At 61.7% G+C, this 55972-nt stretch carries 54 protein-coding genes and 2 tRNA genes (1 of these 56 running past the window's edge); 30 read left to right on the forward strand and 26 right to left on the reverse strand.

Annotation, left to right across the window (positions count from 1 at the left end):
* Positions 1 to 111: 111 nt before the first annotated feature.
* The 10 genes from KUV39_RS17025 to KUV39_RS17070 form a co-directional block, all read right to left on the reverse strand.
* Positions 112 to 1197, reverse strand: a complete 1086-nt coding sequence (locus KUV39_RS17025) for a DUF1513 domain-containing protein (RefSeq protein WP_222460440.1) — start codon at positions 1195 to 1197, stop codon at positions 112 to 114.
* Between the two features lie 4 nt (positions 1198 to 1201).
* Positions 1202 to 2299, reverse strand: a complete 1098-nt coding sequence (locus KUV39_RS17030; protein ID WP_222460441.1) for an imelysin family protein — start codon at positions 2297 to 2299, stop codon at positions 1202 to 1204.
* On the reverse strand, positions 2299 to 3891 hold the full coding sequence (locus KUV39_RS17035; RefSeq protein ID WP_222460442.1) for a di-heme oxidoreductase family protein: 1593 nt from the start codon (positions 3889 to 3891) through the stop codon (positions 2299 to 2301). The genes KUV39_RS17030 and KUV39_RS17035 overlap by 1 nt, the downstream gene beginning before the upstream one ends.
* 175 nt (positions 3892 to 4066) lie before the next feature.
* Positions 4067 to 5335, reverse strand: coding sequence for an imelysin family protein (locus KUV39_RS17040; protein WP_222460443.1), 1269 nt, complete (start codon positions 5333 to 5335; stop codon positions 4067 to 4069).
* A 53-nt stretch (positions 5336 to 5388) separates the two neighbouring features.
* Positions 5389 to 5943 carry a hypothetical protein gene (locus tag KUV39_RS17045; protein ID WP_222460444.1) on the reverse strand — a complete coding sequence of 185 codons (555 nt, stop codon included), beginning with the start codon at positions 5941 to 5943 and terminating at the stop codon, positions 5389 to 5391.
* Positions 5940 to 6104: a hemin uptake protein HemP gene (gene hemP / locus KUV39_RS17050; protein WP_110732358.1), complete on the reverse strand. Its 165-nt coding sequence runs from the start codon at positions 6102 to 6104 to the stop codon at positions 5940 to 5942. Before hemP ends, KUV39_RS17045 begins: the two co-directional genes overlap by 4 nt.
* A gap of 14 nt (positions 6105 to 6118) precedes the next feature.
* Positions 6119 to 6277: a hypothetical protein gene (locus KUV39_RS17055; protein WP_222460445.1), complete on the reverse strand. Its 159-nt coding sequence runs from the start codon at positions 6275 to 6277 to the stop codon at positions 6119 to 6121.
* 283 nt (positions 6278 to 6560) lie between these two features.
* Positions 6561 to 8282 carry a methionine--tRNA ligase gene (gene metG / locus KUV39_RS17060; protein ID WP_222460475.1) on the reverse strand — a complete coding sequence of 574 codons (1722 nt, stop codon included), beginning with the start codon at positions 8280 to 8282 and terminating at the stop codon, positions 6561 to 6563.
* A 92-nt stretch (positions 8283 to 8374) separates the two neighbouring features.
* Positions 8375 to 9598, reverse strand: a complete 1224-nt coding sequence (locus KUV39_RS17065) for an MFS transporter (protein WP_222460446.1) — start codon at positions 9596 to 9598, stop codon at positions 8375 to 8377.
* 126 nt (positions 9599 to 9724) lie between these two features.
* Entirely contained in the window at positions 9725 to 10126 is a 402-nt protein-coding gene (locus KUV39_RS17070; protein WP_209035705.1) for a rhodanese-like domain-containing protein, read from the reverse strand.
* Positions 10127 to 10390: 264 nt separating this feature from the next.
* On the opposite strand from KUV39_RS17070, the gene KUV39_RS17075 reads away from it, so the two are divergent.
* Positions 10391 to 11434, forward strand: coding sequence for an aldo/keto reductase (locus tag KUV39_RS17075; RefSeq protein ID WP_222460447.1), 1044 nt, complete (start codon positions 10391 to 10393; stop codon positions 11432 to 11434).
* A gap of 78 nt (positions 11435 to 11512) precedes the next feature.
* Here the strand turns inward: KUV39_RS17075 and KUV39_RS17080 are convergent, their stop codons facing one another.
* The gene (locus KUV39_RS17080; RefSeq protein ID WP_222460448.1) at positions 11513 to 12604 is read right to left on the reverse strand and encodes a GlxA family transcriptional regulator; all 1092 of its coding nucleotides are present in this window, start codon (positions 12602 to 12604) and stop codon (positions 11513 to 11515) included.
* Positions 12605 to 12737: 133 nt separating this feature from the next.
* Here KUV39_RS17080 and bcoG point away from each other — a divergent pair, with 133 nt between their 5' ends.
* A complete protein-coding gene (gene bcoG, locus KUV39_RS17085) occupies positions 12738 to 13655 on the forward strand; it encodes a 3-dehydrocarnitine:acetyl-CoA trimethylamine transferase BcoG (RefSeq protein WP_222460449.1) in 918 nt (305 codons plus the stop codon).
* Between the two features lie 61 nt (positions 13656 to 13716).
* Here the strand turns inward: bcoG and KUV39_RS17090 are convergent, their stop codons facing one another.
* On the reverse strand, positions 13717 to 14190 hold the full coding sequence (locus tag KUV39_RS17090) for a DUF1203 domain-containing protein (protein WP_222460450.1): 474 nt from the start codon (positions 14188 to 14190) through the stop codon (positions 13717 to 13719).
* Between the two features lie 74 nt (positions 14191 to 14264).
* On the opposite strand from KUV39_RS17090, the gene KUV39_RS17095 reads away from it, so the two are divergent.
* Both KUV39_RS17095 and KUV39_RS17100 read left to right on the forward strand, forming a co-directional pair.
* A complete protein-coding gene (locus tag KUV39_RS17095; RefSeq protein ID WP_222460451.1) occupies positions 14265 to 15740 on the forward strand; it encodes a carnitine 3-dehydrogenase in 1476 nt (491 codons plus the stop codon).
* Positions 15737 to 16510: an SDR family oxidoreductase gene (locus tag KUV39_RS17100; protein WP_008559276.1), complete on the forward strand. Its 774-nt coding sequence runs from the start codon at positions 15737 to 15739 to the stop codon at positions 16508 to 16510. The genes KUV39_RS17095 and KUV39_RS17100 overlap by 4 nt, the downstream gene beginning before the upstream one ends.
* A gap of 32 nt (positions 16511 to 16542) precedes the next feature.
* Here the strand turns inward: KUV39_RS17100 and KUV39_RS17105 are convergent, their stop codons facing one another.
* The gene (locus KUV39_RS17105; RefSeq protein ID WP_008560738.1) at positions 16543 to 17403 is read right to left on the reverse strand and encodes a helix-turn-helix domain-containing protein; all 861 of its coding nucleotides are present in this window, start codon (positions 17401 to 17403) and stop codon (positions 16543 to 16545) included.
* Between the two features lie 176 nt (positions 17404 to 17579).
* Between KUV39_RS17105 and KUV39_RS17110 the strand changes: the two genes are divergently transcribed.
* A complete protein-coding gene (locus KUV39_RS17110; RefSeq protein WP_222460452.1) occupies positions 17580 to 18521 on the forward strand; it encodes a fatty acid desaturase in 942 nt (313 codons plus the stop codon).
* 18 nt (positions 18522 to 18539) lie between these two features.
* Positions 18540 to 19442, forward strand: coding sequence for an EamA family transporter (locus tag KUV39_RS17115; protein WP_222460453.1), 903 nt, complete (start codon positions 18540 to 18542; stop codon positions 19440 to 19442).
* Positions 19443 to 19452: 10 nt separating this feature from the next.
* On the opposite strand, the gene KUV39_RS17120 is transcribed toward KUV39_RS17115, so the two are convergent.
* Both KUV39_RS17120 and KUV39_RS17125 read right to left on the reverse strand, forming a co-directional pair.
* Positions 19453 to 20184, reverse strand: coding sequence for an NUDIX hydrolase (locus KUV39_RS17120; RefSeq protein ID WP_222460476.1), 732 nt, complete (start codon positions 20182 to 20184; stop codon positions 19453 to 19455).
* Between the two features lie 172 nt (positions 20185 to 20356).
* Positions 20357 to 20773, reverse strand: coding sequence for a DUF983 domain-containing protein (locus KUV39_RS17125; protein WP_008560598.1), 417 nt, complete (start codon positions 20771 to 20773; stop codon positions 20357 to 20359).
* Positions 20774 to 21031: 258 nt separating this feature from the next.
* Here KUV39_RS17125 and KUV39_RS17130 point away from each other — a divergent pair, with 258 nt between their 5' ends.
* From KUV39_RS17130 to KUV39_RS17145, 4 genes are all read left to right on the forward strand, one after another.
* On the forward strand, positions 21032 to 21529 hold the full coding sequence (locus tag KUV39_RS17130) for an EF-hand domain-containing protein (RefSeq protein ID WP_222460454.1): 498 nt from the start codon (positions 21032 to 21034) through the stop codon (positions 21527 to 21529).
* A 64-nt stretch (positions 21530 to 21593) separates the two neighbouring features.
* Entirely contained in the window at positions 21594 to 22217 is a 624-nt protein-coding gene (locus tag KUV39_RS17135; protein ID WP_222460455.1) for an RNA polymerase sigma factor, read from the forward strand.
* The gene (locus tag KUV39_RS17140; RefSeq protein WP_222460456.1) at positions 22210 to 22695 is read left to right on the forward strand and encodes a hypothetical protein; all 486 of its coding nucleotides are present in this window, start codon (positions 22210 to 22212) and stop codon (positions 22693 to 22695) included. Before KUV39_RS17135 ends, KUV39_RS17140 begins: the two co-directional genes overlap by 8 nt.
* Positions 22692 to 23165 (forward strand): periplasmic heavy metal sensor, encoded by a 474-nt coding sequence (locus KUV39_RS17145; RefSeq protein ID WP_046212060.1) that lies wholly within the window; start codon positions 22692 to 22694, stop codon positions 23163 to 23165. The genes KUV39_RS17140 and KUV39_RS17145 overlap by 4 nt, the downstream gene beginning before the upstream one ends.
* Before the next feature lie 194 nt (positions 23166 to 23359).
* Here the strand turns inward: KUV39_RS17145 and KUV39_RS17150 are convergent, their stop codons facing one another.
* Positions 23360 to 24802, reverse strand: coding sequence for a diguanylate cyclase (locus KUV39_RS17150; RefSeq protein WP_244998435.1), 1443 nt, complete (start codon positions 24800 to 24802; stop codon positions 23360 to 23362).
* 93 nt (positions 24803 to 24895) lie between these two features.
* Here KUV39_RS17150 and KUV39_RS17155 point away from each other — a divergent pair, with 93 nt between their 5' ends.
* The 6 genes from KUV39_RS17155 (at position 24896) to KUV39_RS17180 (ending at position 31336) form a co-directional block, all read left to right on the forward strand.
* Entirely contained in the window at positions 24896 to 25180 is a 285-nt protein-coding gene (locus KUV39_RS17155) for a DUF3572 domain-containing protein (RefSeq protein ID WP_008559949.1), read from the forward strand.
* 170 nt (positions 25181 to 25350) lie between these two features.
* Entirely contained in the window at positions 25351 to 26040 is a 690-nt protein-coding gene (locus KUV39_RS17160; protein ID WP_008562089.1) for an HAD family hydrolase, read from the forward strand.
* Between the two features lie 174 nt (positions 26041 to 26214).
* The gene (locus KUV39_RS17165) at positions 26215 to 27774 is read left to right on the forward strand and encodes a trimethylamine methyltransferase family protein (protein ID WP_222460457.1); all 1560 of its coding nucleotides are present in this window, start codon (positions 26215 to 26217) and stop codon (positions 27772 to 27774) included.
* 92 nt (positions 27775 to 27866) lie between these two features.
* On the forward strand, positions 27867 to 29654 hold the full coding sequence (locus tag KUV39_RS17170; protein WP_222460458.1) for a DUF4153 domain-containing protein: 1788 nt from the start codon (positions 27867 to 27869) through the stop codon (positions 29652 to 29654).
* A gap of 93 nt (positions 29655 to 29747) precedes the next feature.
* On the forward strand, positions 29748 to 30335 hold the full coding sequence (locus tag KUV39_RS17175; protein ID WP_008559683.1) for a heme NO-binding domain-containing protein: 588 nt from the start codon (positions 29748 to 29750) through the stop codon (positions 30333 to 30335).
* Positions 30332 to 31336 (forward strand): diguanylate cyclase domain-containing protein, encoded by a 1005-nt coding sequence (locus tag KUV39_RS17180; RefSeq protein WP_008562640.1) that lies wholly within the window; start codon positions 30332 to 30334, stop codon positions 31334 to 31336. Before KUV39_RS17175 ends, KUV39_RS17180 begins: the two co-directional genes overlap by 4 nt.
* A 197-nt stretch (positions 31337 to 31533) precedes the next feature.
* Here KUV39_RS17180 and KUV39_RS17185 read toward each other — a convergent pair.
* The 6 genes from KUV39_RS17185 to KUV39_RS17210 all read right to left on the reverse strand — a co-directional run bounded on the left by KUV39_RS17185 (position 31534) and on the right by KUV39_RS17210 (position 36869).
* A tRNA-Glu gene (locus KUV39_RS17185) sits at positions 31534 to 31608 on the reverse strand.
* A gap of 318 nt (positions 31609 to 31926) precedes the next feature.
* Positions 31927 to 32001 (reverse strand) — tRNA-Glu (locus tag KUV39_RS17190).
* Positions 32002 to 32148: 147 nt separating this feature from the next.
* Positions 32149 to 33891: a single-stranded-DNA-specific exonuclease RecJ gene (gene recJ / locus KUV39_RS17195; RefSeq protein WP_222460459.1), complete on the reverse strand. Its 1743-nt coding sequence runs from the start codon at positions 33889 to 33891 to the stop codon at positions 32149 to 32151.
* Positions 33892 to 34007: 116 nt separating this feature from the next.
* On the reverse strand, positions 34008 to 34991 hold the full coding sequence (gene glpX, locus KUV39_RS17200; protein ID WP_222460460.1) for a class II fructose-bisphosphatase: 984 nt from the start codon (positions 34989 to 34991) through the stop codon (positions 34008 to 34010).
* A gap of 150 nt (positions 34992 to 35141) precedes the next feature.
* Positions 35142 to 36428: a homoserine dehydrogenase gene (locus KUV39_RS17205; protein ID WP_222460461.1), complete on the reverse strand. Its 1287-nt coding sequence runs from the start codon at positions 36426 to 36428 to the stop codon at positions 35142 to 35144.
* A gap of 156 nt (positions 36429 to 36584) precedes the next feature.
* Positions 36585 to 36869: a hypothetical protein gene (locus tag KUV39_RS17210; RefSeq protein ID WP_168577974.1), complete on the reverse strand. Its 285-nt coding sequence runs from the start codon at positions 36867 to 36869 to the stop codon at positions 36585 to 36587.
* Positions 36870 to 36985: 116 nt separating this feature from the next.
* On the opposite strand from KUV39_RS17210, the gene KUV39_RS17215 reads away from it, so the two are divergent.
* Both KUV39_RS17215 and KUV39_RS17220 read left to right on the forward strand, forming a co-directional pair.
* On the forward strand, positions 36986 to 37600 hold the full coding sequence (locus KUV39_RS17215) for a TetR/AcrR family transcriptional regulator (RefSeq protein ID WP_046212052.1): 615 nt from the start codon (positions 36986 to 36988) through the stop codon (positions 37598 to 37600).
* Complete coding sequence (locus tag KUV39_RS17220; protein ID WP_244998436.1) at positions 37567 to 38145, forward strand: GNAT family N-acetyltransferase; 579 nt, start codon at positions 37567 to 37569, stop codon at positions 38143 to 38145. The genes KUV39_RS17215 and KUV39_RS17220 overlap by 34 nt, the downstream gene beginning before the upstream one ends.
* Here the strand turns inward: KUV39_RS17220 and KUV39_RS17225 are convergent.
* On the reverse strand, positions 38142 to 39053 hold the full coding sequence (locus KUV39_RS17225) for a pirin family protein (RefSeq protein WP_222460462.1): 912 nt from the start codon (positions 39051 to 39053) through the stop codon (positions 38142 to 38144). The genes KUV39_RS17220 and KUV39_RS17225 overlap by 4 nt on opposite strands.
* Before the next feature lie 282 nt (positions 39054 to 39335).
* Between KUV39_RS17225 and KUV39_RS17230 the strand changes: the two genes are divergently transcribed.
* The gene (locus KUV39_RS17230; protein WP_222460463.1) at positions 39336 to 39824 is read left to right on the forward strand and encodes a hypothetical protein; all 489 of its coding nucleotides are present in this window, start codon (positions 39336 to 39338) and stop codon (positions 39822 to 39824) included.
* A 77-nt stretch (positions 39825 to 39901) separates the two neighbouring features.
* Here KUV39_RS17230 and KUV39_RS17235 read toward each other — a convergent pair whose 3' ends face one another.
* Genes KUV39_RS17235 through KUV39_RS17245 form a run of 3 tightly spaced genes read right to left on the reverse strand, consistent with a single transcriptional unit; the run spans position 39902 to position 42729 of the window.
* The gene (locus KUV39_RS17235) at positions 39902 to 40501 is read right to left on the reverse strand and encodes a TadE/TadG family type IV pilus assembly protein (protein WP_046212048.1); all 600 of its coding nucleotides are present in this window, start codon (positions 40499 to 40501) and stop codon (positions 39902 to 39904) included.
* A gap of 3 nt (positions 40502 to 40504) precedes the next feature.
* Positions 40505 to 41065 carry a TadE/TadG family type IV pilus assembly protein gene (locus tag KUV39_RS17240; RefSeq protein WP_008563280.1) on the reverse strand — a complete coding sequence of 187 codons (561 nt, stop codon included), beginning with the start codon at positions 41063 to 41065 and terminating at the stop codon, positions 40505 to 40507.
* Positions 41062 to 42729, reverse strand: a complete 1668-nt coding sequence (locus KUV39_RS17245; RefSeq protein WP_222460464.1) for a Tad domain-containing protein — start codon at positions 42727 to 42729, stop codon at positions 41062 to 41064. Before KUV39_RS17245 ends, KUV39_RS17240 begins: the two co-directional genes overlap by 4 nt.
* Positions 42730 to 43076: 347 nt before the next feature.
* Between KUV39_RS17245 and KUV39_RS17250 the strand changes: the two genes are divergently transcribed.
* The 11 genes from KUV39_RS17250 to KUV39_RS17300 all read left to right on the forward strand — a co-directional run.
* Positions 43077 to 44507: a Glu/Leu/Phe/Val family dehydrogenase gene (locus KUV39_RS17250; RefSeq protein WP_008559753.1), complete on the forward strand. Its 1431-nt coding sequence runs from the start codon at positions 43077 to 43079 to the stop codon at positions 44505 to 44507.
* Between the two features lie 283 nt (positions 44508 to 44790).
* Entirely contained in the window at positions 44791 to 46044 is a 1254-nt protein-coding gene (locus KUV39_RS17255; RefSeq protein WP_046212046.1) for a sarcosine oxidase subunit beta family protein, read from the forward strand.
* An 81-nt stretch (positions 46045 to 46125) separates the two neighbouring features.
* Positions 46126 to 46398, forward strand: coding sequence for a sarcosine oxidase subunit delta (locus KUV39_RS17260; RefSeq protein ID WP_222460465.1), 273 nt, complete (start codon positions 46126 to 46128; stop codon positions 46396 to 46398).
* Complete coding sequence (locus KUV39_RS17265; RefSeq protein ID WP_222460479.1) at positions 46398 to 49319, forward strand: sarcosine oxidase subunit alpha family protein; 2922 nt, start codon at positions 46398 to 46400, stop codon at positions 49317 to 49319. Before KUV39_RS17260 ends, KUV39_RS17265 begins: the two co-directional genes overlap by 1 nt.
* The gene (locus KUV39_RS17270) at positions 49312 to 49857 is read left to right on the forward strand and encodes a sarcosine oxidase subunit gamma (protein WP_222460466.1); all 546 of its coding nucleotides are present in this window, start codon (positions 49312 to 49314) and stop codon (positions 49855 to 49857) included. The genes KUV39_RS17265 and KUV39_RS17270 overlap by 8 nt, the downstream gene beginning before the upstream one ends.
* A gap of 37 nt (positions 49858 to 49894) precedes the next feature.
* On the forward strand, positions 49895 to 50233 hold the full coding sequence (locus KUV39_RS17275) for a hypothetical protein (RefSeq protein ID WP_008561109.1): 339 nt from the start codon (positions 49895 to 49897) through the stop codon (positions 50231 to 50233).
* A 1-nt stretch (position 50234) separates the two neighbouring features.
* Positions 50235 to 52433 (forward strand): DNA primase, encoded by a 2199-nt coding sequence (dnaG, locus tag KUV39_RS17280; protein WP_222460467.1) that lies wholly within the window; start codon positions 50235 to 50237, stop codon positions 52431 to 52433.
* 131 nt (positions 52434 to 52564) lie between these two features.
* Positions 52565 to 54550 (forward strand): RNA polymerase sigma factor RpoD, encoded by a 1986-nt coding sequence (gene rpoD / locus KUV39_RS17285; protein WP_008562182.1) that lies wholly within the window; start codon positions 52565 to 52567, stop codon positions 54548 to 54550.
* Positions 54551 to 54746: 196 nt separating this feature from the next.
* Positions 54747 to 55064, forward strand: coding sequence for a hypothetical protein (locus KUV39_RS17290; RefSeq protein WP_008559747.1), 318 nt, complete (start codon positions 54747 to 54749; stop codon positions 55062 to 55064).
* Positions 55065 to 55226: 162 nt separating this feature from the next.
* The gene (locus tag KUV39_RS17295; protein WP_046212042.1) at positions 55227 to 55634 is read left to right on the forward strand and encodes a hypothetical protein; all 408 of its coding nucleotides are present in this window, start codon (positions 55227 to 55229) and stop codon (positions 55632 to 55634) included.
* Between the two features lie 35 nt (positions 55635 to 55669).
* Positions 55670 to 55972, forward strand: partial view of a hypothetical protein gene (locus tag KUV39_RS17300; protein ID WP_046212101.1) — the 5' portion only. The gene runs 171 nt beyond the window's last position; 303 of the gene's 474 nt are visible here — the first part of the coding sequence; the start codon lies at positions 55670 to 55672; its stop codon lies off the right edge, out of view.

Below are 55972 nucleotides of genomic sequence, written 5' to 3' on the forward strand. Positions count from 1 at the left end.
GAAACTTTCGTTTCAGTGTTCAGAGGGCGCAAAAGGAAAGCCGCCCTTTCGTCGGAAAAGGCGGCTGACTGGAGGGCAGCGGTGGATATCGGGTTGACCGGGCGGCTTGGCTCAGCTGAGCGGGATCAGGTGATTGTCCCAGGCGAGATCATGTTGGCGCCGGGGGATGACCCTGTCGGCGTCGATCGCTGCGACAACCCCCTGGCCGCTGGTGATGACAAACCCCGTGTCATCACTGGCAAGACCGCAGGCATCGCTCAGCCGGATTTCCTGCACCAATGCGCCTGTGTCACAGTCCGCGATCTGCAGCACACCACCGCGGGGGGAGGTGACAGCGATGTGGCGGCCATCGCGGGAAAAGGCGACTGAGCCACCATAGCCGTTGAGGTTGCGCAGGCGGGGGTCATCCTCTGCCATCAGGCGGGCGGGTTGGCCGGGGCGGTGCAGGCCGATGATGGGCAGATCCGCGCCCAGATCGCCCTGCCACTGCATGGCAAAGCCGACGGTTCCGTCGTTGCGGATTGCAAGGTGGCGGATGGAGTTGAGGCGCAGCTCCTGAGGCAGTTCCAGCTGGTCGGTGATCTGCCCATCGGCGCCGAGATAGGTCAGATTGGGCTGCATCACCGGCAGGTTCAATTTGGCCCGCCCACTGTCCGGGTGTGTCTGGATGCCGCCGTTTGCCACCACAAGCCCCGCCGCGTCGCGACGCAGGCGCATATCGTGGGGACCAATCCCGCCAGAGGAGATATGCCCAATGCGGCGATAACTGTCCGCGGCATCCCAGATCCCGATCAGGCCGTCGCCTGTGTCATAGGCGTTTTCGGTGGTGAAAAGCCGGCTGCCGTCTTCCGAGAATGTGCCGTGGCCATAGAAGTGATGACCTGCAGGCGGGGTGAGGCGGGCAAGCGGTGCGCCACTGCGGCAGTCGATCACGTCTGCAAACGTGCCGGGGCGGCGGGCAAAGGCAACGGCTTCGGGGCGGCTGGGATGGGCTGTTGCGGCATGGCCGCGTGCGGGCAGCGGGTGGCGAAACAGGATGTCGCCCGCAGTGTCCAACCCGGCCAAGAGAAAACGGTCATCCGCTGTCTTGCCTGCGGCGAGAAAGGCGGGGTTGCCGGTATCGGCCCAGCTGGCCTGAGGCGCCATGCCCGCTGCCAGGAGCCCCGCGAGAAAGCTGCGGCGAGAGGCGGTGGTCATGACATCAGTCCCCGTCAAGCGAGTTGAAGCCTGCCGTTACCCCAAGGCGCGGGCCAAGCTGGCTTGTGACCAGATCGCGAATGTTGGTCACATCCTGCTGCAGCGTTTCCAGCCGGAAGCGGCGTGCGGGATCACCAACACCTGCCAAAGCGGGATCGTCAAGCTGATCTGCGCGGCTGCGGGCCTTGTCAAAGGCGGCAGTGACCGCACGGACGAGGTCTGTGTCACCGGCGGCAAGCGCCTGGGCCAGCGGCTCCATCGCGGCCAGTGTCAGGCGGATATGGCGCAGACTGCGGGCAGAGCGGCGGGCCTCTGCGCGTTCGGGACGTGGGGCGTCGAAACTGCCAAGGGGGCGGCCAAGGCGCATGTCGCCGAGGATCTGCAAGCCGGTTGTCAGCGATTTGAACAGCTCCTGGCGGACTTCGGCTGTGGTGCGATAGCGGTCGGAGGGCGTGCGCAGCTCGTCTGCGTAGCTGGCGTGCCAGTCGGTGCTGATGGCGGCAGTGGTGCGGGCCATGTCGGCGGTGATCGCCTGCACGAGTGCGCAGGTCTGCGGTGGTGTGGCAAGGCTCATCAGCTCGGGATCGTAAAGCAGCTGTTCGAGGGCATAGAACCCGCGCAGGGCAATGGACTGTTTGGCAAATTCCTCGGCGTTGGCCCAGTTGGCCGTGGTGTTCCCATCCGCGAGCAGCGCGCGGCGCAGGGTGCCGGGGATCTTGTTGCGGCTGTCCGGCCAGAACGCCAGCGCAAAGGCGCGGTTGGCGGTTTCACTGGGGCCAAAGCGAAGATGGCTTACGGCGACCCAGGCATCAAAGGCGCTGCCAAATGCGCTGCGCAGGCGGGCGTCGGTGGGGGCGCAGTGTGTTTTTGCCACCTCGGCCAGATCCGCGCTGCGACTTGCGAGCGCCTCAAAGCCGGGCAGGATGTGACCTGACAGGATCCACTCCACCTGCTGATCCGGGTGAAGGTCTGGCGCAGAGGGCTGCATCTGTTCTGGCAATTCCGCCGGGGATGTCTGTGCAGGCAGGGGCGCAGAAGAGAGCGCCAGGGCAATGCCAAGGGCCCCGGCCAGAGTGTGCAGATGTGTGCGGCAGCGGGGCATTACAGCGACTCCAGAAAACGGATCAGGTCGGCGCGATCTTCGGGCGGCAGGTTCACGACGGTGTCGCGCGCTGCGGCGGCTTCTCCGCCGTGCCACAGGACAGCCTCCAGCAAGGTGCGGGCGCGCCCATCATGCAGAAAGCCTGCGCGCGGGTTGACCTGCTGGGTCAGGCCGATCCCCCACAGGGGGGCCGTGCGCCATTCTCGGCCATTGGCGCGGCCGGCCGGGCGGTTGTCAGCAAGCCCGTCGCCCATGTCATGCAGCAACAGGTCGCTGTAGGGCCAGATCAGCTGAAAGCTTTGCGCGTCGCGCCCGTCCATGCGGTGGGTGACAAACTTGGGCGTGTGGCAGCTGGTGCACCCTGCGTTGTAGAACTGTTCCTTGCCGCGCAGGACCGCCGGATCCTCGATGGCGCGGCGGGCAGGCACCGCGAGGTTCTGGCTGTAGAAGGTCACCAGATCCATGTTGGGCTGGTCGATTTCTGTCTCGCGGGCATCCTCGCCGCCATGCGGTGCTGCGCGGCAGGCGGTCTGGGCCTCGGTGCAGTCGCCCCAATGGGCCGGGTTGAGCGGGGTGGAAATCCCGATGTCGCCTGCAAAGGCGCCAGCGGATTGTTCGTGGATTGTCGGCATGCCGCCCTTGTAGCCGAACCGGCCGAGCATGATCTGCTGGTGTTCCTTGGACCACACCAGACTGGGGCGGCCGGAAATGCCATCGCCGTCACGGTCTTCGGGATCTGCCAGCGCAAGGATGTCGGCTGCGGGGATCGCCTCCAGCAGGCCAAGGCCGATCATCGTGGGCGCCACGCGGGGCGACAGCATCGCGTCTGCCTGCAACGGGCCATACCCAAGGCTGTCGGCGCTGTAGCTGGGGCGCTGGAGGGTGACGGTTTCCCCACCGTTGAGAGAGATGGTTTCAGCGCTGTAGGTCACCCCCAGCCGGTATTCAGCGGGCACGCCGGGGGCAGAAATATCCTGCAGCTGGCCCCCATAGGTGGGCTCCGGCGCGGTGCCGATATAGTCGTGGACCGCCTGCAGCTGCTCTGGCACGGGGCCGGGAACGGATACCCGCAGGAACATGGTGGCTGCGGCATAATCCGGCCCCTCCGGCACGTGGCCGCGCCCGTCCTTCAGGTGGCAGCGCTGGCAGGAGCGTGCGTTGTAAAGCGGCCCGAGCCCGTCAGAGGCGCGGGTCGAGGCCGGGGAGGGCACCCAGACCTTCTTGAACAGGCCATTGCCCAGTTTGAACTCCAGCTCTTCTTCAAAGGTGAGGCCGGCGCTGTGTTGGGAGTAGGCTTCGTCATCCTTGCGGGCGCGGACCGTGGCTGCGCCTGCAGGGCGGGCCTCAAACGGTTCGGGGGCGCCAAATTCCGTTGTGGGGGCGGTGATTGCCTGAATGCGGGCGGTTTCCTCGGCGGTTCGCGGGACAACGGTCAGATGCGGATCGCCGAGCGGAGGCAGCGCGATTGCAGGTGTGGTGGTTCCAGCGGGCTCTGCGGCCAGCAGAGGCGGAGCAGAAAGGGTGGCCACGGCAAGCAGGGACAGTGCCCCAAGGGCGGTGGCGGAACGGCGGAGCGGGACATCACGCATCATGGTCTATCACTTTTATCTGGCGGGGCAGCGGGCCGGTCAGCCCGGTGTGGGCTGTCGGTCAGTGCCTGGCAACAGGTTGCGCAGCTGCAGCAGGCCAGCGCAACGCAGAACAGCAGGGGCAGCACGGTGCCGCCCCTGCAGAAATCACGGGCTGCGCGGCGGCAGCCAGGGCGGTTTACTGGAAAACCGCGGTGGGGTTGTCGAGACTGTCGGACCCCTCGATGGCGACGCCATCCACGTTCAACAGGCTCACCACGCGCTCGATGGAGCGGGTCTGGTCGATCAGACCGTTCACGCCGCCCATGACCAGGGCTTCGCCAGCTTCATTGCCTGCTTCTAGCATCTGATCGTAGGAGAAACCCGCCTCTGCTGCGGTTTTGATGCGGCCAAGTGCCTGCATGGTCTGCGCAAGTTTGCCGCGCAACTCGCTGTCGAGCGCGCTGTCCTGTTCTGCCACCAGATCCGAGAGAGAGGCGCCGGACACCAGTTCACCGTTCACCCGAACATATTCGCCCAGATAGACATTCTGCACGCCCAGACCGTCATAATAGTGGCTGTTGTGGGTGTTGTCGGAGAAGCAGTCGTGCTCTTCCTCGGGATCGTTCAGCATCAGGCCAAGGCGCATGCGTTCGCCTGCCTGCTCGCCGTATGACAGAGACCCCATGCCGGTCAGCATGGCGGTGATGCCTGCGTCCTCATCTGCCATCAGGGTGCTGCGCGCCTCGCCTGCGTCGCCCCATTGTGCGGCCATCCATTCCAGATCGGACACCAGGAGATCGGTCGCGGCCTTCAGGTACTCTCCGCGGCGGTCACAATGGCCACCGGTGCAGGCCTCGCCAGCGGCAAAGTCGGTCCAGGGGCGATCGCCCGCACCGTGATCGGTGCCGTTCAGATCCTGACCCCAGAGCAGAAATTCGATTGCATGGTAGCCGGTTGCCACATTGGCCTCGACGCCATCTGCTTCGTGCAGGGTGTTTTCCAGCAGCGCCGGGGTGATGGCGCTTGCATCGATGGCCTTGCCGGAGAGTTCGAACTGCGGGTTCGCGATCACGTTCAAGGCGGCGAGGGTGTTTTCGTCGCTTGGCCCACCGTAGGAGGCATCCACATAGTCGATCAGCCCCTCATCCAGCGGCCATGCGTTCACCTTGCCTTCCCAGTCGTCGACGATGGCGTTGCCGAAGCGGAAGACTTCGGACTGCTGGTAGGGCACACGGGCGGCAAGCCAGGCTTTGCGCGCCGCTTCCAGCGCCTCGGCAGAGGGGGCGGCGATCAGCGCGTCGACCGCAGATTGCAGGGTCTTCGCCGTGATCAGGCTGTCCTCGTATTTTGCCTGCGCGATATTGGCGTAGGTCGTCAGAACCTCTGCCTTGTCAGCGGCAAAGCTGGGTGCCGCAGCTGCGGTCAGTGCCGCCACAGCGGTGCCTTTGAGGAAATGCGATGTCATGATTTGGTCCTTGAAATCAGTTGAGAGATGTTCGTGAGCGCAGACAATCTGCGTCAGTGAAGACGGGCCGACAGGATCTGCCGGGGAAACGCGGGGGAGTTGGCGGGCTGTTTGGTGTCGGCTGTTGTGTGGGGGGCCGCGGGCGCATCCTGGCTGTTTTGATCGCGCGCCATTTGATCCAGAACCAACGCGGCCTTGGCGGCCATTGTGGCGGCGCGGGGGGCCTGACGGGGAGAGACCACGAGGCTGGCCAGCATCTGGGCATCGTCAAAAGCGGCATCATTTGCTGCAGCTACGAGATTGGCGAGGCAGTTTTCGTCCGCGCCAAGGCAGTTGCATGAGAGCCCGTGGCGGACCAGCGGGCGGCGCCCCTCTGCGGCGCAGAAGTTCAGAAAGCGGCCAAGTGTTTCATAGGCTTGCCGGCCCAGCGTTGGGCCAAGCGCCGCGACGCAGTCGGCGCGCAGGCTCATGCGGGCCTCGGTTCCGGCAAACCAATGGCGCATGGCGCGCACCGCGGCGGCCTCTAGCGGGGGGAGGTCGCTCAGAAGGCCGACGGTGGCCCCACCCCGAGAGGCCGCAGGGGCCGTTGATGATGCAGTGACGGTCATTTGGTCAGGATCAGCTTGCCTGCGCGGGTGATGCGGAGGCTGTAGATCTGCCCGTTCAGCAGAATACGGGCCTGATTGCCGCCGCGCGCCAGATCTTCGGCGTGATAGGTCGGGAAAACTTCGGTTGCAGCGGTGGTGGTGGCTGCGTGGTCAAAATTCATCTGGTTCATGTCTGTCACCCGTTTCTGTCCTCGGACCGATCCAGATACCATTCCAGCACAACCCCGCTGTCGCCATTGGCGACGCCATCAAAGAGCCAGCCGATAAAGCCGGGCAGGTCCTCTGCCGGGCTGTGCTGGGGGGATGGCGGTTGGGGCTGGTGTGATGTGGACACTGGAGGATCTCGGTTGGTTTGCACTGAGCGTTGGGCTGGCGCCGGGGCGCTTGGCTGAACTGTGGCTATACCTGACTGATTTAATCAGAATCGTCAACCTGACTTTTTTACTCAGGTTATAATTTTTTCGACAGAGGCCCGACATGGGCCTGTCGGGCCTAGGTGGCAGAGCAAAGCATTATGGGGGCCTTGGGTCGCCAGACTGCCAACGAAAAAGGCCGCCCCCTGAGGAGCGGCCTTTCTGTCTGATCGGGGATTTCCCCGGATGGTCTGAAACCGGGCGTCAGCTTTCGCGGATGCCGGAGAAGCGGCTTTGCCAGTCTTCGCGCTGTTCATCAGAGATCTTGGCGAACAGAACCTCTGGCACGGTGAAGGCGTGGCCAACGGGCAGCGCGTCCAGCGCGGCGGCCACATCGGTGGGCCAGCTGTCGTCTTCGGTCTGCATCGCGGCCAGCAGAGTGTCCTTTGCCGTCGGGATGAAGGGAGAGGACAAAACCGCGTAGAGACGGATCAGGTTCAGGCCAAGGCGCACCTGCGCGGCTGCCTGTTCGGGATCGGTCTTGAAGGTCGACCAGGGGGCGACGGATTGCAGGTATTCATTGCCCGCCACCCAGATTGCGCGCAGCTCTTGGGCGGATTTGCGGACTTCCATCGCGGCCATGTGGTCTTCGTAGGCGCGGATGCGGGTGGTCAGCTCTTTGATCAGGGTCTGTTCTGCCTCGCCATAAGAGCCGCCTGCCGGAACCTCTTCGCCGTATTTCGAACGGCAGAACTTGGTGATCCGGCTGACAAAGTTGCCCAGAACGTCCGCCAGGTCCTTGTTCACCGACTGCTGGAAGTTCTCCCAGGTGAATTCGGAATCGCTGCTTTCGGGTGCGTGGGACAGGAGCCACCAGCGCCAGTAGTCAGCGGGCAGGATTTCCAGCGCCTGATCCATGAACACGCCACGTCCCTGCGAAGTGGAGAACTGGCCACCGTCGTAGTTCAGGTAGTTGAAGGACTTCAGGTGGTCGACCATCTTCCACGGCTCGCCCGAGCCGAGAATGGTGGCGGGGAAGGACAGGGTGTGGAACGGGACGTTATCCTTGCCCATGAACTGGACGTATTTGACGTCTTCGGCCCCTTTGTCGGTGCGCCACCAGCGCTCCCACTCGGCGTCGGACTTGCCGTTGGCTTCGGCCCATTCGCCTGCGGCGGCGATGTATTCGATGGGCGCGTCAAACCAGACGTAGAAGACCTTGCCCTCCATGCCGGGCCAGTCCTGGTCGCCTTTCTTGACGGGGATGCCCCAGTCAAGATCACGGGTGATGCCACGGTCCTGAAGACCGTCGCCGTCATGCAGCCATTTCTTGGCAATCGAGGTGGTCAGCACCGGCCAGTCGGTTTTGCTGTCGATCCAGGCATCCAGCTCGTCCTTGAGCTGGGACTGGCAGAGATAGAGATGCTTGGTTGCGCGCACCTCGAGATCGGTGGAGCCAGAGATGGCAGAGCGCGGCTCGATCAAGTCGGTGGGGTCCAGCTGCTTGGTGCAGTTTTCGCACTGGTCGCCACGGGCCTTGTTGTAGCCGCAGTTGGGGCAGGTGCCTTCCACGTAGCGGTCCGGCAAAAAGCGTTTGTCGGCGTGGGAATAGACCTGGCGATCTTCGACTTCGCGGATCAGGCCCGCCTCGGCCAGCTTGCCTGCGAAATGCTGGGTCAGCGCGTGGTTCTGAGGGCTGGAGGAGCGGCCGAAGTGATCGAAGCTGAGGCCGAAACCCTTGGCGATTCCTGCCTGAACCTCGTGCATTTCGGCGCAGTATTCCGCGACCGGCTTGCCTGCCTTGGCGGCGGCCAGTTCGGCGGGGGTGCCGTGTTCGTCGGTGGCGCAGAGGAACATCACCTCATTGCCGCGCGCCCGCTGGTAGCGGGCATAGAGATCGGCGGGCAGCTGGCTGCCCACCAGGTTGCCCAGGTGCTTGATCCCGTTGATGTAGGGGATCGCCGAAGTAATGAGAAAGCGCGCCATATCGTCCATCCACATAAATCTTTGCAGGCCCGTCTAGCGCATGGCGCAGGCGGCGGAAACCCCGAGCTGCGCTTTGCGGTTAAATTCCCATGCTATCGGCGCTCTCGTGCACGTTTGAGGAGACGGCCAATCGTAAAGGAGGTGCGCGGCGCATAGACATAGCGGGTCCGGTCCTCGGGGGCGGGGCGCGCGCGCATCCGGCTGAGGCCAAAGACGATCAGCAGCACATGCCCTGCGGCCACATAGGCAAAGAGCGCAGGCGGGCCGAAGCTGTCGATCAGGGCAGAGGAAATATAGGGTGAGGCGATGGCCCCCAGCGCGTACCAGAACATCAGCGCCGCAGAGAGTTCGACCCGCTGTTCTGAGGTGGCAAAGTCATTGGCGTGGGCGGCTGAGACCGAAAAGATCGGGAAGGTGGTAAAGCCAAAGAAGGCCGCTGCCAGCATCACGCCTATGGTGCCGGTGCCGCTTGCGGCCATGGTGATGGCGCAGCTGACGATTGCGATGGCCGACAGCCAGATCAGCACCCAGCGCCGGTCGTATTTGTCGGCAAGCCAGCCAAGCGGATATTGCGCCAATGCGCCCCCCAGTACGAAGGAGGCGAGGAAAAAGGCAATCTGTCCGACTTCGAGCCCGACCTCCTGGCCATAGATCGGCCCGACCATCCGAAAGGACGCAGAGCTGAGCGCGGCCACGATCACACCTGCCACCGCCAGTGGAGAGCAGTTCCAGGCGAGCCCTGGGCGCAGGCGGGGGGCGTCAGGGATTTCCGGTTGGCTGGCCTTGGTCATGGTCAACGGCAACAGGGCTGCGCAGCACAGGATTGCCAGCAGGTTGTAGGACACATAAGCCGCCGGAGGCAGAACCGCGATCAGCAACTGCGCGGCCAGCGAGGCCGAGAGATCGGCGATCCGGTAGGTGCCCATCGCTCGCCCCCGGTTTTCGTTTGTGACCTTCGCATTCAGCCAGGCTTCGATCACCGTGTAACAGCCCGCCATGCACAGGCCCGAGGCGATCCGCATTGCCGCCCAGGCGAGCGGGTCTTCGGTCAGCGTGTGGCCGATCAGCCCCATCGCCCCCAGCGCGGTACAGACCGCAAAGGCCCGGCTGTGACCCACATTGCCCATCAGGCGTGGCACCCACCAGCAGCCGATGAAAAAGCCGACAAAATGGGCTGAGCCCAGAAAGCCGATCTGCTCTTTGTCGAACCCGTGCGTCAGGCCGGAGATAGCATCCAGCGGGCCCACACCTCCGGTGGAGAGCTGCAGCAGGATCACAGAAAGAAACAGGGCGGCGAAGGAAATCAACAGGCGCATAATGCCAAGTCATGACGGCTGAGCGGCGCAAATGCACGGGGAAATCCGACATTTTTGCCAACCCCGTGTCGCATTGGGCAGCTGCGCAGCGGTTTTGCCGCGCAGCGCCGGTGTGGCGTCGTCCGATTAGTCGTCGCGCTGGGCGATCTCGCCGCCTGCCTTGGTCCAGGCGGTAAAGCCGCCTTCAAGGTGCATGACCGGGCCAAGCCCCATCTCCATCGCGGCCTTGGCCGCCAGTGCAGAGCGCCAGGCGCTGGCGCAGTAGAACACATAGGTCTTGTCCTGATTGAACACCGGCTTGTGGTAGGGGCTGTCGGGGTCGATCCAGAATTCCAGCATCCCGCGTGGGCAGGAAAAGGCCCGCGGGATCATGCCGCTGGCCTGCAACTCGCGGATATCGCGCAGGTCGATGAACACATAGGCGTCATCGTGGATGGCGTCTTTCGCGGTTTCGACCGGCATCGTTTTGACGACGGCGTTTGCCTCGTCGAGGAGCGCCTTGACGCCTTTGGTGATTGTCTGGGCCATGAAATGCCTTTCTGTCTGTAGGTGGGCGAATTGGTCCTGTCCTGTGCTTCAAGCTGGGGGAGGCGCCTGCGCTTGGCAAGGGGAGAGGGCGGATGGCGAGAGCGTCAGCGATCACTTTCCTGCGCAGTATCCGTGCAGTATCGGCGCAGTGTCGGCCAGTTGATGGGGCAGGCGGTTGCATCGGGGCCGGGCTGCGCTAGTGTTTGCGCTGACATGATGGGCCGCGGGGCGGCCCGCAACGTTGCAGCAAACAGGATCCCGATCATGAAAAAGAACCCGCTCGGCCGCACCGGCATGGAGGTGTCGCAACTCTGTCTTGGCACCATGACCTTTGGCACCCAGACGGATGAGGCCGACGCCCATGCCCAGATTGATGCCGCGCTGGCAGCTGGGGTGAACTTCCTTGATACGGCAGAAATGTATCCGGTGAACCCGATCAGCGCCGAAACGGTTGGCGATAGCGAGGCGATTATCGGCAACTGGAACTCACGCACGGGGCGGCGCGGGGACTACATCCTTGCCACCAAACATTCCGGCGAGGGGATGCAGGCCGTGCGGGATGGGGCGCCGATCACGGCAGAGACCATTCCGGCCACCATCGAAGGATCACTGCGACGTCTCAAGACGGATTACATTGATCTCTACCAGTTCCACTGGCCCAATCGCGGCAGCTATATGTTCCGCAAGAACTGGCAGTATGATCCCGGCGGCAATGACCGGGCCGAGGTGCTGGACAATATGGCGGGCTGTCTTGAGGCGCTGAAGGCGCAGGTGGACAAGGGCAACATCCGCGCCTTTGGCCTGTCCAACGAAAGCGCCTGGGGCACGGCGCAATGGCTGCGGCTGGCAGAAGAAACGGGTGGGCCGCGGGTGGCCTCGATCCAGAATGAATATTCGCTCCTGTGCCGTCTTTACGACACGGATCTGGCAGAGCTGAGCGTCTATGAGGATGTCGGCTTGCTGGCGTTTTCGCCACTGGCGACGGGGTTGCTTACTGGCAAATATCAGGACGGCGCTGTGCCTGATGCCTCGCGCAAGACGCTAAACCCGGAACTGGGAGGGCGTCATACGGATCGGGTGTATCCGGCGGTCGCGGCCTATCTGGAGATCGCCAAGCGTCATGGGCTGGACCCGGTGCATATGGCGCTGGCCTGGTGTCATACACGGCCCTTCATGGCGTCGGCCATCTTTGGTGCGACCAATCTGGCGCAGCTGGAACATGTGCTTGCCGGGGCCGATCTGACCCTGTCGCAGGAGGTGCTGGAAGACATCGACGCGGCGCACCGCGCGCATCCGATGCCCTATTGATCACTCGGACAGCCGGGAAAGCGAAACGGGCGGCCCGATGTGGCCGCCCGTTTCTATGTGGTCGTTCTGCGTCGGGGCTCAGTATGACCCGGTTGAGTGACGCGGCAGCGGGCCGCTCTGGCGCAGAGTGCTTTTACCCTGCGAGAGAGGGGCCTGGCTGAACAGGGGCTTGCTGGCCGCCAGACGGGTTGGGGCAGTGGCCCCAAGGCTGGCCTGGCGCAATTCGCGTGCGGTGGTGCCATGCGCAGTGCGGAAGGCGCGGGCAAAGCTGGACTGCGAGTTGAAGCCGGTGGCCATTGCCACCTCCATCAGGGGCAGATCGGTATCTGTCACCAGTCGGCGGGCCTCGGCCATGCGCAGCTGCAGATAGTGGTCCTGCGGCGTGGTGTTCAGGCGCAGACGAAACTGCTGCTGCAGGCTGCGGGTGCTAGTGCCCAGTTCTTCGGCGATTTCGCTGAGAGGTTTGGGATCATCAAGGGCGGCCTCCATCAGCGCATTGGCCCGCGCTGTCAGAGAGGAATGCTTGGAGCTGCCAAGACGGCTTTGCGGGCGTTCGGCAGAGCCGGGCCCGTCGTAGAGGAACAGGCCCGCTACACGAGAGGCAAAGCCCGCGCCATGTCGGCTGCCGATGATATGCAGCATCATCTCGATCGCGGGTGTTGCACCGCCGGATGTCATGCGGCCCTCGGAGAGGGTAAACCGATCATTGCGGCATTGAACGCCGGGGAAGCGGCTGGCGAAGTTGTCCAGATCTTCCCAATGGGTGGTTGCGGGATGACCATCAAGAAGCCCCGCTTCGGCCATCAGCCAGGGACCACCATCAATGCCGGCAATCGTCGCGCCGCCTGCCGCGATGCGGCGCAGCCCAGCCAGCAGGCTGGGGGTGGCATGGCGCGCAAGCTGGAAGCCTGCGATCACGATCAGCAGCTCGCAGCCCTGAAGGCGGGCCAGCGGAATGCCCGGCACGGACAGGCCGCTGGTCAGCATCGCAGGTTCGCTGGTTGCGGTGATATAGTCCCAATCAAACGCACCGCGACCTGCCAGCCGGTTGGCTGCGCGCATCGGGTCCACGGCAGCGGCAAAGGACAGCGTGTTGCTCTCATCAAGCACCAAAACAGCCGTTTTCAGCGGCTGATTCTCGGGCTGGAGGATGTTTTTTGCGGATTTCATCAAGTTCGATTCGCATGTTGACTAGTTGGTGCATCAAGGCTGCGGCAGCATCGAGCACAACACAAACAGGAATCTGGGGGCAGCCTTGGGGATAACTCTTGGCACAACCCTGTACATCGAGGGGAGAACGAAAATGCCTCTGAATATGAACCGAAACGTCTTTATCACCTGTGCTGTGACCGGCTCTGGCAGCACCCAGGATCGCAGCCCGCATGTGCCGCGTTCGCCCAAGGAAATCGCCGATAGTGCCATTGCGGCTGCCAAGGCGGGGGCCGCCATTGTCCACTGCCATGTCCGCGATCCCGAGACCGGCACGCCCTCGCGCGATCTGGCGCTTTACCGTGAAGTGACAGACCGGATCCGTGAGAGCGATACAGATGTGGTGCTGAACCTGACTGCGGGCATGGGCGGAGATATCGTTTTTGGCGATACCGAAAACCCCTTTCCGGTGAATGAGGCGGGAACCGATATGGTCGGTGCGACCGAGCGGATGGCTCATATCGCAGAATGCCTGCCGGAGATTTGCACGCTGGACTGCGGCACCATGAACTTTGCCGAGGCCGATTACGTGATGACCAACACGCCGGGCATGTTGCGGGCGATGGGGCAGATGATGACGGATCTGGGGGTGAAGCCCGAGATCGAAGCCTTTGACACCGGGCATCTGTGGTTTGCCAAGGAACTGGTGAAGGAAGGCGTGTTGGCCAGCCCTGCTTTGGTCCAGCTGTGCATGGGGGTGCCCTGGGGCGCGCCCAATGATTTGAATACCTTCATGGCGATGGTCAACAATGTGCCGGATGATTGGGACTGGTCTGCGTTCTCGCTGGGGCGCGATCAGATGGCCTATGTCGCCGCCTCTGTTCTGGCAGGCGGCAACGTGCGGGTTGGTCTGGAAGACAACCTCTGGCTTGGCAAAGGGCAGCTGGCGGAGAACTGGCAGCTGGTCGAACGCGCGGGCACCATCATCGAGAACATGGGTGCCAAGCTGATGGGACCGGATGAGGTGCGCGCCCAGCTGGGGCTGACCAAGCGTGCGCCGGTGGCGAAGTAATGTCTGTGATGTGGGCAGGATGAAGATGGCCGCGCGACTGACTATCACGCGGCCCTTCGGATCACTCCGCGCGGTGAATGCGGCAGAGGAAGCAGTTGTTGCTGGCGCTGCGCAGATCGACAAAGGCGATGTCATCGCGCGACAGCAGCGTTTCGGCATAGGCCTTGAGTTCGGCACGCGGTGTCACCGCACCCGTGCCGTAGACGATCCGCTCGTCCGGCCCGTAGCCTCGCAGGAGATATTGAGGTGCGGAAAGAAACGTGGGCACGTCGGGCGACGCCGTGGCTGGCGCACAGAACGGATCACAGAGGTAGATCGGCCCGGTCTCGGTAAAGGGGTTGCGCCCGGTAAAGGGGCGATGGGCCAGCGCCAGAAATGGCTTGCCTGCAGGGACGTTCTGCAAACAGTGGCGACAGGGCATGCCGCCCTCTTCGGCGCTGGGATGGCGCTCAACCGGGTCGCCATAGCTATCAAACCCGGTGTGGTGGATCGCTTCGACTGCCGCGCTGGGCAATCCGGAAAATTGAAGTTTCATGAATGGTCTCCTTTCTGTGGGAATGTGCCTTTGTGCAGCCCGGCCAGGCGACCCGAAACATGCGGGAAAGTGACATGACAAAAACAGCAGCAATCATCGGCGGCGGGGTTATCGGCGGCGGATGGGCCGCGCGGTTCCTGCTCAATGGCTGGAACGTGCGGGTGTTCGACCCGGACCCGGAAGCGGAGCGCAAGATCGGTGAAGTGCTGGCCAACGCCCGCCGCTCGCTGCCGGGTCTGGGCAATGTGGCGCTTCCTGCAGAGGGCAGCCTGACCTATCACGCGACCATCGCAGAGGCCGTGGAAGGTGCGGAGTGGATTCAGGAAAGCGTCCCCGAACGGCTGGAGCTGAAGCAAAAGGTCTATGGCGAGTTGCAGGCGCATGCGGGCAAGGATGCGGTCATCGGCTCTTCGACCTCGGGCTACCGACCTTCGCAGTTGCAGGAGGGGTTCGACAACGCAGGCCAGATCGTGGTCGCGCATCCGTTCAACCCGGTCTACCTGATGCCGCTGGTGGAGCTGGTCACGACCGAGGTGAACCCGGCAAGCGTGATCGACAGCGCCAAGGCCATCATCACCGAGATCGGCATGTATCCCCTGCATCTGAAAAAGGAGATCGACGCCCATGTGGCGGACCGGTTCCTGGAGGCCGTCTGGCGCGAGGCGCTGTGGCTGGTCAAGGACGGCATCGCCACCACCGAAGAGATCGACAATGCGATCCGCTACGGCTTTGGCATCCGCTGGGCGCAGATGGGGCTGTTTGAAACCTACCGCGTCGCAGGCGGTGAGGCGGGCATGAAGCATTTCATGGCGCAGTTCGGCCCGGCGCTGAAATGGCCCTGGACCAAGCTGATGGATGTGCCGGAGTTCACCGATGAGCTGGTCGATCTGATCGCAGGCCAGTCGGACGCGCAATCGGGGCATCATTCGATCCGCGAGTTGGAGCGTATCCGCGATGACAACCTTGTGGGCATGATGCGGGCGCTGGGGGCCAATGACTGGGGTGCCGGTGCTTTGCAGAACGCCCATGATGCTGGCCGGGAGGCGGATGTGGGGCTCGTGCGCTCGATCGAGGAGATTGCGGACCTCGGCCAACCCATCCTCACCCAAAGCCGAATCGTGCCGCTGGACTGGACCGACTACAACGGCCACATGACCGAGAGCCGCTATCTCGACGCCTTTGCGCAGTCCACTGACCGGCTGATGATGATCATCGGCTGTGATGCAGAGTATATCGCAAGTGGCGGCAGCTATTTCACCGCTGAAACCCATATCCGCCACATCGATGAGGTGCATGCAGGTGATCCCATGCAGGTGCGGACCCGGGTGATCATGGGGCAGGGCAAGAAGATGCATGTCTGGCACGAGATGTACTCCGGTGACCGGTTGCTGGCGACTGGCGAACACATGCTGTTGCACGTGAATCTTGAGACCCGCCGGTCCGCCCCGCCCGCAGCCCATATCGAGGCGAACCTGGTGAAGCTGGCAGAGGCGCATTCGGCTTTGGACGCACCAGAGGGACTGGGCCGCGCAATCGGTGCCCCAAGATGAGCGGGGCACGAGCCGCGCGGGTTTTGATTACCGCAGGTGGTTCCGGGATCGGGCGTGCGATGGCAGAGGGTTTTGCCGCTGCCGGTCATCAGGTCTGGGTTACGGATGTGAATGCAGACAGCCTGTCGGATCTTCCGGCGGGCTGGCAGGCCAGCGTGGTTGATGCGGCTGACGAGGACAGTGTTGCAGCACTGTTTGCCGAGGTGCGCGAGCAATGGGGCGGGCTGGATGTGCTGTGTGCCAATGCAGGCATCGCCGGTCCGACTGCGCTGATCGAGGATATCGCGCTGGAGGACTGGCGCAAATGCGTGAGCGTCAATCTGGAGGGCTGCTTTCTGGCGGCCAAATACGCAGCACCTTTGATGAAGGCGGCCCGGGCGGGATCGATCATCGTGACATCCTCTACCGCAGGGCAGTACGGCTATCCGAACCGGGCGCCTTATGCTTCGGCGAAATGGGCGGTGATCGGGCTGATGAAGACTTTGGCAATGGAGCTGGGCCCATATGGTGTCCGTGCCAACGCGATCTGCCCCGGTGCCGTTGAAGGGCCGCGGATGGAGGGCGTTCTGGAGCGTGAAGCCGCAGCCAAGGGCATGAGCCGCGATCAGGTCTATGAAGGCTATGCGTCGGGGACGTCGATGCGGTCCTTTGTTGAGGCACGCGACATTGCCAATATGGCGGTGTTCCTGGGCTCTGATGCTGCCCGGCTGGTGTCGGGGCAGGTGATTGCGGTGGATGGCCATACGGAGAACCCGGATCCCAAGGTGTGAGCCGAGCTGCACAGGGGGCCCGGCTGCAGCGTTCAGGAAATCGCGGCCCTGAGATCCCTGAGCCGGTCGGGCACCTGCCGGGCGGTGATATCGGCCTCGCGCACCAGATTGTCGAAATGGGTGGTGAGCGTTGCGACCCGCTCTTTGTCGCGAAAGGCGAGGTAGTGACTGCCTGCATAAAGCACGCAGAGCAGCGGCCCAAAGACCGTGAGCGGCGCGGAGTAAAGCCGCTTGGCATCAAACAGATAAATCCGAAGGCGCGGATAAAGCTGGGTGCTGAGGTGTTCGAAGTGGCTCAGCTGCTCCTCGCGGATGTCGCGCGGTAGCCCCTCGTAATAGCCGGTGCCCTTGGCAAAGCTGTCCAGCTCGTAGATCGGCATGGCGATTTCATAATCCGACGGAGAGCGGCGCATCCAGTCCAGACGGTCCTGCGAGGCGCCGATGGCCTGATCGGCTGTGCGCCCCAGATGCGGGGCATATTCCCATTCCAAAAGCGCGCGGGTCTTGAGCATATCGGGCAGGGCCGCAGGGACATGCCGGATCTTGTAGCCCTCGGCCTCTTGATGCCAGCCGAATATCCGCTCATCCACCAGCGCACGGGGGGCCGCGCTCATCGTGAGGCTTGCTGCAACCAGATCAGCGGCGTTTTCGGGCCGCTCTGACAGGCTCAGCAGCCAATCGGCCGACACACCAAGCGCCGCCGCACAGGCGCCAACCACATGGGCGTTTGGCAGGCGCGCGCCCTCGTCGGTCAAAAGTTGCGATATGGTGGAGCGGTCGACGCCGATGGCGCGGGCAAGGGCGCTCTGGCTGAGACCGCTATCCGCCAGCGCCCTGTTGAGCCGGAGCCGAAACTGCGCAGCGCGCAGTCGCTTGTCGATAATTTCGATCATGCGGTGATAAATATCACCATTGATGAATTTTGTTAATCATATTTGGAATTCTGCATCACCGATCCACTGGCTATCCCTGACAGAGCCATAGATTTCAGCGGGATGAGGCAGAGAGATGCACATTTGGACGGGGGCGCACCGGGATCAGACAGCTGGCCATCAGATAAAGGTGGCTGATGTCTGATCCGCAGCGAGATGGCCCGCTTGCGGCTGAGGCCCCGATCATCGCGGTGGGCCGGGTGGAATGGCGCACGCTGTTCTTGATCCTTGGCTGCTATGGGAGCTGGGGCGCCGTCCTGTACGCAGCGGGCCTGTTGCCGCCTGTTGTTACCGTCCCGATCCTGGCGGTGCTGATCACGCTGCACGCGTCGCTGTGCCATGAGGCGCTGCATGGCCATCCTTTCCGGCTGCGCGTGCTGAACGAGGCGCTGATGTTCCTGCCTTTGAACCTCGCCATTCCATATGGCCGGTTTCGTGACACCCATCTTGCCCATCACCGCGATGAGCGGCTGACAGACCCTTATGATGACCCGGAGAGCAACTTCCTGGACCCAGCCGTCTGGCTGCGGTTGGGCTGGGCTGCGCGTCTGCTGTTTCGTGTGAACAACACGCTGTTGGGGCGGGTGGTGATTGGGCCACTGCTGGGGCAGGGCCGCTTTATGGCGCAGGAGTGGCGCCTGATCCGCAGTGGCGATGAAGCCGTGTTGCGGGATTGGCTGCTGCATTGTCTTGGGGCAGGACTGGTTGTCGGGCTGGTCTGGGTCAGTCCGCTGTCGTTGATGAGCTATCTTGTGGCTGCCTATCTTGGCCTTGCGATCCTCAAGATCCGCACCTTTCTGGAGCATCGTGCCCACGACGATCCCAAGGCACGCACCGTGATCGTCGAGCGTGGCGGGCTCCTTGGTTTTTTGTTTCTCAACAACCATCTTCATGCGGTGCACCACTGTCATCCGGGGGTGCCATGGTATGACCTGCCGGCGCTGTACGCGGCGCAGAGGCAGGGCTTTCACGATCGCAATCAGGGCTACAGTTACCCGTCATATGCCCGGATCTTTCGTCGCTATGCGCTGCGGCGCAAGGATCCCGTTGCACATCCGATCTGGTCAGACCGCACGTAAGGGGCCATAACCCTTTGCATGAGTTTGTGGATCCCCATCGCCATTGCGGCTGCCAGTTTTCAGACAGTTCGCTTCATGCTGCAAAAGGTCCTGAGCAGTGTGACCCTGTCGTCTGCCGGTGCGACATTTGCCCGGTTTGTTTATTCCGCGCCACTGATCTGGGCGGGGCTTCTTGGCTATCTTGCGGTGTCGGGGCGCGCCCTTCCTGATCTGAGCGCGACATTCTGGGTCTTTGCAACAATTGGCGGTACGGCGCAAATCCTTGCCACGGTGTGCGTTGTCGCCCTGTTCCGCCAACGCAATTTCGCAGTCGGCATCACCTTCAAGAAAACCGAGGTGATCCAGACCGCCATTGTCGGGCTGATCGTTCTGGGAGACGGGATCTCTGCCCTTGGCTGGGGGGCGATCGTCATTGGGCTTTGCGCGGTTCTGGTTTTGTCGAAGACACCGGAAAGCACCGGACCGTGGTGGCGGCATCTGACCAATCGGGCGTCTCTTCTTGGGCTTGGTTCGGGGGTTCTGTTTGCCTTTTCCGCCGTGAGCTACCGGGGGGCATCGTTGCAACTGGCCGAGCTGGAGGCCGCGTTTCGCGCCGGGGTCACGCTGGCCGTTGTCGTCAGTCTTCAGACCCTGTTCATGCTGGTCTGGCTGAGCCTGCGCGAAAAGGGTGAAATTGCCCGTGTCTGGGCCGCAAGGCGGGTTGCGGTCTGGGTCGGCATGACCAGCCTTCTTGGGTCATTCTGCTGGTTCTGGGCCTTTACCCTGCAGAATGCCGCCTACGTCAAGGCGCTGGGTCAGATCGAACTGCTGTTGTCGCTGCTGGCGTCGGTGCTGTTCTTCAAGGAGGTCATCACCCGGCGCGAGATCCTTGGCATGGGGTTGCTGATCCTGTCGATCCTGGTGCTGTTGCTGGCGATCTGAGCTGGCAGGCTCAGCCGTCGCTTGGCATTGGATAGCCCTTGAGCCGCAGGAAATGGCTCGATTCATCGTCATTGCGAAAGAACGGGACACTGACCGGTGGTTCGCTGTTGCGGATGCGCTGGGTGACTTCGGCCAGAACCACTTCGGTGATGAAGGGCAGATCATAGGTCCGCACCCGACTGAGCGGGATCCACTGGAGGTGGGACAGCTCTTCGCTGGCGCGGGAAAAATCATCGAGATCGCCGACGATATGCTCTGCATCGATCAGAAAGAACCGTGCGTCAAACCGGCGGGGGCGGCCCGGCGGGGTGATGGCGCGAAAGACAAACTGCAAACCAGCGGCAGCGGGCAAGTGACCGGTGGCGGCAAACCCCTCCCAGTCTGTTTCCGGCGCTGTGGGCCATGTGCCGGGGGTGCCCAGGATCAGACCGGTTTCTTCCCACAGCTCGCGGATTGCGGCCACGGCCAGCGCATGGTGCAGATCGCCTGCGGATTGTTCCTGCAGGCGGTTGCGGCAGACATCCGGCAGCGGCGTGGCCAATGGAACGTCACCGTCGCCAAGGTCTACTGCACCGCCGGGGAACACCACCTTGTTGGGCATGAAAGCGGCCTTGGCGCCACGCTGGCCCATCAAAACCTGCGGATCCGCACCCATCCGGTCCCGCACCACGATCACGGTTGCCGCGTTGCGGATCGCTGTCTTGTCTGTGGTGGTCCGGGCTTGGGCGCTTTCGGGGATCATGGGCAACCTTTTGATGGCAATAAGAGAGGTGCGCAGCATCAGAGACTGCCCCTTAGATCTGACCGGGATCCGGCAGTGATGCAAGGGGCACCGCCTGTGCCGCTGCGGCGAAACCTGCGGCAAAGAAAAAGGCCCGTGCCGGTGGCAGGGCCTTTTGTCTGATCTTGTCTGCTTAGTCTTCCTTGCCGAAACCGTGCATCCGGCGCGCCCATTGGTAGGCGACGACAATCCCCTTCATCCGGGGCAGCAGGAACAGCGAGGACAGCAGGCACCCCAGTGAGAACACCGTAAAGGTCACCAGCGGCTCAGGCCGCCAGGCGAAATAGACCACATGCATCAGCGGCGCCATAATGTGGCCCACCAGAAGAATGGTCAGATATGCAGGGCCATCGTCGGCACGCGCATTGCTGAGGTTCAGGCCGCAATTGGCGCATTCATCATTCACCTTGAGGTACGAATGAAGGACTTTGCCCTCGCCGCAGTTGGGGCATTTGCACCGCCAGCCCCGCAGAACCGCGGGCCAGGTTGGACGGTCTTCTTGGCTATCCGTTTTGATGTCGGCCGAAAGCGCCGCAGATGACTCGGTCATAACAAATCCTATCTTTTGAGCTCATATTTGGTCTCATTGCGTCCCGGAATAAAGGGGGCGTCATTGGGTCTGCGTCGGGATGCCGCAAGATTGGGCGGCTTTGGCTGAAGGCGCAATAAAAGAAAATTATGCGAATTGAAGGCTCTGCCGGCGCGCGCGGATTTTTTTCGAGAAAAACCGACGGAAGTGTCATGGGCGGCCGTTTAGCTCATGTCATCGGCGGCAAGGGGCTGCCGATCTGCAAAAGGACCGCAGACCATGAAACATACGAAGTTCATCGCAGCCGTGATCGTCGCCGGTGCTGTTGTCGGAGCCACAGGCGCCATTGCCAAACCGGGCCACGGTGGCAAAGGTGGCTTTGGGCCGGGCATGACGTTTGAGCAGATTGATGCGGACGGCGACGGTCAGATCAGCAAGCAGGAAATGGAAGGTCTGCGCGAGGCGCGCTTTGCCGCGACCGATGCTGATGGTGATGGCAAGCTGACACTGGCCGAGATCGAAGCCGCCGCACAGGCGCGCGCCAAGGAACATGCGGCCAAGATGATGGAGCGGATGGACGCGAATTCGGATGGGGCGGTGACGCTGGACGAGCTGCCCAAACCCCGCCGCGCCGGAAAGATGTTTGACCGGGTCGACGCCAATGGTGATGGTGCCATCAGCAAGGACGAATATGAAACCGCCCGCATGAAGCACCAGGCGCGCCATGGTGGAGATCGCCGCCACGGCGGTCAGGGCGGCGCAACGGAGCAGAACTGAACCGGGACCAGATGTGTCGATATCTGCCAAATATGCCGGGCGGGCCCCGGCGAGGGGCCCGTTGATGTCGCAGCCACCGCCGACGCAGGCGGGGCAGGGGCAGGCCTGTGACGAACGACCGGTCGAGGATCCGGAGGGCGCATTGCTTTTGCGATTTGCTCAGGGGGATCCGCATGTCGCGGCAGAGCTGACACAACGGCTTGCGCCGCGCGCGCTTGGTGTTGCGATGCGGGTTCTGGGCAACCGGGCCGAAGCAGAGGACATCACCCAGGAGGCGATGGTGCGCCTGTGGCGTCAGGCCGAACATTGGGAGCCGGGGCGCGCGCGGGTCTCGACCTGGCTCTATCGCGTGGTGATGAATCTTTGCATCGATCACAAACGACGCCAGCGGGGCGGGCATCTGGATCTGGACGCCATCCCCGAACCGGAAGACACGGCCCAGAGCGCGGCAGAGCGCCTTCAGGATGGAGCCCGGCAGGACGCCCTGCAGAGCGCGCTGATGCAACTGCCAGAACGCCAGCGTCAGGCCGTGGTTCTGCGCCACATCGAAGACCTGCCAAACCCGGAGATCGCAGGGATCATGGACATCAGCGTCGAGGCGGTCGAAAGTCTGACCGCGCGGGGCAAACGGGCGTTGGCCGCCATCCTGGCCGGACGCCGGGCTGAATTGGGGTATAGCGATGGTTGACAAGACAGATAGACATGCGCCCGGACAGCCGGGCGGACAAGCGGATGCAGAGCAGTCCCGCGGCGAGGATGATCTGTTTGCGGACGCGCTGATGGATGATCTTTTTGCCGAAGCCCGCGACTGCAGCCCTGCCGAGGTGCCGGTTCATTTGGAGCAGTCCATCATCCGAGAGGCTGTTGCCATTCAGGCTGCGCGGGCTGCTGCGGTGCAGTCTCAGGGCGCGGACTGGGCCAAGGGCAGGACCGAGAGGGGCAGCACGGGTCTGATGGCGCAGCTGCGCGGCGTGATCGCGGCCATTGGTGGCTGGCCTGCGCTTGGGGGGCTGGCCACGGCGAGTGCGGCTGGTTTGTGGATTGGACTGGCGCCGCCGTCCTTTATCCCTGATCCGGTGGCCCTGGCCGGGATCGACCTGAGCGCGTCGGATTTGCCGGATGACAGCTATGACTTGGCGCTGGTGCTGAGCGAGGAGACAGAATGACACAAGAGCCAACAAAATCTCCCCGCCGGTGGGTGCGCTGGCTGCTGATCGGGTCGCTTGCCCTGAACCTGATCGTGGTTGGGGTTGTTGCCGGGGCGGCCTGGCGGTTTGCCGGACACGGACGAGATGGCGGCAAGGCGCCGCCGCCGATCGGGGCGCTTCTTTATCGTGATCTGGATCGTGACACGCGCAAGGCTTTGCGGAGTGCGGTTGAGGGCGACCACGAAAGTTTCCGCGCCCGCCGCATGGCCGAGGTTGTCACGGTTGTCACGCTGTTGCGGGCTGACCCCTTTGATCCGGCCGCTTTGGAGGGGGCTTTGCAGGACCATGCGGCGCGGCGCAGTTCTTTCCACCAGTCGGTGCAGGTCGCCTGGCTGAGCCAGGTTCGCGAGATGACAGCCCAAGAGCGGGCGTCTTATGCTGCCGAGCTGGAAGAGCGTTTGGCGCGCCACGACCGGAAACATCGCTGAGCGCGGGGCAAGATCGGAACAGGGCAGTGGCGAGAGCACTGCCCTGTTTGCTGTTGATGGACCATCTGCTGCTCTTGTCTGGTCCTGCCTGTAGTGCGCGACGCCATGCCGGGTGTGCTGGTCTTTTGGCGGTCGAGCCCGTCGTTCACTGTCCTTGGTCTTTGCGCCCCGCTGGATGGGGCGGATGGGGTTGGTCAGGCTGCAAGCTCTGCCAATGAGACGCGGTTGCGGCCTGCATGTTTGGCGCTGTAAAGCGCGCGGTCGGCGTTGGTGATCAGGTCATTTACACAGGCCTCGCGGGCCTGCGGGTTTCTCAGGATCTCGCTGTGCTGGGTGCCACCGCCAATCACGGCTCCGATGCTGATGGTGACATGAATGGGGCGGTCAACGCCTGCGATGTGAAATGGTTTGCTGTTGATCCGGTTGCACAAATCGCTGGCAACGGCGGCTGTCATGGCTTCGCCGAGGCCGGGCAGCACGATCATGAATTCTTCACCACCGACGCGGGCGACAAGATCAACAGGGCGCAGCGCGGACTGCAGGCGTTTCGCGGCCTCGATCAGCACCGCATCGCCTACCGGGTGGCCGTAGATGTCGTTGATCTGTTTGAAGTGGTCCAGATCGGCAAGCATCACCGCAAAGGGATCGCCCGTCTTGGCTGCGCTGCCTGCAACCTGATCGAGGAACGGCTTGGCATAGCGGCGGTTGAACAGGCCGGTCATCGGGTCTTCGACCGCAGCTCGCAGGCTGTTGCGGACGTTGTCGCGCAGATGGTCCATGCGGGCGCGCTGGCGCAGCTGGTTTTCGATGCGCAGGCTCAGCTCTGCGACGTTGAAACCGGCCTGCAGAACGTCGTGGGCCCCGCGATCCAGCGCCTCTGCGGCGATGGCCGGGTCGGCGGGGTGCACAACTGCGATCACAACCGTGCGCCGGGTAGAGGCGCGTGCCCGCAAATCCGCAATAAGGCGAAGGCCGGGGCCCGCGTTGGTCGGGCTCAGTTCGATGACGATCACATCAGGCACCGGCTCGCGCATCAGGGGGTGCACCGCATCAAGCTGGTGGCTTTCGAGGCGGTAGGGCACGCGCGAGGCAAGTTGGGCCTGCCAGTAGATGGCTGTTGCGCGTGCTTCGGTGACCAGGGCAACCATGGCGCCACTGATCCCCGCATTCAGATGGGCGTCGGACAGAACCGGACCGAACCGATGGGTGCCGCCGCCTTGCAGATGCAGGTCTTCCTTGTGGCTGGAGGCGCGCAGCAGGCTGCGGATGCGGGCCTGTAGCATCGTGTCATCAAGGGGCTGGACCAGCACATCATCGATGCCGGCACGCAGGGCAGACAGCCGACGGTCGCTGTCGGCCTCCTGATCAATTGCAATCACCGGGATATCAGCAAGCTGGTCATCCTCTGCCAGCAGCGCCTTGACGTCGGCGGCAGATCCATCAGGCAGGGACATGGCAGTAAGGATCAGGTCGGGGCGGCAGCGCAGGGCAGTTTTCACGATGCCCTCTGTGCCCTCGGCCTGCACCACACGGTAATAGGCTGCGGACAGCTGCACCTTCAGCATGATGCGGTTTGTCGCCACTCCGTCAATGATGAGGATCGTACCCTGCACGCGAAGCCCTTTCGCCTCTTGCATTCCAACTATCCCTGAAGTCTTAATGAGGATGGTTAATAAACCCTTTCGGATTTCCATCAAATTGACGGTGAAGTGTCAGGAATGTGTTCACATATGCCTTTTTCCGCCGATTCAGCCGAGACCCTGGCCCTCAAGGCGCTGGGTTGGCTGGCCGGCAATGACGAGTTGCTGCCCGTGTTTCTCGGCTCCACCGGGGCAAGCGAGTCGGATCTGCGGGAGCAGGCGGCCGACCCTGCGTTCCTTGGCTCGGTGCTGGATTTCCTGACGATGGATGATGCCTGGGTGATGGCCTTCTGCGACAGCTTGGGCATCGCCTATGAGATCCCGATGCAGGCGCGGATGGCGCTGCCGGGCGGCGCGCAGGTCCACTGGACCTGAGCCGCTGAGGCGAGCCGCAGACAAGCCCTGACAGGCCGTCACTTGCGGGCTGTTCTAAACGGCTGGCGACAGAGGGGCGGATCGCCTATCAATTGGCAAACGGGGCAAATTCGCCCCGGCCCTGAAACTTGGCCCGCCGGATAGGGTGGGCCCCGACCGAAGGACTGCCCATGCCCGTTGATGCCCTGCTGTTTGACAAGGACGGAACTCTTTTCGATTTTGCGCAGACCTGGAACACTTGGGCGGCAGAGGTGCTGAACACGCTGTCGCGCGGTGATCACGCCGCCAAGGTGGGGATGGCGCGGGTGATCAGCTATGATCTTGATCGCTCGGCCTTTAATGCCGACAGCCTGGTCATCGCAGGATCCAACGACGAGGTGGCAGAGGTGCTATCCCCTTTCGTGGCCCATATGGATCTGCCAGAACTGACGGCCTTTCTGGCCCAAAGCGCGGCCACTGCGGATCTGTCTCCGGCGGTGCCGCTGGCTGCGTTCCTTGATGACCTGCTGGCGCGGGGAAAGGTGCTGGGGGTGATGACCAATGATTCAGAAATCTCAGCCAAGAGCCAACTGGAGCGCGCAGGGGTGTTGGATCGCTTTGCCTTTGTGGCGGGCTGTGACAGTGGCCACGGCGCAAAGCCAGATCCCGATCCGCTGCTGGCGTTTTGCAAGGCTGCAGGCGTCGCTCCGGAGCGGACGGCGATGGTCGGTGACAGTCTGCACGACCTGATCGCGGGGGCTGCGGCCGGGATGCGACGCATTGGTGTGCTGACGGGCATGGCAACGGCTGCTGATCTGCAGGACCACGCGGATGTCGTGCTGCCGAATATCGGGCATATTCCGGCGTGGCTCGACGCCTGAAACTTGTCGCACTGTACAGAGATGTACAGAATTTTGCCACGATGGACCGGTCTTGGTTGAAAAGCGACGAGACCTGTCGGTAACAGGCAATTCTTGATGACCGGACCGGGGCCTGCTGATGAGGTGGGCGCCGGCTCCTTGTCTGGTGGGCGCCCGAAATAGCGGAGGGCGGCCATGACGATACAAACACGCAGCAGACGGCGCGGGGGCGGACGTGCAGGTGCAGCGCAGCGGCGCGGCGATGCCGTGATCGAACAGTTGCCCTGGTCGATCCCGCAGGTAATTGACCCGCCCATCGAACCTCTCCCCCCCGAAGGTGTTGCGGCCATCCATGATGGTGCCATGCGCATCCTGGAAGAAATCGGCATCGTCTTTCTGAATGATGAGGCGCTGGCAATCTTCAAGGAGGCGGGCTGCAAGGTGGACGGAAATATCGTCTATCTTGACCGGGATTTTGTGATGGAGATGGTGGCCAAGGCCCCGTCGGAATTCACCATCACCCCGCGCAATCCGGAGCGTGTGTTGCCCTTTGGCGGGCGCAACATCCTGTTTGGCAACGTGTCCTCTCCGCCCAACTATTGGGATCTGTCCCTGAATGCCAAGGTGCCGGGCAACCGTGAACAGATGCGTGACCTGCTGAAGCTGACGCAGTATTTCAACTGCATCCATTTCGCAGGCGGCTACCCGGTGGAGCCGGTCGATATCCATGCCTCTGTGCGGCATCTGGATGTGCTGTTTGACAAGCTCACCCTCACCGACAAGGTGATGCATGCCTATTCGCTGGGTAAGGAACGCGTCGAGGACGTGATGGAGATGGTGCGCATCGCAGGAGGTCTGAGCGACGAAGAGTTCGAAGCCAAGCCGCATATGTACACCAATATCAACTCGACCTCTCCGCTGAAGCACGATGAGCCGATGATTGACGGTTGTCTGCGTCTGGCGCGTCGGGGGCAGGCGATTGTGGTGACACCCTTCACCTTGGCGGGCGCGATGGCGCCGGTGACGATGGCGGGCGCGGTGGCGCAATCCATCGCAGAATCCCTCTCTGCCATTGCGTTGTTCCAGTATGTCCGGCCGGGCATCCCCTGCATGATCGGGACGTTTACGTCCAACGTGGACATGAAATCGGGCGCGCCGGCGTTTGGCACCCCGGAATACATGCGATCTACTCAGATGACGGGGCAGATGGCCCGGTTTTATGACCTGCCGATGCGGTCATCCGGGGTCTGTGCGGCCAATGTCCCGGACGGGCAGGCGATGTGGGAGACGTCCAATTCGCTATGGGCGGCGGTGCAGTCAGGCACCAACATGGTCTACCACTCTGCGGGCTGGCTGGAGGGCGGGTTGATTGCAAGCCCGGAGAAGTTCGTGATGGACTGCGAAGTCATCCAGCACATCCAGCGCTATCTGCAACCACAGATCACCGCAACCCGTGGGGAAGATATCGCGTTGGAAGCAATTCGCGAAGTGGGCCATGACGGCCATTTCTTTGGCACCCAGCATACTCAGGATCGCTATAGCACCGCGTTCTATCAGCCGTTTCTCAGCGATTGGCGAAATTACGAGGCCTGGGAGGCTGCAGGCGGTGTCTGGACTGCAGAGCGGGCGCATCACGTCTACAAGGAGATCGTTGGCAGTTTCGAGCCCCCAGCGATGGATGATGCGATCCGAGAGGAACTGGCCGCATTTGTCGAACGCCGCAAGGCCGAGGGAGGCGCGCCGACCGATTTCTAACACCGGTTGAGGGGAAGTTTCGCCGTCTCTCACCTCTGCTCAAATTCCATGCAAGTGTATAAGCCGTTTCAACCAACGAAGGAATCAGGCTTATGAGCGACATGACCGCGGCGACGGTGGCGAAAGCGAGACTCCCCGTGATTGGCCTTGGAGCGGGCAGCGGTTTTGCTGTCTGGTTGCTGGCCGAAGCGCTGCAGCAGGATGTGCTGTCTCCCAGCCTGTGGCTGGCGGCTTTTGCCTTTGTCGGTAGCCTGTGCTGTGGCGCGCTGGCGATGATCGGTCCGTTGCCGATCCATCAGGCGCTGAAGGGTGGGGGGCTTCTTGCGGTGCCGATGACGGGCCTTTTGCTGTTGGCTTCTCTCAGGTTTTCGGTGGCGACCGACCTGCTGGACGGCCCGGCCTTGGTGCTGATGGCCATCGCTCTTGGCGGGGTATCCTGTTCCTTTCTGCTGATGTGGTTGCGTGGGGCGCAGGATTGGCTGAGCTATGATGCGCTCTCTGCTGCCAGTTGGGGCATCGCCTTTCGGCTGGGCTGTGGGATTGCATTTGTCTTTGTCCTCTGGGGGCTTGGACTGCTGTCCAATGCGTTGTTGGGTCTGGTGAACATCACCTTTCTCGAAGACATTGCGGATACCGATTGGCTGGCTCTGACACTAAGCGGCGCGGCGTTCGGGCTGGGGCTGGCTGTGGTGCAGGAGCTGGGTGATGGGCATGCGCCGGAGCTGTTGTTCCGGCTCATCAGTCTGCTTCTTGTGCCGGTGTTTGTCGTTGTTGGCCTGTTCCTGCTGGCGATCCCGTTTCAGGGATTGTCCAATGCCTTTGGCCATCTGTCCTCTGCTGCGACGCTGATGGCGATGGCGGGAGTGATCGGGACGCTGATTTGCGTCGTGCTTTATCGGTTTCGCCAGCCACGGGGGCTGACTGGGCTGACAACCCGCGCCCTTGCCGTGGCGCTTGGGCTGGTTGCCGTCCTGTGCATCTGGGCTGTGATGATGCGGATTTTCCAATACGGCTGGACCCCTGATCGGGTCTATGCGGCGGTCCTTGCCGCGCTCGTGTTGCTGCATGGCGTCACCTACGCAGTCGTTGCGGTGACGGGGGGCGTGAATTGGGCGGCCAAGTTGCGGCGGGCGGTGGTTGCCCTTGGTCTTGTGACGGCCGCCTGGCTGGCGATTCTTCTGAGCCCGCTTGCGGATGCCGGGCGCATTTCGGCCGCCAGTCAGATTGCGCGGTTCAACGCGGGAGAGATCCCAGCCCACGAATTGCCCCTGTGGGAGATGGCGCATGATTGGGGGCGCGCGGGTCAGGCCGCCCTTGCAACGCTTGAGGCGGCGGCACAGGCGCAAGGGGATGGCGACCTGCTGGAGCGCCTGGAAATTGCCAGAGCCGCAGACACCCGGTGGGAAGCGCTTGCCGCGCGAGAACCAAATACCGCGGATCTGGCCGCGCGTCTGTCGGCGCTCTTGCCTGTGCAGCCTGCCGGACAAGTCATTGATGCTGATTACTTCTCTGAGATCGAAGCCTTTAACCTCAACCGTTGGATCAGCAGCTGTGAGCTGGTCCTGCAAAACGGTCGGCGGGGATGCGCGGCAATCGTGGAACCACTTGGCCCGCTTGGCGTTGGGGAACAGGTCGGCGGTGATACAACCCTTTTGGTGCTGGTCCCCCCTCATGATTTGACCCGGCTTGAATTTGTCCCGCTGACCCGGCGCAACGGGAAGACAGAGGCTGGGTATTCGATCACTTTGGGGAATTCCGCGCATTCTGCCGCAGGGGCTGCTGAACTGCTTGGTACAGTACAGGATGGTCTGTATGAGGTTTCGCCAAGCCGTCAGATGACGCTGAAACTGGGTGAGATGGAAGTCCTGTCACAGCCCTGACAAAATGCGGTCGAAATCATCCGCAATTTTAAATGTTGGCCCTTTCTTAACCAGCTTGGGTCAAGAGTAACGAGACGCAACAAGGGGCCAGCAATGCACGGTCTGATCAATAGGGCATTCCAGGGGTTTGTCAGCACCACCTTCGGCGTGGAAAGCTGGCTGACGATCATGGATAGGGCAGAGCTCGGCTTTAGCGAGTTCGAAGCCATGCTGACCTATACGGATGAGCAATCCATGATCATGCTGCGGTCTGCCGAAGAGGTGCTGAATCGTCCGCTGCCAGAAATGCTGGAGGACATGGGAACCTTCCTCGTCTCCAACCCCCAGGTCGAAGCGCTGCGGCGGCTGTTGCGGTTTGGTGGGGTGAACTACGTCGAATTTCTGCACTCGCTTGATGATCTGCCAGACCGCGCGCGCCTTGCCGTTGCGGATCTGAACCTGCCGGGGTTGGAGCTGATCGAGCAGGCGCCAGGCCAGTTTGAATTGCACTGTCAGCCCGGTCTGCCAGGCTATGCCAACGTCCTGATGGGGGTGCTGCGGGCGATGGCGGATGATTACGGCGATCTGGTTTTCCTCGATCACTCTGGCACGCATGACGGGGCAGAGGTGATCGCGATTACCCTTGTGGAAACAGAGTTTTCCGAAGGCCGCGCCTTTGATCTGGGAGCGCATTCGCTATGAAGATCGACATCCTTGATTTCCTGGGCATCAGCGATCAGATCTGCCCGATGCATGTGGTTATCGATGCCGAGGGCAAAATCCTTGCAGCCGGTCCCACGCTCAAGAAGCTGCGCCCGGAAACGGAATGGGTCGGCAGTTCCTTCTTTGATATTTTTGATCTGTCTCGTCCGCGTTGGGTGCAATCGACGGCTGACCTGATCAAAACCGCAGGCTCCAAGCTGCACCTCAATTTTCGCGAGGCGCCGCAGACCGGGTTGAAGGGCGTTCTGGCGCCGCTGCCAAGCGGTCAGGGGGCCTTTATCAACATGTCGTTTGGCATCTCTGTTCTGGAGGCCGTGCGCGACTATGACCTGACCAGCGCCGATTTCTCGCCAACCGATCTGACGATCGAGATGCTTTACCTGGTTGAGGCGAAATCAGCCGCGATGGAGGCATCTCGCCAGCTGAACCTGCGTCTGCAGGGGGCCAAGATCGCGGCAGAGGAACAGGCCTTTACCGACACGCTCACCGGGTTGAAGAACCGCCGGGCGATGGATCACATTCTCAATCGCCTGATTGCCTCGGGGCGGGATTTTGCCCTGATGCATGTGGATCTCGACTTCTTCAAGGAGGTCAACGATACCCTGGGCCATGCTGCCGGTGACACGGTGTTGCAGCATGTCGCGAAGCTGATGGTGCAATGCACCCGGCAGAACGATACGGTCGCCCGTGTTGGTGGCGATGAGTTTGTGCTGATTTTCGAAGGTCTTGTGGATCGTATCCAACTGTCTGGCATCGCCCGTCGCCTGATCAGCAGTATCGAAGAGCCGATTCCCTTTGGGGATCGCTCCTGCAATATCTCTGCCAGTGCCGGAACGGCGCTGTCTTCGGCCTTTGCTGCGGTTGAGGATGGTGCCCTGTTGCTGCATCAGGCGGATGTTGCGCTCTACGCCGCCAAGAACGCAGGCCGTGCGCGCCATTTCTTCTATCAGCCGGGCATGGAGGGGGCAGAGGCCTCCTGAGGGCTGCACTTTCGTCCGTGGCCCAGGCCCGCGGGGAAGACAGCAGTGGAACGACACGAAGGGGGCCAATGGCCCCTTTTTTCGTGCTTTTGCTGGGCCGCGGCAGGGCAGGGTGGTCTGGGACGGATGGAACTGTCGCGCGCAGACGCAATCAGCGTAGTGTCGCTGCGGTATTTGATTTTGGGGAGAAACAGAAGTGGCAGCCCGTAGGGGAATCGAACCCCTCTTTCCAGGTTGAAAACCTGGCGTCCTAACCGATAGACGAACGGGCCACGCTGTCTGTGAGGGGGTGTTTACTTAGTCCGCTGGCCGGGCGCAAGAGGCATTTTGCAGGAAAATGCGATTTTTTGAGAGAAATTCCAAAATCGCGCAAATCATTGATCCAAAGCGGGAAAATGGCATGCGTCAGGGGCAGGCCTGTGGATAAGTTCTGGCCTGCGTGCGGGGGATCATGGTCTGTGAATGCACCAAGCCCAAGGCGTTCTGCGAACGGTTGCCTGCCTGCCTTGAACCTCGGAAATGAGGGTCGTGAACGGCAAAAAGCGGTTCATCAAAGGATGCGCGAGGCTAACGATTTGAAGGAAGAAAAGTGGCAGCCCGTAGGGGAATCGAACCCCTCTTTCCAGGTTGAAAACCTGGCGTCCTAACCGATAGACGAACGGGCCACTTGGTGTGAGCGGGTATTTAGTGGCTAGCGCCGAAACCCGCAAGAGAAAAATGCAGTTGATGCGAATTTATTTTGGGAGGCGCTGAAAGATGTCTTTTTTCATGGGGTTACGAGGTCCCGGTGGGGCCGGAGCCTCGGATTGCTCTTAGGCTTCTGCGGCATCTTCCAGGCGCAGTTGAACGGACTGGCGGCCGCCCCAGGTGTTGATCTCCAGCCGCCCTGCAAAATGAAAGCGGGCGCCACCGTGATCAAGCAGTCTCGGCCCCAGAGCGGTGTCAAACGCGCCAAAACAGATCGCGTCGATGCCGCTGCTCAGCCCGTCGCTCAGGGACAGTTTCAGATGGCTTTCGCCAATCCGCTTGGCAAATCGGACCTGCAAATCAGGAAAGCCGTAGCGCGGGGCGGGGGCCCCCGCGCCAAACGGGCCTGCCTGGTCGATCTGTTCAATCAGCGGCACTGTGGCCGCACCGGGCATCAGCATTCCGTCCAGCTTCAGATCCGCAGGACCAAGATCTCCTGCGCCCTGCTTTGCGAGCAGCTCGGCCAACCGCTCCATTGCCGGTTCCAGTTTGTCACGGGACACGGTCAACCCGGCAGCCATCTTGTGGCCCCCGCCTTTGACAAACAGGCCTTCTGCCGCAACCCGCTGGATGGAGGCGCCAAGGTCAATGCCGCTGACCGAGCGCCCGGATCCCTTGCCTTCGTTGCCATCCAGACCAATGACCACCGCAGGGCGGCCTGTGGCCTCTTTCAGGCGAGAGGCGACAATGCCGACCACGCCGGGGTGCCAGCCTTCTCCTGCGGCCCAGACCAGGGGGGCATCAAATCCGCGCGCTTCGGCCTGCTCCAGAGCCGCGGCTCGCACGGCATTCTCAATTTCGCGCCGCTCGGTGTTGAGTTCGTCAAGACGGGCAGCAATCGCTTCGGCTTCGGCGGGGTTTGTCGTGGCAAGGAGCCGGGCGCCAAGGTCGGCCTTGCCGATGCGACCACCGGCATTGACGCGCGGCCCAAGCAGAAACCCCAGATGGTAGGTCGATGGTGCCGAATCCATGCGCGATACATCAGCCAGGGCCACGAGACCCGGGCGCTGGCGCGCGGCCATGACCTTCAGCCCCTGTCGAACCAACGCGCGATTTGCGTCAACCAGCGGCGCAACATCGGCGACGGTTGCGAGGGCGACCAGATCCAGAAGCGCCATCAGATCAGGGCCGGTGCCCAGCCCCTTGTCGCGCATCTGCCGGCGCACTTCGACCAGCATCAGGAACACCACGCCGGCGGCGCAGAAATACCCCAGATCGCCATCTTCGTCCTGCCGGTTGGGGTTCACCACGGCAACGCAATCGGGCAGGGTCTCACCGCCAAGGTGGTGATCCAGCACGATCACATCGGCCCCCTTGGCGGCCGCGATAGGCCCGTGCGAAAGGGTGCCGCAGTCCACACAGACGATCAGATCGTGGTCGCGGGCAAGCGCTGCCATCGCCTCGTCATTGGGGCCATAGCCCTCGTCGATCCGGTCCGGCACATAGAGAGTGGCCCCCAGTCCTGCCTGTTGAAGCCAAACCAGAAGCAGCGCTGCAGAAGAGCCTCCATCCACATCGTAATCCGCAAAGACCGCAATGCGCTGGCGTTTCTCCACCGCTTGCAGAAAGCGGGCGGCGGCGATCTCCATGTCTTTCATGCGGCGCGGATCTGGCAGCAGCTCCTTGAGCTGCGGTGTCAGAAACCCCTGTGCCTCATGCGCGGGGACGCCGCGCCGGGCCAGCACCTGACATACGGCTGGAGGCAGGCCGATCTGCTGTTCCATCATCTCTGCCGCGCGGGCGGTATCCAGATCGGGGCCGATCCATCGGCGTCCGGTCAATGAGGTCTCAACACCCAGAAAGCTCACTCGTCCTGCCTCCGTCAGTTGGGGCTGTCATGAAGCAAAGGCCGGAGTCGCATGGACCCGGCCTTTGATGTTCAGATACCGAATGTTCGGGGGCGGCTGCAAGCGCCGCGGTCCGATCACTGGTGAGAGCTGAGAGGCGTGCGATAGCTCATGCGACGCACCGAGCCGGTTTTGGAGCGCATCAGCAGCGTGGTGGTTTCCACCCAGCCCGGCGTGCGCTTGATCGAGGGCAGCAGCGAACCGCCGGTCACGCCGGTTGCGGCAAAGATCACGTCCTGCGTGACCATCTCGTCGCGAGAGTAGACGCGGTCCAGATCGGTGATGCCTGCCTTGGCAGCGCGGCCTTTTTCGTCGTCGTTGCGGAACAGCAGGCGGCCAAAGATCTGACCACCCATGCATTTCAACGCCGCAGCAGCCAGCACGCCTTCGGGCGCGCCACCCTGGCCCATGTACATGTCGATGCCAGTGATTTCGCTTTCGGCACAATGCATCACGCCCGCAACGTCACCATCGGTGATGAGGCGGATGGAGGCGCCGGTCTCGCGAACTTCGGCGATCATCGCTTCGTGGCGGGGGCGTTCCAGAATGCAAACGGTGATGTCAGAGGTGGCACAGCCCTTGGCTTTTGCCAGTGCTTCCACACGTTCACGCGGGGACATGTCCAGAGAGACGACGCCTTCGGGGTAGCCCGGGCCAACCGCCAGCTTGTCCATATAGGTGTCGGGTGCGTGCAGCATGGAGCCACGCGGCCCCATCGCGATCACGGTCAGTGCATTCGGCATGTCTTTTGCGGTCAGCGTGGTGCCTTCCAGCGGGTCAAGCGCGATATCCACGCCGGGGCCATTGCCGGTGCCGACCTCTTCGCCGATGAACAGCATCGGCGCTTCGTCGCGTTCGCCTTCGCCGATCACAACAACACCCGCGATGTCGAGCAGGTTCAGCTGTTCGCGCATGGCGTTCACAGCGGCCTGGTCTGCCGCCTTTTCGTCGCCGCGCCCGATCAACGGTGCAGATGCCAATGCGGCCTGTTCGGCCACGCGGGCCAGGCCAAGCGACAGCATGCGGTCGTTAAATGCGGCGTCGTTGGTGTCAGAAGTCATAGCCAATGTCCTATCTCAATCGCGGGTCGGTGAGGCCGCATACCCTGCATTTTGGCGCGCGGGCAAGGCCTGATGGCGGTAACAGGGGCATCGGGCGGCCCCTGACCGTGGTCTGTTGCGGCTGTGCCGCCACCTGTGGTGGTCGGCGGTTTACAGTTCTTCGATGCGCAGGGCGACAGGTTCGCCCTCTACCACACCGGTCTTTGCCAGATCTTCAAGCGCCGTCTGCAGAATCTGCGAGGTGCATTTATGGGTCACGATCAGCACCGGTGCGGTCGGCTCGGAATGGCCGTATTGGCGCATCCGGTCGATGGACACACCGGCATTGCCAAGCGCGGCTGCGACCTTGGCAAGGGCGCCGGGTTTGTCCTGAAGGGACATGCGCAGGTAATGCGGGGCGGGCAGGCTGGTTTGGGCCGGTGCGGCCTCTTCCAGCGAGGTGGCAGGCTGGCCAAAGGTCGCAATGCGGAACCCCCGGGCAATGTCGCAGATATCGCCCATGACAGCGCTTGCAGTGGGGCCTTCACCCGCGCCTGGACCGCGCAGCACGATCTGCTCAACCGCGTCACCTTCGATGACGACCATGTTGGTGCCACCTTCAAGCTGGCCAAGCGGCGAGTTCGCAGGCACCAGACAGGGCGACATGCGCTGTTCCAGGCCGCGCGCGGTGCGCTGTGCAACACCAAGGAGTTTGATCCGGTAACCCATGTCTGCGGCGTGGCGGATGTCATCAAGGCTGATGCGCTGGATGCCTTCGAGCTGAACATTGTCAAAGGCGGGTTTGGTGCCAAACGCGATAGAGGCGAGCAGCGCAAGCTTGTGACCGGCATCAATGCCACCGACATCAAGGTTCGGGTCCGCTTCCAGATAGCCGAGCCGGTCGCATTCCTCAAACAGGGCGTTATAGCCCTGACCGGTCGCTTCCATCTGGGTCAGGATGTAGTTGCAGGTGCCGTTCATCACGCCCATCACGCGGGTCACGTCGTTGCCTGCGAGCCCTTCGGTCAGGGATTTGATGACAGGAATACCCCCGGCAACAGCAGCTTCGAACCGGATCACGCGCCCTGCGGCCTCTGCCTGCTCGGCGAGGGCCTGACCGTGAATGGCGAGCAGTGCCTTGTTGGCTGTAACAACATCTTTGCCCGCGGCCAGCGCGGCCTCGGTGGCGTCTTTGGCGGCGCCTTCATGGCCGCCCATCAGCTCGACGAAGACATCGACATCATCGCGGGTTGCAAGCGCGACCGGATCGGTTTCCCAAGCATAATCGCCCAGGGGCACGCCACGGTCTTTGCTCGCGTCACGTGCAGAGACTGCTGAGATCTGGACCGTGCGGCCGGTGCGGGCCTCCAGCAGGGCTGCCTGGCGGCGGATGATCTTGATCACGCCGGTGCCAACCGTGCCCAAACCTGCAATACCAAGGCGAAGCGGCTCTGTCATAGCTGGAGATCCCTTATTCCCAAAAAATACCTCACCGCCTTAGCGGGTTCGGCGCAGGGGTGCAACGCCAGCGGAGGCCGGAGGAGGACAAAACCGGGAGAGGTGGCTTTGGGGGGCAGAAACAGCGCAGAAAACGGCGCTTTTCAGATGCAAACGTCAGGGTTGGGCGTTGCGCAGTGCGTCGGCGCGCGCCTGAAGCCTCGCTGCGCGGGCTTCCAGTGACTGCTCGATTGCCTGACTTTCCTTGGCCGGGGCGGGGGAGGTTGCCAGTGCACTTTCCAGCGGGATCAGATCCGGGTAGGCGGTGCCGCGCAGGTCGGGGGTCAGGCGGTCTTCCAACTCGGGCACCCGCACACAGGCCGTTGCCACAGCCAACCCGATCACGGCGCAGGATAGGGGCACAGTGGCAATCAATCGGCGGAACTGATGTGTGGGCTGCATAAAAACCGTCCTTGTTGGCTGCGTCCTTGATGCACATATTGGCAGCATGGCACAAGCTTGGCGAAAACGCGCAGCTGGGTCTTTTATATGAACATTTGTTCAGTTAGGCTGAGGCTATGGCACGTACGCAAGGTTCACATTCTGATATCACCGGTCCGCGCATCCGGACAGAGGCACTGCGCCTGTTTGCTCAGCATGGCTATGCGGCCGTTTCCATGCGCCAGATCGCGTCTGCGGTCGGCGTGCAGGCTGGTGCGCTTTATAATTACACGCCCGACAAGCAAAGCCTGCTGTTCAGCCTGATGGAAGGCCACATGACCGAACTGCTGGCAGCCTGGCATGAGCAGGAGGCGGCTTATACGGCAGAGGCCAGCGATCCAGAGGCAAAGGTGCTGGCCCGGCTTGAGGCCTTCACCCGCTTTCACATCCGCTTTCACCTGGAACGGCCGGACGCGGTTTTCATCGCCTACATGGAATTGCGCAACCTCTCGGAGGACAATTTCACGGCCATCGAATCCCTTCGGCGGGAATATGAAAACGCGCTTCAGGCCATCCTGAAGGAGGGCGTGCGGCTCGGCGTTCTGCATGTGCCGGATCCCAAGATCGCGACGCTTGCGGTGATTGCGATGCTCAACGGTGTGATGACCTGGTATCGCAGCGGTGGCCGCCTGTCGCTGGAAGAGGTCGAGGGGATTTATTGGGACATGGTGAAGAAATCGATGCAGGTGTGAGCCTGCTGGATCTGCAAAGCCCCCGCCTGACCGCACAGCCCTGGCAGGACTGTTCTGTCGTGGAGTTGGCGGCCCTGTTTGATCCGGAGGTTGTTTGTCACCTGCCACCGGTTTTTCACGCAGCGCAGGACGATGCAGAGCGCCGCTCACGTCTTGCAGGACTGTCGCGAGAGGCGGAAGTGGTCGCGCTTGCGCGGCGTGATCTGCCTCGGAGGCCCTGTGTCGGGCTCTTGATCCTGTCGCATGCGGTGGCTGTGGCGGACACTGGGCAAAACACCTGCCACCTGGGCTATCTTTTTGCAAAATCTGCCTGGGGCGCGGGGCTTGCATCAGAGCTGATTTCGGCCCTGCAACGCCATCTTGCCGTCGGCCCACCCGTGAAAGTGTGTGGCGGCGTTGAGCCGGACAACCATGCCTCGGCTCGTGTGCTGGAGAAAGCGGGATTTCAGCGCGACAGCGACGGAGCCGGGGGAGAAATCCGCTATAGCTGGACCAGTGGGCGGGCGCAGCCCGACGAATGCGGACTGCGCGGTTTTGGTGGTTAGTGCTGCGGTTTGATGAACGTGCCGTTGCGCAGATCGCGAAACGCCTGATTGAGCTCTTCGCGGGTGTTCATCACAATCGGGCCATGCCACGCCACGGGTTCTTCGATTGGCGCACCTGATATCAGCAGAAAACGCACGCCTTCCGGACCTGCTTGAACGGTGATCTCATCGCCTGTTCCAAAGCGGATGAGAGTGCGGTCTCCCGACATGTCGCGAATATGTAGTTCTTCGCCCGCGACTTCCTTTTCCAGCAGGATGCCCTGTGGCGGTGCCGCGTCGACAAAGGCGCCTTGACCTGCAAACACATAGGCAAAGGCGCGTCGGTATGTGTCGATGAGGAATGTCTTTTTGACACCTGGTGGGACCGACACATCCAGATATTGCGGATCGGCTGCAATCCCGTCGACGGGGCCGCGTTTGCCCCAGAAATCGCCGACAATGACCCGGACGCGGGTTCCATCGTCATCGATCACTTCTGGAATGTCTTTGGACTGAACATCCTGATAGCGCGGCGCGGTCATCTTTTGACTGGCGGGCAGGTTGCCCCACAGCTGGAAGCCGTGCATCTGCCCCTTGGCGTTCCCCTTTGGCATCTCCTGGTGCAGAATGCCGGAGCCAGCCGTCATCCACTGGACATCCCCAGCCCCCAGCGTGCCGACGTTGCCGAGGCTGTCGCCATGGGCGACGGTGCCTTCCAGAACATAGGTGATGGTTTCGATCCCGCGATGAGGGTGCCAGGGAAAACCTGCCTCAAAATCCTCGGGGCGTTCGTTGCGGAAATCATCAAACAGCAGGAAGGGGTCCAGCTCGCTCGGGTCGTGAAACCCGAATGCGCGGTGCAGTTTCACGCCTGCGCCCTCCATGGTCGGGCTGGCGGGGCGTTGCTCTAGAATAGGGCGGATGGACATGATCGCTCTCCGATGATGGTGTCTGCCTTTTAGATAGAGCGTGCGGATTTGGTGGCAAAGATGCAGTGCCTCACGGGGTGTGTGCATGGCTGCACAGGTTGAACACACAGGTCAAACACACGGGCCAAACCGCAGTGCGGGATGCTCGCCATGTTGCGGCTGTTGCTGGGTGATGCCTGACCCGGCTGCGGCAACTGGGGGCTAGGCCAGAGGCCGCTTTCGCGCTACATCGGCGCAAGGCCACCCAAGGATGGGACAGGTCGGGCAGAGGAAGGGCGCAGCATGAGTGAGGAAATCCTGGCAACCGTAGAGGCATCGCAGCCACGACGCGTTCTGGCCGTCGGGATGTTGCTGATTATCGGGGCGATTCTTGTCTATGTGGCCCTTGCCACGCCACCTGCGCTGCATTGGTTGGTGTTTCTGTTGGCTGTTGGCGTCTTTTCCCTGTGGCTTGCGATGCGCCTGTGGCAGGCGACGGCCATGCGGATCGAGCTGACGGCAAGCGAGCTGCGGTGTTCCAACGGTGAGCTGATTGCCCGAACCGAGGATGTGGTCGCTGTGGATCGCGGGGTCTTTGCCTTCAAGCCGTCCAATGGCTTCTTGATCCGAACCAACGTGCCCGCATCGCGTAGCTGGCATCCGGGGCTTTGGTGGCGCCTGGGGCAGCGGATCGGCATTGGCGGCGTTACCCCTGGATCACAAAGCAAATCGATGGCCGAGATCCTGTCGATCATGATTGCGCAGCGTGGTCAGGGCCCGTCGCGGGGCTGATACCTGACTGTCAGTTGGACACAAGAAAAGGCGCCGCCGATGATCGGGGCGCCTTTGGTGTTGCGGATCGGTCAAGATCAGTCCGTTGACGGTGTGCTGTCATCATGGCTGCCGCCGGAGCCGTCCTGACCTTCAAACTTCACCTGTGGGGCAAAGCGGGGTCGGGTGAACACGAAGTTCTGAATATCCATATTTGGCAGGCCAACCCGAAAGGCCGGTTCGATGTCGTTGCGTGTTTCAACCAGAATGACACGCTCTTGGTCGGGCATGGAAGGCAGGTTGTCCTTCACGGTCTGGATAGTGGCGTCCTGCCATTCGACAAACTGACCGCCCCGGACCTTGGACCAGTCCACATAGTAGCGGTTGTCATCTTCGTCCCAGCGGATCACCGAGATGCGCAGCGAGATTGAGGAGTCGACCCGGATCAGCAGCTGGGCGAGTTCGTGCATGCTGTCGATGTAGGTTTCGTTCAGCGTCACCGTCTCTCGCGAGATGAGGTCGGAAATGGTGTAGGCGGCCTTGAGGTTTGCGCTCTCCTGACGGAAGGCATCGAAATAGGTGTAGATCGCGGCAAACACGCCCAGCAGAAGGGGCATGTAGAAGGCGAACTCTACCGAAACAGAGCCGTCAGTGTCACGACGATAGCGGCGAAACAGGGTGCGTAGAGACGTCAGCATGGTTTACCGAGGCTCCTGAACAAAGGCAGAGGTCGCATACAGGCGGATCCGGCCGTCCACATCCGTATCCATGTCGTCTGCCAGTCCCCAATGCGGGAACGCTGGTTTGAAGGAGAGGCAGGCGCGGATGAACATCAGGTCGTTGGAATCGCCATTGATGAAGGCGCGCACTGGCTGGACGTCTTCGATGCGGTTGATGCAGTCGGGCTCTGGGTTGATTGGTGTCCAGGCAAAAGGATCCACCTGCACCATTTCCAGCCGCAGCGAGGTTTCGCAATTGCGGATGAAGGGAGAGCGCTGGCACACGGCGTCACGGATCTCGTTGTGCTGCTGCGCAGCCCCCGTTCCCAGACGCAGATCGCGCACGGTTTGATCCAGCGCCCGCTCCAGCATGGACTGCTGAATGGTGATCAATCCCAGCTCAACCGTATTCATCAACAGGAACAGAAAGGCCGGGATGACGATTGCAAATTCGATCGTGGCTGTTCCATCCTCGCGCTGGCGAAACCGGCGCAACCCGGTCAAAGCGCGAGTGGCACAAGAGGAGAGATAGCGCGCAATCATTGGGTCAGCCTCAGCTGGCGGATCGACGTCGCGATCGAGGCAAAGGCGTCGCTGATTTCCAGTCCCTGCACATCGAAGTAGTGCGCGTCAGAGCTCGCGCAGTCCTTGAGGACCGAGACACCGCCGGATGGGGCTTCAAAGCCGATCGTGTAGACCACGATGCCGCGCGCCTTTGCGGCATCGCAGATCGCCTTTGTGCGGGCGTTTTTGGTGCTGGTTCCCCAGCTGTCATACACACCGTAATACCAGGAATTTTTTGCTGCACTGTTGCCCATCCAGTCGGCAAACAGCCGCTGATAGACATAGCGCAGTGACGTGCGGGCAAACAGTTCGGCATGGGTCAGCTGGGTGACGGTCGCAGGGGTGCCCTGTTCGTCCTGCCACCAGCAGTTGTAGTAGCCGCATTCGCGATATTCGCCCTGGCCATAGGCGTGGTCTTCCCAACGGTTCATATTGTCCCAGTAGTACCGCTGGTTGCCCGGGTTGTATGTCGAATACCGCGCCTTGTTGCTTGAGGCGGCGGAATTGTAGAACACGGGCGCATTGCCGCCGCGATGGTCGCTTTCGACATAATACTGGGATGTGTTCTGGCCATCGGTCATCAGAACAATCACCTTGACCGTTTCCGTATCATTGTACGCGGCGGGTCGGTCGGCGAATACACCCGGAACATTGACGCTGCTGGAGGTCAGAGCGCTGATCACCGGCTGGGCAGATGGGTCAAGCAGGACGGTGCCCCATTTCATACCCACGTCAATCGAGGTGTTTCCCCAGGCCTGAAGATTCTGGATGAAGTCTTTCAGCCGGTTTGCATCCTTTTGAAACGGCATGACTTCGCGGTGGGCGCGTTCATCGCACACCGGGTATTGGATCAGGCCGTTGGAGGGGCGCGCGTCACCGCTCCACCACGGGGTGAAATGCATGGTGCGATTGAGGCTCGCGGTCGTGGACAGGCCGGTCGATGTAAAATGGGTGCCGGTGAAGTTCACGCAGTTCGAATACTCGTGCTCATCCGTCACATTGTACTGATCCAGCATGTCCTTGGGCAGGCTGACCTGGGTGGCGTAAGGAACAATCGACACCGACATTTTGTTGTCGGCGGTGTTGGCCACCATCGTATCAATGAAATCCCGCGCCGCGTTCTTGAGGTTGTAGAGGCGGCTGTTGGAGTTCATCGAGCCCGAAACATCCAGCACAAGCGAGATCTCCAGCCCGTCGATGCTCTCTTCTGCACGGGAGTTGGCATAAAGCGGCATGTCCTGCCCGCCAGAGAAGTCGAGCCACTGGGTTTCAAAGGTGGTGTCGATCGTGCTCTCGACACGTTTGTAGCCGATGCCTGTCTCGGCAATTGGCGGCTGGTAATATTCGCTGAGGTTGGCCTTGTTCAGATAGTCCTGCACCACGACATCCGGCGGCAGCGGCTGGTCGAGGTCGGCAGCGGCAAGAACGGCGCGGTCAAGCGTGTATTGCAGGATCGTGCGGTCCCGTTCCATGCGCATCAGATCAATGCCGATGCCACCCACCGCGACCATCGACAGAAGAAACGCAATCATGGGTTTGAGAAGCACGCCAGACTCGTCGCGCCGGAACTCTCGAATCCGGGTCGAAGCCTTCAGGGCAGCCCGTCGCGAGGCGACGGCCATCTTGTCAAAACACGCACTCATTTTCCTGAACCCCCAGTCGCCGGACCCCCCGGTGCGGCGCCTTCTGATAACGGAATTTCACACTTCTTAATGCTTGATGAACATGGCGGAATTGGGGCGCGATACCGTTGAAATATTGAGGATTGTATCTATCTGCAGGGGCAATTCAGGATGTGCCCGGGCTGTTGTTCCGTATTTGTCAACAGCGGGCGGGTGGCGGGCGACTCGGTGAATCGTGCAGGAGATGAATTTGCCTAAATTTGATTCTTTTCGTTTGGGAATGGTCAAAAAGGTCGCACCTTCTTAATCCTGTGGTCATAGTGTCCTCACACTATCCTGAGTCGATGCAGAAGCACGGAGTAGAGTTTATGAGCAGTGCAACAGAACCCAGTTTTCGCCAGAGTGTTGACCTGATGTTCAACCGGGCGGTGGCCCTGATGGACCTGCCGCCGGGGCTGGAGGAAAAGATCCGGGTTTGTAACGCAACTTACACCGTGCGGTTTGGTGTGCGCTTGCGCGGGGGCATTCAGACATTCACCGGTTATCGCTCGGTTCACTCGGAGCATATGGAGCCGGTCAAGGGGGGCATCCGCTACGCGATGGGGGTGAACCAGGACGAGGTGGAGGCGCTGGCGGCGCTGATGACCTATAAATGTGCGCTGGTTGAGGCGCCGTTCGGGGGCTCCAAGGGGGGCTTGTGCATTGATCCCCGCCAATACGAAGAGCACGAGCTGGAACTGATCACCCGCCGCTTTGCCTATGAGCTGGCCAAGCGTGACCTGATCAACCCCTCTCAGAACGTTCCGGCCCCTGATATGGGGACCGGCGAACGGGAGATGGCGTGGATCGCGGACCAATACGCCCGCATGAACACCACTGATATCAACGCGCGTGCCTGTGTGACGGGCAAACCGCTGAATGCCGGCGGCATTGCTGGCCGCGTCGAAGCAACGGGCCGGGGCGTGCAATATGCGCTGCGCGAGTTCTTCCGCAACCCCGAGGATGTGGCGGCTGCCAATCTTGAAGGGAAGCTGGATGGCAAGCGGGTCATTGTGCAGGGGCTTGGCAACGTGGGCTATCACGCGGCCAAATTCCTGATGTCCGAGGACGGTGCCAAGATCACCGCCGTGATTGAACGGGACGGGGGGCTGATTGATGAAAACGGGCTCGACATCGAGGCCGTACATCAGTGGATCGCAAACCACGGCGGTGTCACGGGCTATCCAAACGCGCGCTACGTCGAAAATGGCGCGGTGCTGCTGGAAGAAGACTGCGACATCCTGATCCCTGCGGCGCTTGAAGGGGTGATCAACCTCTCCAATGCGGCAAACATCAAGGCCCGTCTGATCATTGAGGCTGCAAATGGCCCAGTGACCGCAGGTGCAGATGAAATCCTGCGCGAAAAAGGCTGTGTGATCATTCCTGACATGTACGCCAACGCCGGTGGTGTGACCGTGTCTTACTTTGAGTGGGTCAAGAACCTCTCGCATATCCGCTTTGGCCGGATGCAGCGCCGTCAGGAAGAGGCACGCCATCAGCTTGTCGTGGACGAACTGGAAGCGCTGTCCGAAAGCCTTGGCAAGACCTGGACGCTGGATCCGAAGTTCAAGGAACGCTACCTGCGTGGTGCGGATGAACTGGAACTGGTGCGCTCTGGTCTCGATGACACCATGCGCACGGCCTATCAGTCCATGCGCGAAGTCTGGCACAGCCGCGATGATGTCACAGATCTGCGCACAGCGGCCTATCTGGTGTCGATTGACAAGGTGGCCAAGAGCTACCGCGCCAAGGGGCTCTGATCGACAGGCTGCCCGCGCGGTTTCACGCGGGCAAAGCGACAAGAGATCGAAGGGGAGGCGGGGAAACCTGGCTTCCTTTTTTGTTTTCCTCTCGTCATGTGGTCCTTTGGCTTGCTTGGCGACGCCGCCCTGCGCATAGTACTAGACATATGTGTCCGTTAGGCGGAGGAATTCGCAGGCGCAATCTGCTCCGCTGCGCTCTTGGGACTGGAAAGCGTGGCGCATTGCGGTCAGACTGAATGGAACGATCTGTCCGGCAGGCACGGACGCACTGGGGGTGGTCATGCGATTTTCAGGATGGCGCGTTCTGCGCGAGGGCTTGAGCGGCAACAGGGGGTGGGGGCCACACTGGCGCGATCCGGACCCCAAGGCAGAGTACGACGCCGTGATTATTGGCGGCGGAGGCCACGGGCTGGCAACGGCGTATTATCTCGCCAAAGACCACGGCATGACCAACATAGCGGTGTTGGAGCGTGGCTATCTTGGGGGCGGCAATGTCGGGCGCAACACCACCATTGTGCGGGCCAACTACTATCTGCCCGGCAACTCAGAGTTCTATTCCCATTCCCTGAAACTCTGGGAGGGGCTGGAACAGGATCTGAACTACAACGCGATGATGTCTCAGCGCGGTATCCTGAATGTCTTTCACAATGACGCGCAGCGCGATGCGGCGGTGCGTCGGGCCAATGCGATCATCAATCAGGGGGATGACGCCGAAATCCTGACCCGCGCCCAGCTGCGCGACATGGTTCCCCAGCTCAATTATGACGGCAATCGCTTTCCGATCCAGGGGGCATTGCTGCAACGACGGGCCGGCACCGCGCGCCATGATGCGGTGGCCTGGGGGTTTGCGCGGGCGGCCGACCAGCGCGGCGTGGACCTGATCCAGAATTGCGAGGTGACGGGCATCCGCACAGAGGGTGGGCGCGTCACGGGCGTGGAAACAGGGCGCGGAACCATTCGCGCCAAAACCGTCGCAATGGCCGCTGCCGGCCGGTCCAGTCAGGTGGCTGCCTTGGCGGGGTTGACCCTGCCGATCGAAAGCCACGTTTTGCAGGCCTTCGTAACCGAGGGGCTGAAGCCGATCATTGACCACGTGATCACCTTTGCCGAGGGGCATCTCTACATCAGCCAGTCCGACAAGGGGGGGCTGGTTTTTGGCAGCTATCTCGATCTCTATGCGTCCTATGCCGCGCGGGGCAACCTGCCGATGGTGGAACACACGATGGAGGCCTGCGTGGCCATGATGCCTGCAATCGGCAAGGCCAAGCTGCTGCGCAGCTGGGGGGGCATCATGGACATGACGCCGGATGGGTCACCCATCATCGACCGCACGCCCATCGAGGGGCTCTATCTGAACGCAGGGTGGTGCTACGGCGGCTTCAAGGCGACGCCTGCCTCTGGCCAGTGCTACGCGCATCTGATCGCAACGGGCAGGCCGCATGATGCTGCGGCCGGGTTCCGTCTGGACCGGTTTGAAACAGGCCGTGGCCTCATGGATGAGGAGGCGACGGGTGCGCAGCATAATCTGCACTGATGACACGGGCCGACTGCTGGCCAAGGTGGCTGGCCTGCGGTGTGAAATGAGTATTTCTGGAAAGGTGAAAGGGCGGCGGAGATGAGGATCACCTGTCCCTTGTGTGGCGAGCGCGATCGCCGGGAGTTCACATATCGTGGGGCCGCGCTGGATGCGCCTGCGGCGGATGGCGGCGCCGAGGCCTGGCATAGCCATGTCCACCTGCGCCAAAACCCTGCCGGACCTCTAGAGGAATGGTGGCACCACCAGCAGGGCTGTGGCAGCTGGATCCGCGTGCGCCGCAATACCGTGAGCCATGTGATGCTCGCCAGTGCGCTGGCCAAGCCAGAAGATGCAGATGGAGGTTCGGCGTGATGCGGATTTCCGGGTGGGGCCAATCGGGCGAGGCGCGCGAGGTCGGATTTACATTCAATGGGCAGGCTCTTCGTGGGCGGGACGGTGAACCGCTTGCCGCGGCCCTTCTGGCCAACGGCATTCACCTTGTCGGGCGATCGTTCAAATACCACCGCCCTCGCGGCATTCTGACAGCAGGCAGCGAAGAGCCCAATGCGCTTGTCACTCTGGGGGAGGGGGCGCAGCAAGAGCCGAATGTCCGCGCAACCACCTTGCCCCTGTTTGAGGGGCTGTCAGCCCGCAGCCAGAACTGCTGGCCGTCGGTTGGTTTTGATGTGATGGCGCTCAACGATCTGGCGGCTCCGTTTCTGGGGGCCGGGTTTTATTACAAGACCTTCATGTGGCCGGCCGAATTCTGGGAGCGGTTCTATGAACCCCTGATCCGAAGGGCGGCGGGGCTTGGTGCCTTGTCGGGGGCACCGGATGATGCCGCTTATGAAAAGGCCTTTGGTTTCTGTGACCTCTTGGTGGTCGGGGCGGGGCCTGCCGGATTGATGGCGGCACTGACTGCTGCGCGTGCTGGGCTTGACGTGATCCTGTGCGACGAAGATGTGACACCGGGGGGACGGTTGCAAAGCGAGCGTGACACCATCGCGGACGCCCCGGCGCAGGCATGGATCGATGCGACAGTTGCTGAACTGGACAGTTGCGACAATGTCCGGCGCATGGCGCAGACCACCGTAACTGGCGTATATGACCAGGGCACCTATGCTGCCCTGGAGATGGTGCCGCAGTCATCAGGCAGAGCAGGGCGGGCGTGTTTCTGGCGCTTGGTGGCCAAACGCGCGATCCTTGCCACCGGCGCGCTGGAAAGCCCGATTGCCTTTGCCAACAACGACCGGCCGGGGATCATGATGGCCGGGGCCGTACGCAGCTATCTCAATCGCTGGGGCGTTGCACCCGGCGAACGGGTCAGTGTTTTTGCCAACAACGACCACGCCCATCGCACCGCGCGTGATCTGGTGGCGGCGGGCGTCCATGTTGCCGCCGTGATCGACAGCCGCCATGATGCGCCGCAAAGTGATCTGTTCCGGGTGATCCGGGGCGCAACAGTCTGCAATGCCTCGGGTCGACGCAGGTTGGAGAGCATCACCCTGCGCTCTGTCGGAGGGGAAGAGAAGCTGCAGACCGATTGTCTGGCCATGTCTGGTGGCTGGAACCCGACGCTGCATCTGACCTGCCATCTGAACGCGCGTCCCCGCTGGAGACGGGATCTGGCCTGTTTCATTCCGGAGCCTGACGCAGTGCCGGGGCTGGATCCGGCAGGCGCCTGCCGGGGCAGGTTCAGCACCGGTCAGGCGTTGCAGGATGGTGCCGACGCGGCGCTGCGAGCGCTAAAGGCTTTGGGCAAGTCAGCGGGAGCTGCGGATGTTCCAAAGGCCGAGGCAGACAGCTACCGCATTCAACCGCTTTGGTCGGTGCCAGGGCGCGGCCGGGCCTGGGTCGATTTCCAAAATGACGTGACGGTCAAGGATATCTGCCAGTCGGCCACAGAGAACTTTCGCTCTGTTGAACATATGAAGCGCTACACGACGCAAGGCATGGCAACGGATCAGGGCAAAAGCTCAAACGTGGTGGCGCTGGCGGTGCTGGCAGAGGCCACGGACCGGTCGATTGCTGAAACCGGCACCACCACCTTTCGTCCGCCTTTTGTGCCGGTTGCTCTTGGGGCGATGGGGGCCGGGGCAACGGGCATGGGGTTTGCGCCGCGCCGGATGCTGAGCTCGCATCAGGTGGCGGAAGAACGCGGCGCGACCATGATGGAGGTCGGGCTGTGGTATCGTGCCAGCTATTTTCCCAAACCGGGCGAGACCAGTTGGCGACAATCCTGTGACCGCGAAGTGGGATATGTCCGCAGTGCGGTCGGGATTGCGGATGTGTCGACCCTTGGCAAGATCGACATTCAGGGGCCAGATGCTGCGCGGCTGCTGGAGTATGTCTATGTGAACCGTTTTTCCAAACTCGCACCCGGTCGCGTCCGATATGGGCTGATGCTGCGGGAAGACGGGTTTGTGATGGATGACGGCACAACGGCCTGCCTGGGAGAGAACCACTATGTGATGACCACCACCACTGCGGCAGCCGGTCAGGTGATGGCGCATCTGGAATTTGTCACGCAGGTGCTGCAGCCGCAGTGGAATGTCCGCATCAGTTCTGTGACCGAACAATGGGCGCAGTTTTCCATCGCAGGCCCCAAGGCGCGCGCGCTGTTGCAGGATCTGGCCGGCGCCGGGTTTGTGCCGTCTGACTGGCCCTTTATGTCCTGCGGGCAACTGCAGCTGGGGGATGTCATGGCGCGGCTGTTTCGGATCTCTTTTTCGGGAGAGGAAGCCTATGAGCTGGCAGTGCCCTCGCGCTACGGAGAGAGCCTGTTCCGGCTGCTGCTGGAGAGAGCAAAGGCCATGGGCGGCGGTCCTTACGGATTGGAGGCCCTGAATGTGCTGCGCCTTGAAAAGGGGTTTCTCACCCACGCTGAGATCAATGGGACCGCGTCGTTGCATGATCTGGGGCTGGAGGAAATGATGAACCCCGATGCGCCTTGCGTGGGACAGGTCATGGCAGGGCGAGAGGGGCTCGTTACGCGCGACCGCATGCGACTTGTCGGGATCAGGCCAACTGATCCGGGAGAGCGGCTGAGCGCAGGCGCGCATCTGTTTGACCCCGACGACAGCGTGGAGCGAAAGAACGATCAGGGCTATGTGACCTCGGTCGGGCATTCGCCCACTCTGGGGCATATGATCGGGTTGGCATTGATAAAATCGGGGCCTGACCGGATTGGGGATCCGATCCGTATGGTGGATCACACGGCTGGGTTGGATGTGATCTGTGACATCGTGGAGCCGGTGTTCTTTGATCCGGAGGGGGAGAGAGCCCGTGGTTGAGCTGAGTGCAAAGACACCCTGTGCGGATCTGCTGCCGCTGACAGTTGGCGCGCTGACCCTGAGCGAGGTCGCGCCAACGGTGATGACCACGCTGTCTCCTTACGAGGGGTGCCGGGATGCGTTGTCGGCGGCGTTGGAGACGCGCTACGGTCTGCGCTGGCCCAAACCCAACCGCAGCACCGCAAAGGCGGGGGTTCGGTTGCTGTGGTTTGGGCGGGACATGGCGCTGCTGTCAGGCGCTGCCCCTGATCGCGCGCTCTCAGATCACGCGGCGCTGGTCGACCAAAGCGATGGTTGGGCCGTTGTTCAGCTGAGCGGTGCGGGGGCCGAGGACGCACTGGCCCGTTTGTGTCCGGTGGATTTGCGTCCTTCTGTGTTCAAACGGGGGCATACGGCACGGTGCGACCTGCGCCACATGATGGCATCGATCACGCGTCTTGGGCCTGCATCATTTCAGATCATGGTGTTTCGCTCTATGGCGGAAACCTTGGTGGAAGATGTGAAAACAGCGATGGAAGCTGTCGCGGCACGGGGGTAATCTTGGGGATCACCAACTGATTCCGGGAGCCCGATTCATGATCCGTCATGCGCTTGTTGCTATTGTCTTGGCAGCGCCGGCCTACGCCGCTGAAAACAAAGAAGAAAGCTGCAAGTATCAAGGGCAGGTCATGGCTGCGGTCCAGCAAGCGCGCCTGGATGGCGTGAAGCAGGATGAGGTCGTTGAGACGATTCTGGCAGCCTCGCCTGAGTGGCCGGATCAATACAGCAACGCCCTGCCGCAATTGAGCGCGCATATCTACAGCCTGCGCAAACGCGACCTGCGCAAGAACGATTTCGGTGCCATTCTGGAACAGCAGTGTCTGGAAAACTGGGACCAGATCCAGGAAATGAAAAAGCAGCTACAAAGCAACTGACATGTCTCTGCCGCCCGGATTTCTTGATGAATTGCGCACACGCGTCAGCCTTACGCAGGTTGTCGGGCGCAAAGTCATGTGGGATCAGCGCAAATCCAATCAGGGCAAGGGGGACATGTGGTCACCATGCCCGTTCCACCATGAAAAAACGGCCAGCTTTCACGTCGATGACCGCAAGGGGTTTTATTATTGCTTTGGCTGTCATGCCAAAGGCGATGCGCTGAAGTTCATTCAGGAAACCGAGAATGTGGGCTTTATGGAAGCGGTCGAAATCCTTGCCCAGGAGGCGGGGATGGAAATGCCCGCCCGCGACCCTCGCGCTCAGCAGAAACAAGACCACCGCAGCCAGTTGGCCGAGGTCATGGAACAGGCGGTGCGCTTTTTCCGGATGCAGCTGAAAACGCGCCCGGCTGAAGAGGCGCGCAGCTATCTGGCCCGCCGGGGGCTTAGCCCGGAGGCGCAGGACCGGTGGGAAATCGGATTTGCCCCGGATGGGTGGCAGAACCTCTGGGATGCCCTGCGTGGCAAGGGCGTCCCCGAAGAGCTGATCCTTGGGGCGGGTCTTGCGAAACCGTCGAACAAGGGTGGCAAACCCTATGACACCTTCCGCAACCGGATCATGTTCCCGATCCGCGATGCCCGTGGCCGTGCCATCGCCTTCGGCGGGCGGGCGATGGACCCAAATGACAACGCGAAATACCTGAACTCGCCGGAAACCGCGTTGTTTGACAAGGGGCGCAGTCTCTACAATCACGGCCCCGCACGCACCGCATCCGGCAAGACCGGCCAGCTTTTGGTGGCCGAGGGCTACATGGATGTGATCGCGCTGTCAGAGGGTGGGTTTGCCGCCTCAGTGGCCCCGCTTGGAACGGCGATCACCGAACATCAGCTGCATATGCTCTGGCGGATCGCGGATGAGCCGATCATCGCGCTTGATGGTGACAAGGCAGGCCTGCGCGCAGCGATGCGGTTGATTGATCTGGCGCTGCCCTTGCTGGAGGCAGGTAAATCGCTGCGCTTTGCGCTGATGCCCGAAGGCAAGGACCCCGACGATCTGATCCGCAGTGAAGGGCCTGAGGCCGTTCAGGCTGTTCTGGACCAGGCCATGCCGATGGTGAAACTCCTGTGGCAGCGCGAGACTGAGGGCAAAGTTTTTGACAGCCCCGAACGCAAGGCCGCGCTCGATAAAGCACTGCGCGACAAGATTCGTCTGATCCGGGATCCGTCCATTCGCCGCCACTACGGCGAAGATATTCAGGGCATGCGCTGGGAGCTCTTTCGCGGTGGCCGTCCCCGTGACGAGATGCGCAGCCCCGCTCAGGATGTGGCACCAGATTATCCGCCGATGCCGGAAGCGGGATATGATCCGGGTTATGACAGCGGCTACGATCCCGATCCGGGCTATGACATGGGCTATGACCCAGCGCCTGCATTTGATCCCGGCTTTGATGCGCCGTCGCCTGCACCACAGGATACGCGGCCCCCGGTTCGTCAGGGGCAAGGGGGCAATGCCCCTTCGGGCGGGTATTCAGGCCGCAAGGGCGGAGGTTTTCGTGATGGAGGACGTCCGCCCTGGCGCGGAAAGAACGCGCCGCCAACACCGCTGCAAACCACCCGCAACTCGCTTTTGGCGGGGGGGAGCGAGGAATCTCTGGTGCGGGTCCGTGAGGCGGTGATCCTTGCGACGGTCATCACCACACCGGCCGTGATTGCGCAGTTTGAGGCCAACCTGGAACGGATGGCCTGTGTCGGGTCAGATCATGCGCTTCTGCGGGATCTGGTGCTGCGCCATGGCATTGATGCACCGGATCGCCTTAAAGAGGAAATTGATGCGGCGGCCGGGGCGCATGCTCTTGAAAACCTCTTCGCGCTACGCCATGTGGCAATCATGCCCTGCCTGCGCAGACCCGGCGATGTGGAAACCGCAAGCCTGACGCTTGCCGAAGAATTTGCCAAGCTGGAAGCCAGCCGGGGCCTTGATGCAGAACTTGCCGAGGCCGAAGAGGACCTGAGCGGCCTTGCAGATGAGGCTGTGACCTGGCGTCTGGGCCAGGCGGCTGAGGCGCGAAATAAGGCAGTGCGCAGCGAGAACGAGGACCGCGCACAGTATGATGTGGGGGAGAACGGGGCGCGTCTGAACCGGGAGGAACGGGACGCCTTTGGAGCCCTTCTGGAACGTATTGGCTACTCCAAGAAGTGACCCCTGCGCAGCAGTCAGGTCGTTTTGCTAAGGAAGAGCAGAAGAAAAACGGGTAAACCGGGTGACGAATCAATAGATCGCGATAATGATTCGCGAGACCGAATCGCCCCAGCCCCTACGAGGAGCATTGAATGGCCGCCAAAGATACCGACGACCGCAAACCTGATGATCAGGAGCCTGAAATCTCTCTCGATATGAGCCAGGCTCAGGTCAAGAAGATGATCGCCGAGGCGCGAGAGAAGGGCTACATCACTTACGATCAGCTCAATCAGGTCCTGCCGCCGGATCAGGTCAGTTCGGAGCAGATCGAGGATGTTATGTCCATGCTCTCCGAGATGGGCATCAACATCATCGAGGATGAAGAGGCCGAAGAGGAAGAGCAGAAAGGCTCGACCGACCTGGTCACGACCGACAGCAACCGCGAAGTCGCCGTTGCAGGTGCCCAGACTGAAAAGCTGGACCGCACCGATGACCCTGTCCGCATGTACCTGCGCGAAATGGGTTCGGTTGAGCTGTTGAGCCGCGAAGGCGAGATTGCGATTGCCAAGCGCATCGAGGCTGGCCGCAACACGATGATTGCGGGTCTGTGTGAAAGCCCGCTGACCTTCCAGGCGATCACGATCTGGCACGACGAACTTCTGTCCGAAGACATTCTTTTGCGGGATGTCATCGATCTGGAAGCCACCTTTGGCAACCAGATGGACGAGGATGGCGATGTGGCAGAGCCGGTCGTCGATACCTCGGCGGTTGCTGCCAACAAGCCTGCCAAGGATACCGGCCCGGAGCTGGATGCAGATGGCAACCCGATTGCCTCTGATGACGATGATGACGACGACGAGCAGGCCAACATGTCCCTCGCAGCAATGGAAGCTGCGCTGAAGGACAAGGTGTTGACCACGCTTGAGCAGATCTCCTCTGACTACTCGCAGCTGAGCGAGATGCAGGACAGCCGGATCTCTGCGACACTGAACGAAGACGGCTCTTTCAGCGACAATGATGAGCAGATCTATCAGTCCCTGCGTTCGGAAATCGTTGAACTGGTGAACGGTCTTCACCTGCACAACAACCGTATCGAGGCGTTGATCGACCAGCTTTACGGCATCAACCGCCGCGTCATGCAGATCGACAGCTCGATGGTGAAACTGGCTGACCAGGCCCGCATCAACCGTCGCGAGTTCGTCGAAGCCTACCGTGGCCGCGAACTGGATCCGAACTGGCTTGCCGACATGGGCGAAAAGCCCGGTCGTGGGTGGCAGATGTTCATCGAACGCTCCACCGACAAGGTCGAAGAACTGCGTGCAGACATGGCGCAGGTCGGCCAGTATGTGGGGCTGGATATTTCGGAATTCCGTCGCATCGTTCAGCAGGTTCAGAAGGGCGAGAAAGAAGCCCGTCAGGCCAAGAAGGAAATGGTCGAGGCCAACCTGCGTCTGGTTATTTCGATCGCCAAGAAATACACCAACCGTGGTCTGCAATTCCTTGACCTCATTCAGGAAGGCAACATCGGCCTGATGAAGGCGGTGGACAAGTTCGAATACCGCCGCGGATACAAGTTCTCGACCTATGCGACCTGGTGGATCCGTCAGGCAATCACGCGCTCCATCGCGGATCAGGCCCGGACCATCCGTATTCCGGTCCACATGATCGAGACCATCAACAAGCTGGTCCGTACCGGTCGTCAGATGCTGCATGAAATCGGCCGCGAGCCGACGCCGGAAGAACTGGCCGAAAAGCTGCAGATGCCGCTCGAGAAGGTCCGCAAGGTGATGAAGATCGCCAAGGAGCCGATCTCACTCGAAACCCCGATCGGGGACGAGGAAGACAGCCAGCTTGGCGATTTCATCGAGGACAAGAATGCCGTGCTGCCTCTCGACAGCGCCATTCAGGAAAACCTCAAGGAAACCACGACACGGGTTCTGGCCTCGCTTACCCCGCGTGAAGAACGGGTTCTGCGTATGCGTTTTGGCATCGGCATGAACACCGACCACACGCTGGAAGAAGTCGGCCAGCAGTTCAGCGTGACCCGCGAACGGATCCGCCAGATCGAGGCAAAGGCGCTGCGCAAGCTGAAGCACCCGAGCCGCTCGCGCAAACTGCGCAGCTTCCTCGACCAATAAGCGGTATTTACCAACATCAAGAAGGGCGCTCCATCGGGCGCCCTTTTTTCGTTTTGGTTCCATGGATTGCCACCACAGTCATGGGGGGTGTTGAGGGAGGCGTTAACCAATAAGGCAGACGAGCAATTGTTGCCGCCTGCCGGGGCTCTTAAATTAAGGCTACGTTAAGAGTTTAGATCCACCCGGAGGCCACGATATGTCGCAACACAGCAACCTGCAGGAAGCCTTGGGCGTTCTGGATGGGCGTTTGCGGTCACTTCATGCTCTGACGCGGGCGAACTCCTTTCTGGTCGAAATCCTGCGAAATGAACGCGAAGTGCTGGAAAAGATGGATGGCGACGTCGCCCGTGACATGCTGCGTGCCCGGGCCCGCCGTCATTTTGGTGCCGAGGCGGGTGAGAATGCCTGCCCTGAAACGCTGAAGGTTCTGGAAACCGCCCTGAGCCAACCGCGCGAGGCCGCCCAAACCGAAAGCGCGCAAATCATTCCCTTCCCATCGCGCCGAGACGCGTGATGGTTGGGTGAGGGCAGGGTGGTTCGTGATCGAATGTGAGCCCTGTCCTATGGTCGTTGGGTGGAAATCCCTCGGCTCGTTCATATCTGTCTATCAATAGCTCAGGCCAGCGATGCCGATTTTTCGGCCGCAGGCGAGCATTGAACCGACAGGATTTGAAACATGCGACCATTCAAATATGCCCTAGCTGCCCTATTCGCCTTCGCCCCGCTTGCCCAGGCGCAAACGGTTCACGTAACGCCGGACCGTGCACGTGTATTTCCGTTGTCCGATGGAAGTTTTGAAGTTGCGCCGCCTCGCGGTCAGGTGCTTGACGGATATTGGTGCGCAGCAGCTGACTACGCCCGTCGCGGCCTGGGTGCTGGCTGGGGGCAGGACATCTATGTAGCGCGCGGATTGGGAGACGGCGTTGCCATCAATCGGACATCGACCGTGATCTTCACGCTTACCCCGGTTCCGAGTGACAAGCCGGATCGGTTCATCACACGGACCAACGCTTTTCACGTTGGCGATCGGCTGAACGTGCAGGAAGCTGATCACAAATGCAGCATCGTCCGGCGGCGTTTCTGATCGGCTAGGCGACATTGGCAATGGGAGGTGCCGACATGACAGATCTATTGGCCAAAAAGACCAGCGCGTCCGCAATGAATGGTCTACAACGGGGTGTGGTCGCAGTGATGCTCAGCGGGCTCGTGCTTGCCGCCGTGCCCGCAGCCGCCCAGGCCTTTACCGCAGTCAACCGTCTCCAGGTGGTTCCGGCAGGGACAAGCCAGTTTGAGGTCATAGGCCGGGCAGGCGCGTTCAAGCCGGATTACTGGTGCGCGGCGGGCGATTATGTCCGCAAATCGCTCGGCCTGTCTTGGCAGACAAAGATCTACGCAGTTGACGGAATTTCCCGCAGTGTCACC

The organism is Phaeobacter italicus, assembly GCF_019801785.1.
GTDB classification, from domain to species: Bacteria; Pseudomonadota; Alphaproteobacteria; order Rhodobacterales; family Rhodobacteraceae; genus Phaeobacter; species Phaeobacter italicus.

Coding starts and splice junctions, on each gene's coding strand:
- dnaG (WP_222460467.1), top strand. CDS start 50,235: ATGTCTCTGCCGCCCGGATTTCTTGATGAATTGCGCACACGCGTCAGC.
- KUV39_RS17295 (WP_046212042.1), top strand. CDS start 55,227: ATGCGACCATTCAAATATGCCCTAGCTGCCCTATTCGCCTTCGCCCCG.
- KUV39_RS17095 (WP_222460451.1), top strand. CDS start 14,265: ATGACAAAAACAGCAGCAATCATCGGCGGCGGGGTTATCGGCGGCGGA.
- KUV39_RS17240 (WP_008563280.1), bottom strand. CDS start 41,065: ATGATTGCGCGCTATCTCTCCTCTTGTGCCACTCGCGCTTTGACCGGG.
- KUV39_RS17260 (WP_222460465.1), top strand. CDS start 46,126: ATGAGGATCACCTGTCCCTTGTGTGGCGAGCGCGATCGCCGGGAGTTC.
- KUV39_RS17045 (WP_222460444.1), bottom strand. CDS start 5,943: ATGACCGTCACTGCATCATCAACGGCCCCTGCGGCCTCTCGGGGTGGG.
- KUV39_RS17175 (WP_008559683.1), top strand. CDS start 29,748: ATGCACGGTCTGATCAATAGGGCATTCCAGGGGTTTGTCAGCACCACC.
- KUV39_RS17140 (WP_222460456.1), top strand. CDS start 22,210: ATGGTTGACAAGACAGATAGACATGCGCCCGGACAGCCGGGCGGACAA.
- KUV39_RS17035 (WP_222460442.1), bottom strand. CDS start 3,891: ATGATGCGTGATGTCCCGCTCCGCCGTTCCGCCACCGCCCTTGGGGCA.
- KUV39_RS17075 (WP_222460447.1), top strand. CDS start 10,391: ATGAAAAAGAACCCGCTCGGCCGCACCGGCATGGAGGTGTCGCAACTC.
- KUV39_RS17105 (WP_008560738.1), bottom strand. CDS start 17,403: ATGATCGAAATTATCGACAAGCGACTGCGCGCTGCGCAGTTTCGGCTC.
- hemP (WP_110732358.1), bottom strand. CDS start 6,104: ATGAATTTTGACCACGCAGCCACCACCACCGCTGCAACCGAAGTTTTC.
- KUV39_RS17205 (WP_222460461.1), bottom strand. CDS start 36,428: ATGACAGAGCCGCTTCGCCTTGGTATTGCAGGTTTGGGCACGGTTGGC.
- KUV39_RS17180 (WP_008562640.1), top strand. CDS start 30,332: ATGAAGATCGACATCCTTGATTTCCTGGGCATCAGCGATCAGATCTGC.
- KUV39_RS17100 (WP_008559276.1), top strand. CDS start 15,737: ATGAGCGGGGCACGAGCCGCGCGGGTTTTGATTACCGCAGGTGGTTCC.
- KUV39_RS17080 (WP_222460448.1), bottom strand. CDS start 12,604: ATGAAATCCGCAAAAAACATCCTCCAGCCCGAGAATCAGCCGCTGAAA.
- KUV39_RS17230 (WP_222460463.1), top strand. CDS start 39,336: ATGAGTGAGGAAATCCTGGCAACCGTAGAGGCATCGCAGCCACGACGC.
- KUV39_RS17070 (WP_209035705.1), bottom strand. CDS start 10,126: ATGGCCCAGACAATCACCAAAGGCGTCAAGGCGCTCCTCGACGAGGCA.
- KUV39_RS17125 (WP_008560598.1), bottom strand. CDS start 20,773: ATGACCGAGTCATCTGCGGCGCTTTCGGCCGACATCAAAACGGATAGC.
- KUV39_RS17065 (WP_222460446.1), bottom strand. CDS start 9,598: ATGCGCCTGTTGATTTCCTTCGCCGCCCTGTTTCTTTCTGTGATCCTG.
- KUV39_RS17290 (WP_008559747.1), top strand. CDS start 54,747: ATGTCGCAACACAGCAACCTGCAGGAAGCCTTGGGCGTTCTGGATGGG.
- KUV39_RS17170 (WP_222460458.1), top strand. CDS start 27,867: ATGAGCGACATGACCGCGGCGACGGTGGCGAAAGCGAGACTCCCCGTG.
- KUV39_RS17040 (WP_222460443.1), bottom strand. CDS start 5,335: ATGACATCGCATTTCCTCAAAGGCACCGCTGTGGCGGCACTGACCGCA.
- KUV39_RS17215 (WP_046212052.1), top strand. CDS start 36,986: ATGGCACGTACGCAAGGTTCACATTCTGATATCACCGGTCCGCGCATC.
- KUV39_RS17145 (WP_046212060.1), top strand. CDS start 22,692: ATGACACAAGAGCCAACAAAATCTCCCCGCCGGTGGGTGCGCTGGCTG.
- KUV39_RS17275 (WP_008561109.1), top strand. CDS start 49,895: ATGATCCGTCATGCGCTTGTTGCTATTGTCTTGGCAGCGCCGGCCTAC.
- KUV39_RS17160 (WP_008562089.1), top strand. CDS start 25,351: ATGCCCGTTGATGCCCTGCTGTTTGACAAGGACGGAACTCTTTTCGAT.
- KUV39_RS17250 (WP_008559753.1), top strand. CDS start 43,077: ATGAGCAGTGCAACAGAACCCAGTTTTCGCCAGAGTGTTGACCTGATG.
- KUV39_RS17110 (WP_222460452.1), top strand. CDS start 17,580: ATGTCTGATCCGCAGCGAGATGGCCCGCTTGCGGCTGAGGCCCCGATC.
- glpX (WP_222460460.1), bottom strand. CDS start 34,991: ATGACTTCTGACACCAACGACGCCGCATTTAACGACCGCATGCTGTCG.
- KUV39_RS17225 (WP_222460462.1), bottom strand. CDS start 39,053: ATGTCCATCCGCCCTATTCTAGAGCAACGCCCCGCCAGCCCGACCATG.
- KUV39_RS17130 (WP_222460454.1), top strand. CDS start 21,032: ATGAAACATACGAAGTTCATCGCAGCCGTGATCGTCGCCGGTGCTGTT.
- KUV39_RS17165 (WP_222460457.1), top strand. CDS start 26,215: ATGACGATACAAACACGCAGCAGACGGCGCGGGGGCGGACGTGCAGGT.
- KUV39_RS17090 (WP_222460450.1), bottom strand. CDS start 14,190: ATGAAACTTCAATTTTCCGGATTGCCCAGCGCGGCAGTCGAAGCGATC.
- bcoG (WP_222460449.1), top strand. CDS start 12,738: ATGCCTCTGAATATGAACCGAAACGTCTTTATCACCTGTGCTGTGACC.
- KUV39_RS17235 (WP_046212048.1), bottom strand. CDS start 40,501: ATGCTGACGTCTCTACGCACCCTGTTTCGCCGCTATCGTCGTGACACT.
- KUV39_RS17025 (WP_222460440.1), bottom strand. CDS start 1,197: ATGACCACCGCCTCTCGCCGCAGCTTTCTCGCGGGGCTCCTGGCAGCG.
- rpoD (WP_008562182.1), top strand. CDS start 52,565: ATGGCCGCCAAAGATACCGACGACCGCAAACCTGATGATCAGGAGCCT.
- KUV39_RS17245 (WP_222460464.1), bottom strand. CDS start 42,729: ATGAGTGCGTGTTTTGACAAGATGGCCGTCGCCTCGCGACGGGCTGCC.
- KUV39_RS17115 (WP_222460453.1), top strand. CDS start 18,540: ATGAGTTTGTGGATCCCCATCGCCATTGCGGCTGCCAGTTTTCAGACA.
- KUV39_RS17150 (WP_244998435.1), bottom strand. CDS start 24,802: ATGCAAGAGGCGAAAGGGCTTCGCGTGCAGGGTACGATCCTCATCATT.
- metG (WP_222460475.1), bottom strand. CDS start 8,282: ATGGCGCGCTTTCTCATTACTTCGGCGATCCCCTACATCAACGGGATC.
- KUV39_RS17265 (WP_222460479.1), top strand. CDS start 46,398: ATGCGGATTTCCGGGTGGGGCCAATCGGGCGAGGCGCGCGAGGTCGGA.
- KUV39_RS17210 (WP_168577974.1), bottom strand. CDS start 36,869: ATGCAGCCCACACATCAGTTCCGCCGATTGATTGCCACTGTGCCCCTA.
- KUV39_RS17135 (WP_222460455.1), top strand. CDS start 21,594: ATGTCGCAGCCACCGCCGACGCAGGCGGGGCAGGGGCAGGCCTGTGAC.
- KUV39_RS17120 (WP_222460476.1), bottom strand. CDS start 20,184: ATGATCCCCGAAAGCGCCCAAGCCCGGACCACCACAGACAAGACAGCG.
- KUV39_RS17155 (WP_008559949.1), top strand. CDS start 24,896: ATGCCTTTTTCCGCCGATTCAGCCGAGACCCTGGCCCTCAAGGCGCTG.
- KUV39_RS17255 (WP_046212046.1), top strand. CDS start 44,791: ATGCGATTTTCAGGATGGCGCGTTCTGCGCGAGGGCTTGAGCGGCAAC.
- KUV39_RS17030 (WP_222460441.1), bottom strand. CDS start 2,299: ATGCCCCGCTGCCGCACACATCTGCACACTCTGGCCGGGGCCCTTGGC.